Raw genomic sequence first — 45408 nt, 5'->3', positions numbered from 1 at the left:
CGCAGGTTGCTCAAAGCACCGCTTTGAGGTTGCAGATAAAGCTGACGTGGTTTGAAGAGATTTTCGAAGAGTATAAAAGGTCTATAAATATACTTTTCTAGTATAACAAAAAAAAGCCTAAAAGGCTTTGATTTTGTCTGGAAGCTGAGGGCTAGTCTTTTCCTTTTAAATGCTGGTCAATGACATCTACAATCTTGCCCATCAAGTAACTAACTCGGAAATTTCTAAAGAGCAAAATGGCCCAAAAGGCTGCCATAATATAGCGACCAGTCATCCAGGCTTCATTGAAAAAATAGGTCTCAGCAGCTGTAAACAGCGCCATAATAATAAATTGTTGTTTATTCATAAACTTATTGTATCATGAAATCTTTCTTTAGTCTTCCTCTACCTTCACTTTATCAGCCAAAAATTCAAATCCTTCTGGAATCAGGCTTTCTTCTGCTTCTTTTTCAGTTTGAGAAGATTTGGCTTTGGCTGAAAAGGCTGCGCGAACTTCTTTCCATTCCTCCATGGAAATAGCTAAAATCTCAGGTGAAAAACCTGCTGCTTGACTGAGGATGTTGCCAAACATAGTATTGAGATTATCCCGTTTCATGGTTTGACCGGCATTAAAGTTAGACTCAAAAGCAAGAATAGCATGGTGTTCATTAGCCGCAACCGGTTGAGAACCAACTAGCAGAGCCTTGTCCGGCCCACCTAGACTTTCAATTACCTCTCCCCAGGCATTCTGCAAGCGAATCAGATTTTGACGTGCTAAATCAGGATTTTCAACGGCCTCTTGTAAGATAGATTGAACTTTATTGCGATCCACACGATAGACTGTCTTACCTACTGCTGGGCGGGGAGTTACTGGGCTTGTTGGCTTGGGCACAGTTCCCACATTAGCGAGTTCTTGTTTGAGACGTGTCACTTCCTGTCTCAGTGCAGAAATTTCATGTTCAACTGCACCAGAAAGAGCTGGTTCGGGCTTGATTTCCGCTAAACGAATGGTCATCATTTCAGCATAAATCTTGGGCTGTAAACTAGACTTAATATCTGCTAAACTCACTGTTGCTAAGCGAATCATTTCAAACAGATTTTCTTGAGGAAGTGCCAAATTTTCTACAAAGACTGGACTATGATGAGTGTTTTCTCCCCCTGTTTGAACAATTAACAAGTCTCTTAAATAGTGCAAAAGGTCGGTCACAAAACGAGTCATGCTCTTACCATTGTCAAAGAGAAGATTCAAGCAAGACAAAGCCTTGGGAACATCCTGTTGAGATAAGGCGGCCACATAATCATCCAAGGCTGATAGACTAATGGTGCCAGTAATTTCTTCAGAGATAGCAGTCGTCAATTCATTTCCCTGTGTCAAACTCAGGGCTTGATCCAAAATTGACAAGGCGTCTCGCATTCCACCTTCAGCTCGTCTGGCAATGATTTCCACAGCCTCTGGTTCAGAACTGATATTTTCTTTTTCTAAAATATAGTGGATATGTTCCTTAATATCCTGTGTCTTAATCGATTTAAATTCAAAACGTTGGACACGCGATAAAATAGTGGCAGGTATCTTGTGCAATTCAGTAGTGGCTAAAATAAAAACTACATTCTGTGTTGGCTCTTCCAGCGTCTTTAGGAGGGCATTAAAAGCCCCTGTAGACAGCATGTGAACCTCATCTATGATATAAACCTTATAACGAGCAAGGCTAGGGGCGTAGGTAGATTTATCACGAATTTCGCGAATTTCATCCACCCCATTATTAGAGGCCGCATCCATTTCGATGACATCTTCTAAACTACCGTCCGTCACTGCCTGACAAATATAGCAGTTATTACAAGGTTCACCACCCACTTGATTTGGGCAGTTCATAGCCTTGGCAAAGATCTTGGCTACACTGGTTTTTCCCGTTCCCCGTGGACCAGAAAAAAGATAAGCATGACTTATTTTCTCTTGCTCCACTGCTTGTTTAAGAGTCTTAGCCACAACTTCTTGACCAACCAACTGGGAGAAGTTTTGACTTCTATATTTTCGATAAAGTGCTTGATACATTAAGATTTTTCCCCAAACATTGTAAAGTCCCATTCTGTCTTTTCAAGCAAAATCGCGACAAATTGTTCCAAATAATCTCGATCCGTTGCATCGTAATCCTCAATCTCTGAAGAATCCAAATCCAGAACCCCAAGTAACTGACCATTCTTCATCATCGGTACCACAATTTCACTTTTAGCTAGACTGTCACAAGAAATATAGTTGGGATAGGTCGTCACATCTCCAACAATAACAGTTTCCTGAAAGTGAGCTGCCTCACCACAAACGCCCTTGCCTAGTGCAATACGGATACAGGAAACACCTCCTTGGAAGGGACCTAAAACCAATTCCTTTCCATCGAACAAATAAAAACCTGCAAATACAGTATCAGGAAAGCGTGATTTTATGAGAGCACTGGCGTTGGAAAGATTAGCCAAAACATTAGTTTCGCCTTCCAAAAGGAAGGACAATTCTTCATTTAACATTTGATAACGTGATTGTTTTTCTGATTTTAACATAGAACTATTATATCAAAAAAAGAGCAGAGACAAAAGAAAAAATCCCTTGTTTAGTAAACAAAGGATTTTGTGAATTTTCAATTTGATTAAAGTTCGATATCACCAAACAAATCAGCCATTGAAAATCCTGTTTGTGTTTCTGGAAGTTCGAAATCACGCTTCTCTTGACGTCTTGGACGACGTGGACGAGCAGCACGTTTTTCTTCTTTTTGTCCTTCTTCTTGAGCTGGACGTTCTTCAAGAGCTTTAATAGAAAGTGATACACGCTCTGCATCTGCGTTAACTTCAAGAACTTTAACTTGAACTTCTTGACCAACTTTAAGAGCTTCTTTTGGATTTTCAATACGTTTGTGTGAAATTTGTGATACGTGAACAAGTCCATCGATACCTGGCAATACTTCAACAAATGCACCGAAGTCAGTCAAACGTTTAACTGTTCCTTCTACTACATCACCTTTAGCCAATTTTTGCTCAACACCATCCCATGGTCCTGGTACTGTTGCTTTAAGTGAAAGTGATACACGTCCTTCTTCTTCGTTAAGATCAAGGATTTTCACTTCAATTTCTTCACCAACAGTTACAACTGATTTTGGTGAAACGTTACGTTCATGTGACAATTCAGTCAAGTGAACCAATCCGTCAACACCACCAAGGTCGATGAAAGCACCGAAACTTGTGATACGAGCAACTTTACCAGTTACAACATCACCAACAGCAAATTTACCAAATACTTCAGCGCGAGCTGCTGCTGTAGCTGCTTCAACAACTTCACGACGTGAAAGGATGAAGCGGTTTTCTTTAGCATCAACTTCTTTGATTTTAGCGTCAAATTCTTGACCTACAAAACGCTCAGTGTTACGTACGAAACGAGTATCCAACATTGAAGCTGGGATAAATCCACGAACACCTTCAAATTCTACTGAAAGTCCACCTTTAACGGCACGAGTTCCTTTAACAGTAACAACTTCTTCTTCGCGACCAACAAGTTTGTCCCATGCTTTGCGAGCTTCAAGGCGTTTTTTAGATACAAGGTATGTAACTGTATCAGTATCTTTACCAACTACTTGACGAAGTACAAGAACATCCAATACTTCTCCTACTTTAACAAAGTCATTGATATCTGCATCGCGATCGTTTGTCAATTCGCGAAGAGTCAAGACACCTTCAACACCAGTTCCAGAGATTGCAACGTTAGCTTGAGTCGCATCAACTGTCAATACTTCAGCACTAACAACATCACCAGTCTCAACTTGGCTAACGCTATTTAGCAAATCTTCAAATTCGTTCATCTAAAAAATCCTCCAACAATCAAGTTTTTTCTTAAACTTGACATACTTATAATTTTTTTCCTAAGCACTCGCAAGGACATGTTCATATCGTTCACGTCTTTCAATTATAAAAATAAAATACCCTAAGATATTTTGCTTTTTATCTTGATTATTACCTAAGAACTGGGGTAGCTGGATTCGAACCAACGCATGAGGGAGTCAAAGTCCCTTGCCTTACCGCTTGGCTATACCCCATTGATGAAATGGAGAGAGAGGGATTCGAACCCCCGAACCCGAAGGAGCGGATTTACAGTCCGCCGCGTTTAGCCTCTTCGCTATCTCTCCTACAATCAACATTGACTATTATATCATGAAAATTTCAAAAAAACAAGACTTATTTTGCTAAATTATAATTTTCAATCAAAATTTCCACAGCTTTTTCCAATTTTTTATAAAAACTATCGACATTCCCATTCTTTATGATGGCAAATTGTCCCTCTAATTCGGCAATTTCTCCGATAACTTTTTTACCAATGATCAAGGTATAGCCTTCAAAACTGTCTTTTCCTACATTAACTTTGGCATCTGCTACTTGAATTTCGATTTTTTTATCTTTCTTACTCATTTCATACCTCTCTTCACTTTTTCTATTGTACAAGAAAATCCTAAAACTAGCAAGAAAAAACTCTATATCAGGCTTGTCTGATATAGAGTTTTATGTAAACAACCTCAATCGATTTAGCATAGCTAATAGTTAGTAAACAAGCATAATTGACTATCCTTTTTAGGTTATCAGTGAGTCTCACCACCTACTAACTGCAAATCCTTATCTTTGTAGTCTACAATAGCTTCAATAGCTACCTCTATGCCTCTTACAATATCGCATAGATTCATTCCTGCAGTATTCGGCTTATTTACTACTTGTTCCATCATATATGGAATATGCATGAAACCTGCTCTCATATTAGGGAATTTTTTATCCACTAAATAAAGAGCTTGGTACATCAAATGATTGCAAACAAAGGTTCCTGCACTATTGGACACAACTGCTGGAAGTCCCTGTTTTTTAATAGCTTGTACCATCGCTTTGATAGGTAAACTACTAAAATAGGCCGATGCTCCATCAATACGAATCGGTGTATCAATTGGTTGATTGCCTTCGTTATCAGGTATGCGAGCATCATCTTGATTAATAGCCACTCGTTCAGGTGTTAAGCCGGTCCTGCCGCCTGCTTGTCCAATACAAAGTACAGCATCTGGTTGATATCGTAATATTTCTGCCTCTAAAACTTCTGACGACTTATAAAAAACCGTTGGAATTTCTACCCAGCGAACTTCGGCCCCATTAATCTCAGATGGTAATAATTTTACAGCTTCCAAAGCTGGATTAATCTTTTCACCTCCAAAAGGATTAAAACCTGTAACCAATATTTTCATTTTATTTTCCTTTACTAAAATGCGAGAAAGTACATTAAGAATATGTGAATAACAATCATTACTAGAGCAACACCTGCTTGAGCCTTTATAACGCCATTCTGATCTTTCATATCCATCAAGGCTGCTGGTAGAGCGTTAAAATTAGCAGCCATTGGGGTCAATAAGGTCCCACAATAACCTGCTGTCATGGCAAGAGCACCAGCCACAATTGGATTAGCTCCCAGAGCAAATACAAAGGGAACTCCAACACCTGCTGTAATAACGGTGAATGCTGCAAAAGCATTTCCCATAATCATTGTGAATAGAACCATTCCAAGAACATAGGCCAAAACTCCTATAAAGCGACTATCTGAAGGAACAATACCGCTAATCAGATGAGAGATAACATCACCAACACCTGCTACAGTAAAAATAGCCCCCAAAGCCCCTAATAATTGGGGAACAATCCCACTTGTTGAAACTTGCTGAGTCATTCGATTATTTTCTGATAACAGACTCTTAGGGTGACTATTGGTAATCACAAGAACAGAAATTGTAGCAAACAAGGCGGCAAGGCTAATCGAAATCTTGCTAAATTCTGGAATCATTTGCGCTAAGACCAACGCAAGTATTGCCATCAGCATAACTGGAATAAAAATTTTATTTTTCAATCTATTAGATTCAATATTGGCTTTCATTTCATCCAAGGATGGCAAGGTTCCGATACGGACTTGCTTAAACAATGTTAACAGCGATAATAGGATTACAATAATACCAATACTCATATTTGGCATATAGGAACCACCTATAAACGTAATAGACAATAGAGTCCAAAATGCAGATGTTCCAAATCGAACTGGGTTTGTTTTATCTTTATAACTACAATAGGCTGTGTGGAGAAATTGACAACCAATCACAATATAGGTCAACTCTAATAGTTGCTTTGCCAACTCTGTCATTTTTGTTCTCCTCCCCTAGTCTTTTCTGATGTCAATTTTTTATCAAATAAATAATTGTAAATCCCCACTACAATAAGTGTTATAACAGCAACAATAATAGATGCAGAAGCAATCCCTGCATAATTGCTTTCATAGCCTAACTGATCTAATGTTCCCCCTATCAAGAGGACTCCCCCAGCACCTACAAACGTATTTTGAGCAAAGAAATTTCCAAAATTTTCATTCGCAGCCGCACGCGCTTTTATTGCCTCATCTTCAACCTCTGTTAACTTTCTACCTAATTGAGACTCTGCTGCTGCTTCTCCCATAGGTTGAACCAAAGGTCTGACAAACTGAGGGTGTCCTCCTAGACGAATTGAAAAGAAACCAGCTAACTCTCGAATAAAGAAATAAACTGTATAGAAGTTTCCAACTGTCAGACCTTTAATCTTTCGAATCAAATCAATTGATCGTTGCTTGAGTCCAAAGGTTTCTGACAGTCCCACAAGAGGCAAGGTAACCATAAAAATCGTGAGCACTCGCTGATTGCTAAATTCTTTTCCCAAAATCTCCAAAAATTCAACGAGAGAAACACCTGAAACTAAAGCTGTAACCAAACCAGCTAAGACTACTGTTGCAATTGTATCAAATTTTAAAATAAAACCCACAACAATGATTGCTATTCCTATTAATCTAATCCACTCCATATCAAACTCCTTTATATCTAAAATGACAGTATTTTTAAAATTTTATCAAGAGCAATACCATTCCTTATTTAATATGCTTTTCTAGTTCTTTTTGGTATTTGCTATTGGATTCCAATTTTTCTTTTTGCCATTTTTTAAGAGCTTCGTCATATTCTTTTGTTGTAACAATATCTTTTTGCAATTTCATTCCTTTAAAGATATATGGATCCCCCTTAATACCAACTTGTGAATATGGTTTTGAGAATGGTACTACGTTACTTACAACTGGAGAACCACCAGATGAAGCTGTTGGCATCAATAATGAACTATCTGTCAACCAAGCTTGAGCTTTGGCATATTTTTCATATCTCTTCTCTAGGTCAGTGGTCTCAGAAACAGCATCTTCTAACAACTTCTTATATTGATCCAAACCAAGTTTCGCGACAACATCCTTATCTTTTCCTTTCGTAATACCAAGGTGTTTCATGGCAGAACCAGATTTTGGATCCATAATATTCAAGTAAGACGCTGGATCTTGATAGCTTGGAGCCCATCCTGTACTGTTCAAATCATAGTCTTTTTGAGAAGGAACACGCGCTTGTGATGTAATCGTTTCTTTTTCATTATCTGTCATTTGAAGTACATCGATGACAACATTTTCAGCACCAAGAGTTGATTCAATAGACTGTTTGAAAGAGTTACTTTGTTGAACGGCGATAGTATCTGTTTGTTCAACCGGGACATCCAAGTGAATTGGGAAGGTTACTCCTTTAGATTCCAAGTCTTTCTTAGCTTTTTCGAACGTAGCTTTAGCCTTGTCAGGGTTGTAGATAGAATCCTTACCGTCAACTAGCTCAATACCTTTCCATTGATCACCATAGTTCACCAACTCTGCTTGAGCGATTTGACCAAAGTTCTTACCACCTGCTTGTACGAAGTTATCTGGAACAAGGCTATTACGAATAATCTTGTCCGCACCATCTTCACCGTTTAGCTGGGCAGCATACGAATGACGGTTGAAGGCAAAGTTGATAGCCTGACGGAAATCCTTATTGAGCATAGCTTCTTTTGTAGAAGTCTTTTGCTCCTCACTTGTTTTCGCAGTTTTATTGTATGACTGACGATTTACGTTAAAGGTGAAGTAATAACTACTTGAGTCCTGTGGGCTATAAGTGATTTTATCTCCGTATTGTTCCAAAGTTGAAGCAAAGTTTGAGCTGCTTGGGAAGAGACGGGCTGTCGTATAAGCACCAGAGGAGAAGCTACGGATCAAAGACTCCTGATCTGAACCATCGTAGTAGGTCAATTTAATCTTCTCAATTTTAACATTTTCTTTATCCCAGTAATTTGGATTTTTTTCATATTCAATCAACGATTTAGAAGTCAATGTTTTTAAGAAATAAGGGCCATTGTAGAGAATACCTGCTGGGCCAACCTCTCCGTAATTCTTTCCAGATGCCTTTAAAAACTCTTCATTTACAGGTAACATCGTCGCTGTTGTAACTTTTGAATTCCAGAAACTTTCTGGCGCATTCAATGTATACTCAACTGTGTAGTCATCCAAAGCTTTAACACCAACTGTAGAGAAATCATTGGTTTCACCAGTCATATAGGCGTCCAAGCCTTTGATTGAATTTTGGATGAGAGAGACACCGTCTGACTTACCATCAGCCACGTGTTTTAGTCCTGTCACAAAGTCATGGGCTGTTACTTCTGCGTATTCTTCGCCTTCTGATGTGTACCATTTCACTCCTTTACGAAGTTTATAGGTATAAGTCAATCCATCTTTTGAGACAGACCAATCCTCAGCCAAAGAAGGAATAACATTACCATATTTATCATTTTCCATCAAACCATCAACGACATTCCCGATAATATCTGTTGTGGATGTACGCGTTGCTATGCTGTAGTCCAAGGATGCTGGATCCACTGCATAGACATAAGAAAATGTTGTCGGAGCATCTGCTTCTTTATCAGCTTTTCCACAGGCTGCTAAAAGAGCTGTTGTGCTTAGGATAAGTCCTGTTGTTAAAATCCACTTTTTCGATTTCATAAAAATATCCTTTAATATATTTTTAATCTACTTTTACAATCCAACCTTCTGGCGCTGGAATATCACCAAACTGAATACCAGTCAATTCATCATAGAGTTTACGAGTCACAGGGCCAACTTCTGTTTCACTATAGAAAACATGGAAATCATTACCGTGTTGAATACCTCCAATTGGAGAAATAACCGCTGCTGTACCACAGGCACCAGCCTCTACAAAGCAATCCAGGTTATCAATTGGGACATCTCCTTCAATAGGAGTTAAGCCCAAGCGGTGTTCTGCCAAATAAAGCAAGGAATACTTGGTAATAGATGGCAAGATAGATGGACTCAATGGTGTTACAAATTCATTATCAGCTGTAATTCCAAAGAAGTTAGCTGATCCGACTTCTTCAATCTTTGTATGAGTTGATGGGTCCAGATAGATAACATCTGAGAAATGACGTGACTTGGCCATTTTTCCTGGTAAGAGACTTGCAGCATAGTTTCCACCAACCTTTGCCGCACCTGTACCATTTGGAGCAGCACGGTCGTATTCATCCTGAATCAAGAAGTTGGTAGGGACCAAACCACCCTTAAAGTAATTTCCAACTGGCATAGCAAAGATAGTAAAAATATACTCCTCTGCTGGTTTTACCCCGATAATATCTCCGACACCAATCAAAAGAGGACGAAGATAGAGGGTCCCACCTGTTCCGTATGGTGGTACGTATTCTTCATTCGCACGGACAACTGCTTTACAAGCTTCTACAAACATGTCTGTCGGAACTTGTGGCATCAAGAGACGGTCACATGTACGTTGCAGGCGTTTGGCATTTTCATCAGGACGGAACAGTTGAACACTGCCATCCTTAGTACGATAAGCTTTCAAACCTTCAAATGCTTGTTGTCCATAGTGGAGACTTGGAGAAGACTCTGAAATATGCAAAGTTGCATCCTCTGTAAGCTCTCCTTGATTCCATTGTCCATTTTTAAAATGAGCAATATAGCGATAAGGTAATTTCATATAGGAGAAACCAAGGTTTTCCCAATCAATCGTTACTGTCATATTCCACTCCTTATTCTAAAAACCTATTTCTTATATTCTACACTATTTTTCTAAAATAGCAAGTATATTTTGTAATTTTCAGAAAATTTCTTCAATAAAAAGAACCAGCTCTTAGAACTGATTCTTCATTTCACTTATTTAGTTTCAGTAAATACTTCTTTAAGATAAGCGTCAAAAACTTCTTCATCAGAAATCGTGTCAGAGATGAAGCTACCGTTACTTGTGCGTTCTGACAGACTCAAGTCTTGCAATCGGCTTTCATAGATTGTTCCTTTATTGGATTGAACAAGTAGAATTTGGTCGTTCACGTCCACTTCTGTACTAAAGAGGTCACCAACGAAGCCTTGTTCTGCAACTGCTCCTGCCAAGAAGACACGGTGCGGTTTGTTTTTCAACTCACGCAAGACTTGTAGTCCGCGTTTGGCACGGCTGGTTGCTGGAATTTCCTCAATAGAAACACGTTTTAAACTTCCACGTTGGGTCAAGAGATAGAAGGACGGGGTGTTACAGATAAAGGCGGATTGGAGAACATCATCTTCTTTCAAGTTCATAGCCTTGACACCTGCAGCCTTGGCACCGACAACAGGAACCTCTTCGATATTGAAGCGCAGAGCATAACCGTTTTGGCTAATCAAGAGAACATCATCCAGTTTAATCGGAGCTACTGCCACAATCTGGTCTGTCTCATCTTTAAGCTTAGCATACTTAACAGACTTAGACTTGTAGGTCCGCCATGGGGTGAATTCTTTTCGTTCTACACGCTTGATTTGACCGAGACGAGTTGCAGCAAAGTAAGTTGTCGCATCATCAAACTGATCTACTACTTCAACATAAAGGATTTCTTCGTTAGTTTCAAAGTTTGTAATGGTCTGGCTCAGATGCTCTCCGATGTCCTTCCAGCGAATATCTGCTAATTCATGAATTGGTCGATAGATGACATTTCCAAAACTTGTGAACATCAAAAGATGCTGGGTTGTCTTGACAGCTTGTACAAAGATCAAACGGTCATCATCACGCTTGCCAATTTCTTCCAGAGTGGAGGCTGCAAAGGAACGTGGACTAGTACGCTTGATGTAACCTGCCTTGGTCACGCTGACGTAGGTATCTTCCTCAGCGATAAGACTAGCTGTATCAATCTCAATTGCTTTCGCAGTGTCTTCTAAAGAACTCAAACGAGGAGTTGCAAATTTCTTCTTGACCTCACGAAGTTCTTTCTTCATGAGATTGTACATAGTCCTTTCATCACCGATAATAGCCGCCAGCATAGCAATCTTCTCACGAAGCTCTGCTTCTTCTTCCTGCAAGACAACCACATCGGTATTGGTCAAACGGTACAGTTGCAAAGTTACGATAGCCTCAGCCTGTTCTTCCGTAAAATCATAGCTAACTTTGAGGTTTTCCTTGGCGTCCGCCTTATTCTCAGAAGCACGGATAAGAGCAATGACTTCATCCAAAATCGAAATCACACGAATCAAACCTTCGACGATATGGAGACGTTTCTCAGCCTTTTCTTTGTCAAAGCGTGAACGCGCCAAAATCACTTCACGACGGTGGGCGATGTAGCTAGACAGGATTGGAACAATCCCAACCTGACGAGGTGTGAAATTGTCAATCGCCACCATATTAAAGTTGTAGTTGATTTGTAGGTCGGTGTACTTAAATAGGTAGTTGAGAACAAGCTCAGTATTAGCGTCTTTCTTAAGTTCGATAGCGATACGAAGACCATCACGGTCAGACTCATCACGAACCTCAGCAATCCCAGCTACCTTGTTATTAACACGAACATCATCGATTTTCTTGACTAGATTGGCCTTATTGATTTCATAAGGAATCTCAGTAATAACGATTTGTTCCTTACCACCTTTTAGCTTTTCAATTTCAGTCTTGGAACGAACAACCACGCGCCCTTTCCCAGTTTCATAAGCTTTCTTGATTTCATCACGACCCTGAATAATAGCCCCTGTAGGGAAGTCTGGTCCAGGCAAGAATTCCATGAGTTTATCAATCTTTGCAGTTGGGTGGTCAATCATGTAAACTGCAGCATCTATGACCTCAGCTAAATTATGGGGAGGAATGTCTGTGGCATAACCAGCCGAAATCCCAGTCGAACCATTGACCAAGAGGTTTGGAAAGGCTGCTGGCAAGACTGTCGGCTCTTTCTCGGTATCGTCAAAGTTCCAAGCAAAAGGAACAGTCTTTTTATCGATATCTTGAAGAAGGTAGCCAGCAATTTCAGACAAACGCGCCTCAGTATAACGCATAGCCGCAGGCGGATCTCCGTCCATAGAACCGTTGTTACCGTGCATTTCGACCAAAATCTCACGATTTTTCCAGTCCTGTGACATACGAACCATGGCATCATAGATGGAACTGTCACCGTGTGGGTGGAAATTCCCCATGATATTCCCGACAGACTTGGCCGACTTACGATAGCTCTTGTCAAAAGTATTTCCATCTTTATTCATCGAATAAAGAATACGACGCTGAACCGGCTTCAAGCCATCACGAATATCTGGCAAAGCCCGGTCTTGAATAATGTACTTGGAGTAGCGACCAAAGCGCTCTCCCATGATGTCCTCTAGGGACATGTTTTGAATGTTAGACATATAGGATACAGAGCCCGTAAAATACCAAGTGAAAATAGAAAATTCTTGAAGTAAGCAAGCTCACCAGAGAATTTATCTTTTTCACGCATCATTTAGGGCGTGTTCAACTCCTTTCAAAGAATATAGAATAGGTTTTTACAGAAAAGGGGGTTAGTTAAGATACAAAGGGACGATTTGACTTGCCAAAAATGTCTGTAGAAAAATAGAAAATCGATGTAGGGCTCAATGAAGTCAAGACGATTTGACTTTTTTCCGAATAAAATTAGTCCCGTGTTCAGTTACTACAAATAACCAAACGACCCTTTCTGTAGTTTAAAGTGTTTAAAATTTATTGATTCGATTAGTATTAAGGAATTTTCACATAGCATTTAGGGCGTGTTCAACTCCTTTCGAAGAATGTAGAGTAAATACTATGGAAAAAGAAAAAATATAGAGTAAGTGAATTTCATCCAATTCCTGTATCGTCATTTCCACTTGAGATGTCTACTCCACAAATCCTCGTTTATACTTGATATGGCTGGCGATATTACTATCTACATCTTTCTTATCCCAAAGTTGGAGTTCCCATGGGTAATAAAAATTACTTTTATTTTTAAAATAGATATGAATACCGACATAGCCATCTTTATCACGTAAATACCAGTTTTTTAGTCCGTAAATCTCTTGCCAATCATCTAGTTTCTCCATGACTTGAGCTATCTCTTTGGAACTTAAAATCATACGAGCACCAAAAATATCATTAAGAATTGAATTCACAGGATAGCCCTCTTGACGCTCTGAAAAACGTGTAATTTTATCTAAAATAGACTCAGAAGTTTTGACACGATAAACATAGGCAATATCTTGGACATCCGCTTTCATCAGATAATCATTAATTGACTCATGTAAATTCAGACGGTAGGACAAAATCGCTTTAGTCGGAACTTTTGAAAAGGTATGCTTGAGATTTATTTTTTCCACCTTACCCGTTTCAAAATAATCTTTAGAATATTCTCGATGAATACGATTAATCTCTGTAATGAGGCGTTCCACTTTTTCAATCATGAGTCTTCTCCTCTCGCTTTTTCATTTTTCCAGTTATTCCCAAACTTCTTCACTCTTTCCTCAGCATACTCAATCATCTTCTCAGCCACTTCTTTATCGTAGTCAAAGCCCATTTTTTGAGCAAGAAATTGAGCTTCTTGGTGGAAAAGTTGCATCGTAGCCAATAAAGACTGAGTAATTTTATCTATACTTGAAAAATCAAGCAAATCTGAGAATTCCTTTTCTTTATCAGTGGGTAAATAGTTAAAAAGATACTTATAATTCTTGCCGACGTCTACTGTTCCCTTATCACTTGCGACCTGCCAAGCCAAGATTTTCAAGAGTTCTTGTTGGCAAATACCATAGAGATGGTCAGTAGCATAGAATACCTGCTTGCGACAAATCCCTTTGACAACGTAGGCTGACACCCACCAAAATTCATTACAGGAATTTTTAAAATCCGTTTCAGTAGCTGGGGTTATCCAGTGACGCTTTGGACTGGGAGAATAGGACTCAAATAAGTCCTTCTCATCTTCCAAAACTATGAATTTCGACTCGCTATCTACCCACTCCTTGATGTTCTCTTTGGGGCAGAGAGTTAAATCAATGCGGTTACCATCTTCAAAGAGCATGAGAAATAGACGACGATGGTCAAGACCAACTTCTTGCTCGATAATGCGTTTCCCAAACTGGTCTAGTCAAGAAAGGTCACTCGTCAGATTATCTAAATCGTCCACGACATAGACCACATCGTAGTCTTGAAATTCATCTGTTTGAACCTTTTGGTTTGTACGTGAACCAGACATGGCGACAGCTTTGACTTGTAAAGTTTTGGCAGTCTGTAAAATCAGATCTAGCATTTCTGTTTCAGTTCTCATGTCAGTACCTTCTCATTCTATAGATTACTAGGTGTCTGCTTCTTCTTACTGGATAGTTTTATACTATAATTCTCCTGTCTGGTAAAGACTATATCCTTCGTAGTGGTATGAAGCATCCACTCCCTTAAAGAAACTGGTCTGACTGAGGTCATCCGTCAAGTTATTGAGAAGTAAATACTTGAGTTCTCCAGTCGATACTGCACTACGCTTCATGGCATTCAGGTATTCATCCTTATCAATAGCGTTCCAATCTACCACCTTACCCAGCTTCTGACGAAGCATACAATCTAACCAAATCCGCATGGCGCGTCCATTCCCCTCACGGAAAGGATGGGCAATATTCATATCCGCATACTTATCAACCACTTGATCAAAATTGTCATGAGGAAGTTTGTCAATATACTGTAAGGATTGCTCCAAAAAAATACGGGGGGCAAATTGAAAGTTATCCTTTGCAATATTAACATCACGGATTTTTCCGGCGAAATCATAGATACCAGAAAAAAGATAGTAGTGAATAGCGGACAGCCCTGCAAATGTCCCAACTTCCATCTTGAACAAGTCTCCTGTCTGAAAAAGCAGGGCGGCTTGTTTTTTTGTCAGTTTTTCTTCTGCATCTGCCAGCTGGGCTGAGTTTGTAATGCCTAGTTTATTTTCCAATACCATATCTTCCCCTTATTAACGCCATTTTGTTATGAAATCATGTTCTATCAAAACCTAAATAAGTTGAAAATCCTAGAAGATAGATCACTCTTGCAACTGCCAATTCACTATCATCTTCAATATTTCCTTCTGCTTTCATAATGATTTCTTCAAAAACAGTATCATTTGGCACGATCTCTGTTCCCATTTTTTCTACTGCCTTCTCAGCTACTGACGGTAAATTCATACACATCTTATAAAAAGCATCTTTTTCACCCGTTACCATGAAATAAAATTGATCCAGGCTAACTCTACGAATAAATTTGTGACCAACTTTTTCCCCGTCAACTTTAGGTTCCCATTTAATATTTTGAGATTGCTTTGAAATCGCTTCGACCAAGAAACAGGCACAATCGTCATCCTTCAATAACTGATTTTGCATCTTGATAAAAGTCTTCCCTGATGATGCAGAATTCATAGTATTGTGCTTATTTTTCATTTCAACATAAATTCTACTTACACGCGAACCATCAGGTAAAGAAATTCCTCCTGGATTCTCGTATATAACATCCCAGCCACCTTCTTTTCCATTATCTGGGACACGACAATTCCTCATATATCTGAAAATAGTTTGATGGAAATAGCCAATATCATTATTATTTGACTTATCTCTTTGGCGAAAAATTTCATTACTAATAATTTCATCCCAAGAACTACGATAAACCGACTTATCAAAAATTAGTTTTACAGGATCTACAATATTCTTATTAAATCGTTTCAAATCAAAAGATTTCAATTTTTCACCATACTTCGAAATAGTATCTTGAACATGTTTTAAAAAATCTTCTTCACTAATAAAATCTAAATCCCAAGTCATAGTTGCTCCAAACTTTCTTTTATTTTTATACCCACTTCATAAGCCAAGTTAACTGGAACAGCATTCCCCACTTGCTTATATTGATTTCCTATGCTCCCTTGGAATATCCAATCATCTGGAAAACTTTGAATGCGAGCATTTTCACGAACTGTAAAAGGACGAGCCTCCAATGGATGGCAACGTTCTGTTTGTTTTTGGGTAGGAGATGTTAAAACTGTTAAAGATGGCTCATCTAAACTCATTCTTCTCAAAATACCTGTCCTGCCCCCAGTCATATCCCAAGTTGACTTCATATACTCTTTTGCAATATCTTCTGGAATATCACGCCAATAGCCACCTGGGGGAACTAATTCAAAAATTTTTCTCTTGTAATCAGAATATTGTGCACCAACACTAGGCGGACTATCTAATAATATATCTCTCAATACTGGCTTATATTCATGTGGTTCTGGATAATCAAACGAAATAATATCAGCTAAGTCATTTCTAACCCCAACCATAATCATACGTTCACGTTTCTGAGCCACTCCATAATCCCAGGCATTTAAAACCTTCCATTTAACCGTGTAACCTTCATCCGAAAAAATATCCATAATAGTTCGAAATGTTTTTCCATGATCATGAGAAACTAGGCCACGTACATTTTCAAAAACAAACATTTTCGGTTGAAGTTTATTTAGAAATATTGCATAGTGGTAGAATAATGTACCTCGAGCATCCTCTAAACCTAAACGTTTCCCAGCATAAGAAAAAGCTTGGCAGGGAGCACCTCCGCTCAACAGTTCTAGTTCTCCCTTTTTTATATTAAAATATTCCTCCAAATCAAGAGATGAAATATTTGCAATATCATCATGAATGACATTCCAACTAGGTCTGTTGTGTTTCAATGTTGCCGCTGCTGCTTTATCAAACTCAATCAAACCAATGGCTTCGAATCCAGCTTTTTCTATTCCAAGTGCCAAACCACCTGCACCTGCAAATAATTCAATAACTCTCACTCTTATTTCCTCTTTAAACTAACTTAAAACACTGTCGCTTCTTCCAACGTAAACTTGACATTATCCTCAATCCACTTACGGCGTGGTTCGACCTTATCGCCCATGAGGACATTGACGCGGCGTTCGGCGCGGGCTAGGTCTTCGATTGTGACACGGATGAGGGTACGAGTTTCTGGGTTCATGGTTGTTTCCCAGAGCTGGTCGGCATTCATCTCTCCAAGCCCCTTGTAGCGTTGGAGTGTTGCTCCTTTACCGAACTGCTTGCGGAGTTCTTCTAGTTCCCCGTCCGTCCATGCGTAAGCTACTTCTTCCTTCTTGCCTTTACCTTTTGACATCTTGTAAAGAGGCGGAAGGGCGATATAGACATGACCTGCCTCGACAAGAGGACGCATATAGCGGTAAAAGAAGGTTAAGAGAAGTGTTTGAATGTGGGCACCGTCAGTATCCGCATCGGTCATGATAATAATCTTGTCATAGTTGGCATCTTCAATAGAGAAATCTGCTCCAACACCTGCACCGATGGTATAAATCATGGTATTGATTTCTTCATTTTTAAGGATATCCGCCATCTTGGCCTTGGCTGTATTGATAACTTTACCTCGAAGGGGCAAGATAGCCTGGAACTTGCGGTCACGACCTTGTTTAGCCGATCCACCGGCAGAATCTCCCTCGACTAGATAGAGTTCGTTCTTAGCAGGATTTTTAGACTGAGCTGGGGTCAATTTCCCAGACAACAAGCCCTTATCTTTCTTATTTTTCTTCCCATTTCGGCTCTCATCACGCGCCTTACGTGCCGCTTCACGAGCATCACGAGCCTTGATAGCCTTGCGAATGAGATTGGAAGCTAGTTCTCCATTTTCCATTAGGAAGAAAGTCAACTTATCCGCCACAATTCCATCCACAACCGGACGAGCTAGTGGACTGCCTAGTTTGTCCTTGGTCTGACCTTCAAACTGCAAATGTTCTTCAGGAACCAAGATAGAAAGAACAGCTGCTAGCCCCTCACGATAGTCTGACCCTTCAAGGTTTTTATCTTTTTCCTTGAGAAGCCCCGTCTTACGCGCATAGTCATTCATAACCTTGGTAATGGCAGACTTGAGTCCTGTCTCATGTGTTCCACCGTCCTTGGTGCGAACGTTATTGACAAAGGACAAGATGTTATCTGAAAAACCATCATTGTACTGGAGGGCAACTTCCACTTGAAAACCATTGTCTTCACCTTCAAAGTAAAGGACTGGCGTCAAGGTTTCCTTGTCTTCGTTTAGATAAGAAACAAAGTCCTGCACCCCATTCTCATAGTGAAATTCAATTGCTTCATCTGTTCGCTCGTCTGTCAAAGACAAGGTCACATTTTTCAAGAGAAAGGCTGACTCATTGAGACGTTCTGAAATGGTATTGTACTTGAAGTCTGTCGTAGAAAAGATCGTCGCATCAGGCATAAATGTAACCTTGGTACCTGTTTTAGACTTAGGTGCTGTACCGATTTTCTTCAAGGTCGTGACAGGTTTTCCCCCATTTTCAAAACGTTGCTTATAGATTGCCCCGTCACGGGTAATTTCAACTTCCAGCCAACTTGAAAGAGCGTTAACAACGGAAGAACCCACCCCGTGGAGACCACCAGATGTCTTGTAGCCACCCTGACCGAATTTTCCTCCGGCATGAAGAATGGTAAAGATAACCTCAACTGTTGGAATCCCCATAGCGTGCATACCCGTCGGCATCCCACGACCATGGTCTTGAACCGTTAAACTGCCATCTTTATTGATGGTCACATCAATACGGTCACCAAATCCAGACAAGGCTTCATCGACAGCATTATCGACGATTTCCCAAACTAGGTGGTGGAGCCCAGCGCCATCGGTCGATCCGATATACATCCCTGGACGTTTACGGACCGCATCCAACCCTTCTAGCACCTGAATGGCATCATCATTATAATTGTTAATATTGATTTCCTTTTTTGACACAAGGAACCTCCTATTCGTTCATCTTTACTATTCTACAGGTTTTCCAAGGATTTTGCAAAATTTTTCTTTCTCCGATGTAACAATTTCAGAAGAGATTCTCTGCCTTTCTTCTTCATTTCATGATATAATAGGAGTATGATTACAATAGTTTTATTAATCCTAGCCTATCTGCTGGGTTCGATTCCGTCTGGTCTCTGGATTGGACAAGTATTCTTTCAAATCAATCTGCGCGAGCATGGTTCTGGTAACACTGGAACGACCAATACTTTCCGCATTTTAGGTAAGAAAGCTGGTATGGCGACCTTTGTCATTGACTTTTTCAAAGGAACACTAGCAACACTTCTTCCGATTATGTTTCATCTACAAGGGGTTTCGCCTCTCATCTTTGGACTTTTGGCTGTTATTGGCCATACCTTTCCTATCTTTGCAGGATTTAAGGGTGGCAAGGCTGTCGCAACCAGTGCGGGAGTGATTTTCGGATTTGCACCTGTCTTCTGTCTCTACCTTGCAGTTGTTTTCTTTGGAACCCTCTATCTTGGTAGTATGATTTCACTATCTAGTGTCACAGCATCTATCGCGGCTGTTATCGGGGTTCTGCTCTTTCCACTTTTTGGTTTTATCCTGAGCAATTATGACCCTCTCCTCATCGCTATTATCCTAGCTCTTGCTAGTTTGATTATCATTCGTCATAAGGACAATATCACACGCATCAAAAATAAAACTGAAAATTTGGTCCCTTGGGGATTAAACCTAACCCATCAAGATCCTAAAAAATAAAACGCCAGTTCTATACTGACGTTTTTTGTATGCTTATTTTGATTTGATATAATTGATACCATCTGCTTTTGGTGCAACTGCTTTTCCAAAGAAGGCTGCCAAGACAAGAATTGTCAAAACATAAGGTGCAATTTGAAGATAAACCGCAGGAACTCCTTGCAGGAATGGCAATTGAGAACCGATAACAGCCAAACTTTGTGAAAGCCCAAAGAAGAGACTAGATAGCATGGCTCCGATTGGATTCCATTTTCCAAAGATCATCGCAGCAAGGGCGATAAATCCAGGTCCAACAATAGTTGTTACTGAGAAGTTAACTGAGATTGATTGAGCATAAATCGCTCCACCAATTCCACCTAGGAAACCTGAAATAATAACCCCTAAATATCTCATCTTGTAGACATTGATTCCCAAAGTATCCGCTGCTTGAGGATGCTCACCGACAGAGCGAAGACGAAGACCAAAGCGGGTCTTGAAGAGGATAAACCAAGCAAGGAATGAGAAGGCAATGGCCAAATAACCAAGTAGACTAGTTGACTTGAAGAAAATATCACCGATAACTGGGATATTTGCCAAGACTGGGAAATCAAAGCGTCCAAAAGTCTGACTTAGGTTGTCGGTTTGTCCTTTGTTATAAAGAACTTTAACCAAGAAAACAGCCAAGGCAGGCGCCATCAAGTTCAATACCGTACCGCTGACAACATGGTCTGCACGGAAATGCACCGTCGCAGCTGCGTGAATGATAGAAAAGATTCCCCCTACCAATCCTGCTACAAGCAAGGATAGCCATGGAGTTGCTGCTCCAAATTGTTCCGCAAATTCAAGGTTAAAGACAACTCCAGAAAAGGCACCCATAACCATAATTCCTTCAAGGCCGACGTTTACCACACCTCCACGTTCAGAGAAAACACCACCGATACTTGTAAAGATGAGGGGTGCTGAGTAAATCAGCATAGAAGACACCAAGAGGGTGAGCAAGGTTGTAATCGACATCTTTACTTACCTCCTTTAACTTGTTTTTTCGGTTTGACAAAGCGTTCGATAAGATAATGAACACTGACAAAGAAGATAATAGAAGCTGTTACAATGCTGACAAGCTCAGATGGTACCTGCGCCGCATTCATACCAGGAGCTCCAACTTGGAGAACACCAAACAGAAAGGCTGCAAAGAGAATACCAATTGGTGAGTTGGCCGCAAGCAGACTAACCGCCATCCCGTTAAATCCAACAGCCAATGACGCCCCCTGAACATAGACATTCTGGAAGGTTCCAAGTCCTTCAACAGCTCCACCAAGACCAGCCAAGGCACCTGAAATAATCATTGAGAGGATAATCGTTCTTTTTGCAGAAATACCAGCATATTCTGAAGCATGTGGATTAAGACCAACCGCACGAATTTCAAAACCAAGGGTTGTTTTCTTGAGCATAAACCAAATGACTGCAACGGCAATGAGAGCAAAGAAAATACCAATATTCATCCGTGAGTTACCAGTCAATTCAGATAACCAAGGTGTCTGATAGGTTGCATTAGCCCCGACACGAATGGTCGAATCTGTACTTTGCATGAATTCTTTAGGGAAGGCATGAATAAAGGCATTCCCTACATACAAGACAATGTAGTTCATCATGATGGTGACGATAACCTCTGACGTCCCTAGATAGGCTCTCAGAATACCTGGAATCGCGCCGACAATCCCACCAGCAATCAAGGCAATCACAATGGTTGCTAAAATCATCAAGGGACGGGGCATATCTGGATGCGACAGGGCAAACCAACCACTGAGAATCCAACCTGCCAAAGCCTGACCAGGAAGTCCGACGTTAAAGAAACCTGCTCGGCTGGCAACGGCAAAGCCCAGACCAATCAAGACCAAAGGCCCCATAGCACGGAAGATTTCTCCAATTCCACGCAGACTGCCAAAGGCTGTATAGAACAATTCTTCGTAACCCCAAATAGCATCATAGCCGAAGATCCACATGACAATGGCTCCAAGTAAAATTCCAAGGAAGACAGAGATCAAGGGAACCGAAATTTGTTGTAATTTTTTAGACATCACTCTTCTCCTTTCCCAAGTTTCCACCAGCCATCAAGACACCAAGTTCTTGTTTATTGGTTGTTTCTGGTGATACAATACCTTGAATCTTACCATCGTGGATAACGGCAATACGGTCTGAGACGTTTAAAATCTCATCTAGTTCAAAGCTGACAACAAGGACAGCCTTCCCATTATCACGCTCTTCAATCAAGCGTTTGTGGATATACTCAATGGCACCGACATCCAACCCACGAGTTGGCTGGCTGACGATAAGGAGATCAGGATCTCGATCAATTTCACGAGCAATAATTGCTTTTTGTTGATTTCCTCCTGAGAGTGCAGCTGCAGGAACAAATTCACTGGCAGCACGAACATCAAATTCTTCCATTAGCTTTTTAGCATAAGAAGTAATATTTGAATAGTTCAAAATTCCATTTTTACTATGTGGTTCTTTGTAGTAGGTTTGAAGGGCAATATTTTCAGAAATCATCATCTCTAAAATCAAACCATCACGGTGACGGTCTTCTGGAACGTGCCCAACACTTAGCTCTGTAATTTGTCGTGGATGCAAGCCTACAATTGAATCTCCTTTTAGCTCAATGCTACCAGATTCAACCTTGCGAAGACCTGTGATGGCTTGAATCAGTTCAGACTGACCATTTCCATCAATCCCCGCAATTCCAACAATCTCTCCAGCACGAACATCCAAGGACAGATTTTTCACAGCTGGGACACCGCGGTTTTCATTGACCACCAAGTCTGTAATAGACAAGACCACTTCTTTTGGTTGAGAGGCTTGTTTCTCCGTTTTAAAGGAAACAGAACGTCCCACCATCATTTCTGCCAAATCAGCATTGGTAGCCCCTGCAATTTCGACGGTTTCAATTGATTTCCCACGACGGATAACTGTAACGCGGTCAGAAACTGCGCGAATCTCGTCCAACTTGTGGGTGATCAAGATAATTGATTTTCCTTCTTTGACAAGATTTTTCATAATAGCCATCAACTCATCAATTTCTGATGGAGTCAAAACAGCCGTTGGTTCGTCAAAGATAAGGATATCAGCCCCCCGATAAAGGGTTTTTAAAATTTCTACACGTTGTTGGGCTCCGACTGAGATGTCTGCTACCTTGGCAGAAGGGTCAACAGCTAAGCCATAACGTTCAGAAAGAGCCTTGATTTCTTTGCTAGCTCCAGCAATATCTAGTACACCATTTTTAGTCAATTCACTTCCTAAAATGATGTTTTCAGCCACCGTGAAAGCTTCTACCAACATAAAGTGCTGGTGAACCATTCCGATTCCCAAGCCAGCTGCTTTAGATGGTGAATCGAGATTGACAACTTGACCGTTGACCGCGATTTCACCACTAGTTGGTTCAAGAAGTCCTGCTAACATGTTCATGAGCGTGGACTTTCCAGCCCCATTTTCTCCTAAAAGTGCATGAATTTCACCTTTTCGTAGGTGCAGGTTGATTTTGTCGTTGGCAACAAATTCACCAAACACCTTGGTAATATCACGCATCTCAATGACATTTTCGTGTGCCATGTGCTCTTCCTTTCAGAGTCTTATTTTATTTCAATAAAACTTGCTATTTTATCTAGTAGCAAGCTTTACTGAGACAAAATGACTTTGTCTCAACTCTTAAAAAAGCGGCCGAGGGCCGCTTCCTAAGAAATGACTTCCATCCATTATTTTGCAGGAACTTTTACGCTTCCATCAAGGATTTTAGCTTTAGCATCTTCGACAGCTTTTTTACCTTCTTCTGAAAGGTTTGTTACTACCAAGTCAACCCCTTTATCCTTCAATGAGTAAACGATTACTTGACCACCAGGGAATTCACCTTTTTCTGCTTTGTTAGAAATATCTTTTACAGTTGTACCAACTTGTTTCAAAGTAGATACAAGAACAAAGTTTGATTCTTTACCATCTTTAGAAGTGTATTTACCTTCTGCTTCTTGGTCACGGTCAACACCGATAACCCAAACTTTTTCATTTTCAGGACGGCTTTCGTTAAGTGATTTTGCTTCTGCAAAGACACCAGCACCTGTACCACCAGCTACTTGGTAAACAATATCTGCACCGGCTGCGTATTGTGCGGCTGCAATTGTTTTACCTTTAGCAGCATCACCAAATGAACCAGCGTAGTCAACTTGTACTTTGATAGATGGGTCTACTGACGCAACACCAGCCTTGAATCCTGCTTCAAAACGAGAGATAACTTCTGACTCCTGCCCACCTACAAAACCAACTTGTTTTGTTTTAGTTGTTTTTGCTGCAGCTACACCTGCAAGGTAACCTGACTCATTATCAGCGAAAGTTACGCTCGCAACATTCTTTTGATCTTTAATCACATCATCAATCAAGACATAGTTCAAGTCAGAATGTTCTTTAGCTGCTTCTTCAACCGCATTGTGAAGGGCAAAACCAACACCGAAGATTAGGTTGTAACTTCCAGCCGCTTGTTGCAAGTTGTTAGCGTAGTCAGCTTCACTTGTTGATTGGAAGTAAGTGAAACCGTTATCTTTTGAAAGATTGTGTTCTTTACCCCAAGCCTGCAAACCTTCCCAAGCTGATTGGTTGAATGATTTGTCATCAACACCACCAGTATCAGTGACGATTGCTGCTTTTGTCTTCACATCAGAAGATGAATCTGCCTTACGAGAAGAGCGGTTACCACATGCAGCAAGTCCAACTGCTGCCACTGCTACTAGGCCAAGACCTAGCCATTGTTTCTTGTTCATTACTGAACCTCCTAAATAAGATGTGCAACGATGTTGCAAGTATGGATTGGTTGGCCGCAAGGACCGTGCCACTCAGAGAGCGACTCAGACTAATTTAAGTCTGTAAAAGAGTATGGAAGTAATTCCCCGACCGTCATCTCGACCGTCGATTTATCTTTTGCGACTAAGGTCACTTTTAGATCTTGTTCAAAAAATTCGACCATTACTTGGCGACAAGCACCACATGGTGAAATCGGTTTTTCAGTTTGACCATAAACAATCAGCTCTGAAAATTCTCTTTGCCCTTCAGATACAGCCTTAAAAATGGCTGTTCTCTCACCGCAATTGGTCAAAGGATAGCTAGCATTTTCGATATTCACTCCCGTATAAACACTTCCGTCTTTGGCTACTAAAACTGCTCCGATAGGAAAGTGAGAATAGGGGACATAGGCATGTTTGCTGGTTTCAATTGCCAGTTCAATCAACTCAGTAGTCGCCATCTGCCAATTCTCCTTTTAGAATTGCTACTCCAGCTGACGTTCCGATACGGGTCGCACCTGCTTCCACAAAGGCAAGAGCATCTGCATAAGAACGAGCTCCACCAGCAGCCTTGACACCCATATCAGGTCCAACTGTTTCACGCATCAATTTGACATCTGCTATCGTAGCACCACCAGTTGAAAAGCCAGTAGATGTTTTGACAAAGTCAGCCCCAGCTTTTTGGGCTAATTGGCAGGCTACAACTTTTTCTTGGTCAGTCAGCAGGCACGCTTCAATAATGACTTTCACTAACTTGTCACCACTTGCTTCCACGACTGCGCGAATATCTGACTCTACCAAGGCTAAATTGCCTGATTTGAGAGCCCCAACATTGATTACCATGTCAATCTCATCAGCCCCATTTTGGATAGCTTCTTTTGTCTCAAAAGCTTTCACAGCTGAAGTTGTTGCTCCCAAGGGGAAACCTACTACTGTGCAGACCTTGACATCTGTGCCTTCAAGCCCTTTTTTGGCATGTTCAACCCAGGTCAGATTAACGCAAACACTGGCAAAATCATACTCTCTAGCCTCAGACAACAAACAATCAATTTGATTTTCTGTTGCATCTTGTTTTAAAAGCGTATGATCGATATATTTATTTAATTTCATATTCGGATTCTCCTACGGTTCATGAGATAATTTCTATAATTTCTCGTAAACTTTGCACCCTATCATTTATTTTAACATATTTTTGAAAATCTGTAACTAGCTGAGGAGAAATTTTTCCATTTGTGTATACTTTTGCAACAATTTCTCCCGTTTGAACAGAATCTCCAACCTTCTTTTCAAAAACAATTCCTGTTTCATAGTCCAAATCATCAGTCTTGACTGCACGGCCTGCCCCCAGTCTCATAGCATAAAGCCCAAATTCCATAGCTGGAAGAGCTGAAATGACACCCGTTTCCTGAGCAGGAATTTCCACCACATGGGCAACATTGACAGGACGATAGAGGTCTTCTAAGTCTCCACCTTGGGCTTGGACCATTTCCTCAAACTTAGCCAGCGCTTGGCCATTTTCAAGATGTTGGCGAACTTCTTCAACTGTTTTATTTACATTTGCCAGACCAAGCATAATTTGAGCCAACTCACAAATAAAGTGGGTAATATCCTGACGTCCTTGACCTTGTAGAATCTCCAATGCTTCAAGGATTTCCAGACGATTTCCAATCGCACGCCCTAAAGGCTGGCTCATATCCGTAATCACCGCTACTGTCTTCCGGCCAACAGCCTTACCAAGTTCCACCATGGTTTGAGCCAACTCACGCGCCTCATCAACCGTCTTCATGAAGGCGCCCTCACCGACAGTTACGTCTAGCAAAATAGCATCCGCTCCTGCCGCGATTTTCTTGCTCATCACCGAACTCGCAATCAAAGGAATCGTGTCGACAGTTGCGGTCACATCACGGAGGGCGTAGAGAAGTTTATCTGCTTTAACCATCTGGTCTGATTGCCCAATGACAGATACACCAATATCCTGAACCTGACGAATGAAATCTTCTTGACTGCGCTCGACTTGATAGCCCTTAATGGATTCCAATTTATCAATTGTCCCACCAGTATGGCCGAGACCACGACCACTCATTTTTGCTACAGGCACACCGAAGCTAGCAACAAGAGGAGCTAAAATCAAGGTTACCTTATCGCCGACACCACCAGTAGAATGCTTGTCAACCTTAACCCCATCAATAGCGGATAAATCAAACTCTTGACCAGTCTTGACCATCTTCATAGTCAAATCTGAGATTTCTCGTGTCGTCATTCCTTTGAAATAGACAGCCATAGCAAAAGCAGACATCTGATAATCAGGAACAGTTCCTGACACATAGCCTTCAACTAACCATTCAATTTCACTCGAAGACAGTTCTTGACCATCTCGTTTCTTTTGGATTAAATCAACTGCTCTCATTCTTTCACACTTCTAAGGATATAGTATCCCTTATCTTTTTTGACGATTTCACAATTACCAAACACATCCTCCATCTTGGACTTGGCACTTGGAGCCCCTTGTTTTTTCTGGATGACGATGGTCAAATCCCCACCAGTTTCCAAGAAATCTTTACTTTTCTCGATGATTTCATGAACGACTTGCTTGCCCGCACGGATAGGAGGATTGGAAATGACATGGTCAAATCGCCCTTGAACTCTTGCATAAATATTAGATTGAAATATCGTCGCTTTTACATTATTTTTTTCAGCATTTTGTCGCGCCAAATCCAAGGCACGATTATTGATATCGACCATGGTAGCCTGAACGCCATAAGCCTTAGCTAAAGACAAGCCCAAAGGTCCGTAACCACAGCCTACATCAAGGACAGTTTCTCCTTGGTTGACCTCCAGACACTTGAGCAAGAGTTGACTTCCAAAGTCAACCATCTTCTTGCTAAAAACACCTGCATCCGTCAGAAAGGTCATTTTTTCTCCCAACAATTCTACTCGCAACTCATGTATGTCGTGAGCAGCGTCAGGATTTTCTGCATAGTACATTTTATTCATAACCCTATTCTATCATATTTTGGATCGAATTGTAAATCGTTTACATATCCAGAATGAGACAAAAAGATTGAAGGAAGTTGCGTTACAATAACTCCCCTTCAATCTCTTTCAACTTTTATAAGCAACTTGTATTTCATCTAGGACTACAGCTATCATTGCCATGATAAAACACATAACACAAGATTTATTGTCTATCATCAGACGCATTTTGATTACTATTGCTTAATCATCAACAAAATTCCCAACAAAATGTTTAGATAAAAGCCCAACTGATAAGTTTGTGTCAGGATTTCCAAACTTGTCCAAAGTCGTATCAAATCTTCTAGCGATCTTCTAGCGAAATAACCCTCTGTCGCAATCCATAGAACTAAAAAGAAATAACTACCAGCAGCAAGCCATTTCGTCCACCGTTTTTTTAGGAAGAAAGCAATCAAAAGCGAACAGATAAAGACAGCTGTTACAATGGCATGTTCCATCAAAAAAGTAAAACCGTAATAGATTTCCACAAAGCGTCTACCATTATCCGCATTGACTCCTTTTATAAAAGGTAAGGCAAAACTTAAAATAAAACAGAGTTCCAATAGGTAACGTTTCAAGATTTTCATAGTACACCTCCTATAAGTTATAAACCCCAAAGCCCCCTTTATAGCTGATAAGTCAGTAGAAAGCAGCTCCTACTTCATCAATAAATTGTTCATCCTCTATCTACTTATATTATATACTATTGACTTACCACATTCAAGAAACCGCTTTATTTTTTTAACTTTTTATGGTATGATAGACAAAATATCTAGGGGAAAACAAATGACCAACGAATTTTTACATTTTGAAAAAATCAGTCGCCAGACTTGGCAATCTTTACATCGAAAGACGACACCTCCTTTGACAGAAGAGGAATTAGAATCCATCAAGAGTTTTAATGACCAGATTAGCTTGCAGGATGTTACCGATGTCTATCTCCCCCTAGCCCATCTCATCCAGATTTACAAGCGTACCAAGGATGATTTGGCCTTTTCAAAAGGGATTTTCCTTCAACGTGAAAGCAAATCCCAGCCTTTTATCATTGGGGTTTCTGGGAGTGTTGCCGTTGGAAAATCCACAACCAGTCGCCTACTTCAAATCCTACTGTCCCGTACACTTACAGATGCTACGGTTGAGTTGGTAACAACTGACGGCTTTCTCTATCCCAACCAGACCTTGATTGAACAAGGGATTTTAAATCGTAAGGGATTTCCTGAAAGCTATGATATGGAAGCTCTTCTCAACTTCTTGGACTGCATCAAAAATGGACAAGATGTGGATATTCCTGTCTATTCTCATGAAGTCTACGACATCGTACCTGAGGAAAAGCAAAGTGTCAAAGCTGCTGATTTTGTGATTGTTGAAGGAATCAATGTCTTTCAAAATCCACAAAACGAACGTCTCTATATCACTGACTTCTTCGACTTTTCCATCTATGTTGATGCTGGAGTGGATGATATTGAGAGTTGGTATCTGGACCGTTTCTTGAAAATGCTGAGCCTAGCCCAAAACGACCCTGATAGCTACTATTATCGTTTTACTCAGATGCCGATTGGGGAAGTGGAGTCCTTTGCCCATCAGGTCTGGACCAGTATCAATCTCACAAATCTACAAAATTATATTGAACCAACCAGAAATCGTGCGGAAGTGATTCTTCATAAAAGCAAGAACCATGAAATCGATGAAATTTACTTAAAAAAATAATTTTCCCTTGTCAAAACGTAAGTTTTCAGATATAATGGTATAGTTAGTAAATATGGAGGTAAGAACATTGGCAAACATTAAATCAGCTATCAAACGCGCTGAATTGAACGTTAAACAAAACGAAAAGAACTCAGCTCAAAAATCAGCTATGCGTACTGCTATCAAAGCTTTCGAAGCAAACCCATCTGAAGAACTTTTCCGTGCTGCTAGCTCAGCTATCGATAAAGCAGAAACTAAAGGTTTGATTCACAAAAACAAAGCAAGCCGCGATAAAGCTCGTCTTTCAGCTAAACTTGCTAAATAAGAAACAGTCCATAGAGGCTGTTTTTTTGTCTCCAAATAGGAAAAGGTAGAAAATGAAAATTGCAATTATCGGATATTCTGGTGCTGGTAAGTCAACGCTAGCTGAAAAGTTATCTCTCTACTACTCCATCCCAAAACTTCATATGGACACACTCCAATTTCAACCTGGTTGGCAAGACAGTGACCGTGATTGGATGTTAACCGAGATGAAAAATTTTCTCACCAAGCATGAAGCTTGGGTCATCGATGGTAATTATTCTTGGTGTTATTACGAAGAAAGAATGCAGGAAGCTAACCAGATCATCTTTTTAAACTTCTCTGCTTGGAATTGTTTGCTAAGAGCCTTTAAGCGCTATTTAAAATACAGAGGAAAAGTGAGAGAAAGCATGGCTAAGGGATGCCCCGAGCAATTCAACTGGGAATTTATTCGTTGGATTCTCTGGGATGGTCGAACAAAAAATGCTAAGGATAGATACCAATATTTAAACAATACTTACCCAGAAAAGATGCGTATTCTCCATTCTCAAGCAGAGATTGATTGTTTTTTGCAATCTCTTAAAAAATAGACGGTAGAGCAACATTTCATTAAGGTCACAGTATGGACTGAATGACTAAAAAAGGAAGATTTTCATCCAGAAAGTCTTCCTTTTGTGTTCTCTTTTATTCAGCAATCAAGGTTTCTAATCCAACCTTCATCATATCGGTGAAGGTATTTTGACGTTCTTCTGCAGTCGTGTCCTCATCTGGATTAACCAAGCTATCAGAGATTGTCATAATAGCTAGCGCATCAACATGGTGCTGAGCAGCCAGATAGTAAAGAGCTGCTGCTTCCATTTCCACAGCCTTGACCCCCCATTTACCAAGCTCAATGTTCTTTTCAAAGTAGTTTGAATAAAAGACATCAGATGACAAAACGTTCCCAACGTGGGTTGTCATACCGAGATTTTTGGCAATATGATAAGCCTTATCAAGCAAATCAAAGCTAGCGATTTGTGGGAAATCATACTGTGGCCAGTCATTACGGACGATGTTTGAGTTAGTTGCAGCTGCCTGAGCCAAAACCAATTCACGGACGTGAACATCTTCATTCAAAGAACCTGCTGTTCCCACACGGATCAATTTTTTCACACCGTAGTCAACAATCAACTCACGCGCATAAATCGAAATAGATGGCATTCCCATCCCAGTTCCCATAACAGATACACGGTGGCCCTTGTAAGTACCAGTGTAACCAAACATGTTACGCACTTCGTTAAAACAAACAGCATCTTCAAGGAAATTCTCCGCAATAAACTTAGCACGAAGAGGATCCCCAGGAAGAAGAATTTTATCAGCAATTTCACCCTGCTGAGCAGCAATATGGATAGACATAATATAAGATACCAAACCCGTCAAAAAGCAAAGGGAAAATAGGAGTTGAGTGCAGTGAGCGATGCTCGCTAGGCCAACTATCTTTTTCCCACTGCTTTTAGGGTGGGTTCAATTCCTTTCTTTCTTAATTTTGATGATATTGAGAAGATTAGACCGGATTCAATTCAAACCCGAACTCCCCTTCTCTTCTGAGTTTTTAGAAAAGTTTTCCGCTCGTGTTCAAATCAAAACACATGCTCTACCTTTCTTTTTTATATTTTATATTGAGAAAGATACCAAACCCGTTAAAAAGCCAAAGGGAAAATAGGAGTGGGGCGCAGTGAGCGATGCTCGCTAGACCAACTATCTTTTTCCCACTGCTTTTATGATGGGTTCAATTCCTTTCTTAATTTTGATAATATTGAGAAGAGTAGATCGGATTCAATTCAAACCCGAACTCCCCTTCCTTTCTAAGTTTTTAGAAAAGTTTTTCCGCTCATGTTCAAATTAGAACACCTCACTATACCTTTCTGTTTAATTTTGTTCTTTCACAGAGAGCTACCTGAGTTCTATTCAAGCTCAGGTAGTACTTCTCTTATGAACTAAATCATCTAACTGTCATTGTATCATCAGATTACAAGACATCATCGTCACTCACCTTAGAGTTCAATGTTGTTCCCCAATGGGTAATTTTACGGTGGGGTTGAGCTAAAATTGGTCTATTTTCATAGATTGTTTGCCATCTATTCCATAGTAGACCTGTCTTTTTCTCAATCTTAATTCGCAGATTCCTCATATTTTCTTTGATTGGGAGGTTGAGGACAAAACCTGCAGTCTGGTTGCGACCGTTTCCTTCCCAAGAACGACTACGAACAACTTGGTTTCCATCTTTATCTACTGTAACTTCTTCCCAAGTTATAGAGTAGCGGGCAATGTAAGCTCCACTATGTTGAATTGTCAATGTTTTTTCTTTGGCAGGAGTCTGACTGATTGGTTGAACTGGCTTAGAAACTTGTGTCGCTGTCTCACCATTCGTAGCGATAAAGCGGAAAACTTCTACTTCTGCAAGACTGAGGGCTTGATTGTTCTTACGTAGTTGCACACGAACACGGCGTCCCAATTTCCCATTTAATTGAACATCCAAGCTCGTTCCGTCAAGTTTAGCAACATACTGTCTAGCAACTTCTTTCCCTTTTTCATCATATAAAATCACATCAAAGTCTGACAGACGTTTAGAAAGCTCTCCATCCCCACGGTTATGAAGGCGAACAAGTCCTACCTGTTCTGTACGACCTAAATCAACTTCCCACCAAGGCTGGTTTTCAAATTTTGTATGGGTAATTGATTGCTGGCTATAACTACTATTGGTATTGCCATCCAAGGCACGACTAGCATCTCCACCAAAATCAGTAGAACTTTGCTTAGCTTGTTTTTTCCAAGCGATATTCTCAGCACGATATACTTGGACTTCTGCAAGACTGAGGGCATTATAGCCTTCTAGCTCAATCCGAACATAGCGCGCTTTTTTATGGTTAATCGCAATTTGTGCTGACACATCTTTAAGAGATGTTATTCGTTTTCTCTCAATTTCTTTACCAGAACTGTCTAACAGAATGACATCAAAGTTTGCCAATCTATCCTGGGCAGTGTCTGTTCGGTTGTAAATATTGATTTGGCGAATGGTTTCTTCTTTAGCCAAATCTACTTGCCACCAAGGCTTAGATTGGAAGTTGGTATGAGTGACAGAATTGTGACCATAGTTACCATCAACTTTGCCATCCACAGCTCTTCTAGCATCTCCTTCGAAAGCTGTCGAACTTTGAGTAACCTGTTTCCCTAAGGTAATATTTTCCATTGGTTCCGCGCTTGGTTGACTAGAAGATTGGGGCAGAGCCTGTTTCTTAAAGAATCGCACTTTATCCAATTTTGGATCACGATAACCATGTTTATCCAAGGTAGTTCGTTTACCAATATTAAAGTTAGGAATATCATTCATTCGACTTTCAAAATAGCCACGAGAACGGTGTTTAAAGCGTGAATTACCTGTAAATGTAACAATATCACGATCGTTATGAATCAAGGGAGTCACAACATTATCATTATCAACCACATAATGCTTAATTTTTCCACTAACAGCTAATTTACGGCTTTCCAAACCAACATCCCAGAAATCATTCTCAGCATTCCAAACCGCTCTGGAAGTAATCACTTTAGGCGCACTGAAAGTCGTCACTTTTCGCAATACATGGTTATAAAAATCAGGATATTTTTGGTAAGCTTCAACCGCTGCAATCTGAGCTAGGTAGCCTCCAAGAGAATGGCCTGTCATATACAACTTGGTAATACTTGTATCCTTGGCTAATTCCCCAACAACCTTGCGGATATCATCCGCTTGCGCTGGTTTATTTCCTCCTAACAAAACAAAATCTGCACTTAAATCTTTCGCATCATTCCGTCTTGTTCCACGTATAGCCAACATGTGCACCGTTCCATCTTTGAGATAAGGAAGGTCGCTCTTGGTCTCAAATAAGAAAGCATCCAAGCCACTATCTGTATGATAGGCTTTTTTCATCTTCCAGAAAGAAGCCAATTCATTGTGCATGAGTTTGTATTCTTGACGGTCAAGATAGAGACTAGGGAAAGGATTCTTATGATCTAAAATTTTCTCAATATAATCATCGTCTCGATAGGCTAACTCCATAAAGAGAAGAGAATCACGGTCTGTGACATACCATTCTTTCTTATTGTCATCTTCTCCATCTGCCAAACCATCCCCATCACTGTCTGCTAGCAAGGGATGACTGTTATATCCTAGATAATCCTTACCATCTTTGTTGTACACATAAAGTTCATCTTTGTTTTTGATGCCATCTTGGTCATCATCCCCTTCCAAATCAAGAACTTTTTCACCGTAGAGAGATTCATCAATCAAATCATTTTCTAAATGCAATTCCCCTTTGGAAATCTTCACCAAATCTTCTGCTGTTAGAGAACGAGTATTTGTTGGTTTTTCTGTCACAGCTTCTTCTTTAGTTTCTTCTACAGGAGCAAGAATAGGTAAGTATTGAGCTGGCTCGGTTATCTCTACTTTTGACTCTTCCCTTTTGTTTTCAAGAACTTCACTTGCTTCCGGAAGCGTTTGAGTAGCTAGTCTTGACTCCTCTCTAAGAGGAGTTTCTAGTTTTGGAGTAGCATTTTCCGGCTCTCTCAATTCCTCCTTAGAATCTAGCACTCTTGTTGCCACTTCAGATGTTACATCTTGCTGTAGTTCATTGGCTGAAATTCCAGCTGGAGCTAGAAATGCGAAGCCGACTGCAACAGATACAACTCCGATACTTAATTTTTTTATGCCAAAACGCATCATTCGTTGACCAATTTTCATTATTTCTTATCTTTCTTTTCGTTTATTTATAAGCAGACTCAAACTAAATCTCCTTGTCCCCTATCTAGGACAAGACTGAGAAATTCAGAAAGTAATACTCTTCGAAAATCTCTTCAAACCACGTCAGCGTCGCCTGACCGTAGATATGGTCACTGACTTCGTCAGTCTTATCTACAACCTCAAAACTGTGTTTTGAGCAACCTGCGGCTAACTTCCTAGTTTGCTCTTTGATTTTCATTGAGTATAAATTCATTCTTATCTCTTCTTATCATACTAGTCTGCTTGGCTAGGAAGCTAATGCTAGTATCCTAGAATCTTGTCTTTCACAATGCTAACTATCAGACTCTTTCAGTTACAAGAGTAGGAAGAAACCCATAGTCTACCTATGTTTCTTCTTTGTTCCGAATAGTCAACCATGAAAGGAAAGAGGCATTCCCCCTTTTAAATCTTTTTTCTTACAATTCTGCAAGAATCGCTTTAAGCAAGCCTTTAAAGTCACCTTTGACACGTTCGGTTACTTCCACAACTTCTTCGTGGTTGAGTTCTTCTTGGAAACCGGCCGCAAAGTTAGTGATACATGAGATTCCCAGAACTTTCAAACCTGAGTGGGCTGCCACGATCACTTCAGGAACCGTAGACATACCAACTGCATCTGCTCCCAGTGTCTTATAGGCACGAATTTCTGCTGGTGTTTCATAAGTTGGACCAGTTACACCGATATAGACACCTTCATCAAGCTTGATACCAAGTTTTTTAGCCACTTCATGGGCAGTAGCACGGTATTCTGGTGTGTAGGCCTTAGACATATCTGGGAAACGAGGACCAAAGTCATCCAAGTTTTCACCCATCAATGGATTTTGCCCCGTCATATTGATATGGTCTGAGATAGCCATCAAAGTACCAGGACCATATCCAATACCACCAGCTGCATTGGTTACAATGACACCTTCACATCCAAGAACTTTCATGACACGTACTGGGAAAGTCACCACTTCCAGAGGATTCCCTTCGTAGAAATGGAAGCGACCTTGAAGAGCCAAGACCTTGCGACCTGCCAGTTCACCATATACCAATTTCCCAGCGTGACCAACTACTGTTGAACGGCCCCAGTTTGGAATCTCAGCATAGTCTACTGCAACTGGATTTTCGATTTCTTCTGCTAATTCTCCAAGTCCTGACCCAAGAATTAGACCGAACTCAGGCGTTTGGATTCCTTTATCTTTCAGGAAAGCAGCTGTTTCATTGATTTTATCTAAAAATGTCATTGTGTGTCTCCTTTTTTAGTTTTTAGCATTTGACCGATTTTTTCAAAAGTTTTAGCATTGCGAATGGTAATGTGGCGATAGAAAGGCATCTTGAGCAGATCCTTGTGATAGGCAGTTTTAGAGTAGGTTTCTTCAGAAAATTTCCCCCAGAAAATCCCAAGTTTTCCAAAATGAACGACCTCATCTTTCAGCTCTAAACTCTCAACTGTCGTGATGACTTGCTCCACATCCAAAAGCTCAGTGTAAAAGAGGACATCTTTTCGTGCCAAGTCTTCATTCCACCAAGCTGGTAGATTCTCCACTTCTGCTTCATAGTCTTCTAGACTCAGTAAAGAAAAGCTCTGAATAAATGGATAACGAGTTCCAAAGAAAGCCTCTAACTTTTCAATCAATTGGGCTTTGGAATCTATCGAAATAAAGAAGATATTACCACTGTTGATGTAGCTTTCAACCTTTTCAATTCCCAACTCTGTCAGTTCTTGACGAAGCTCCGCCATGACGACCTTATTCTTGCCACCAACATTGATGCCTCTCACCAGCAGAGCATAGCGCGTCATCTTATACCAATTTATCTAAGAAACTTTCCCCGATCATAGCTGTTTCAACACCAAAGTTATCTGCAACAGTCGCTGAGATATCTGCAAAATGTCCAACTGGAATCAAACCATTTCCTTTAAAGGCAGGGCTATAGGCCAACAATGGAATATATTCCCGAGTGTGATCCGTTCCTGCATACGTTGGGTCATTTCCATGGTCAGCAGTAATCAAGAGAAGGTCGTTCTCTCGCATGGCTGCGATAATTTCAGGTAAGCGTTCATCAAACTCATGCAAGCAATCACGATAGCCGTAAGCATTACGACGGTGGCCGTAAAGGGCATCAAAGTCAACCAAGTTTGTGAATGAGAATCCTTTTTCAAATTCAGCAAGGCTCATGGTCTTCAATAGTGTATCTATTCCATGACTGTTTGACTTGTTGTGACCCATATCATGGTTGATACCAGCACCGTTAAAGATATCATTGATTTTACCCACAGCATAAGTATCGATACCAGCCTCATTCAATTTATCCAAAACAGTTGGGGCAAATGGAGATACAGCCAAGTCACGACGGTTTGCCGTACGAGTGAAATTACCTGGTTCACCTACATAAGGGCGAGCAATGATACGACCTAGAAGGGCAGGGCGCTCAAGTGTAATTGAACGAGCGTATTCACAGATACGGTACAATTCGTCCAAAGGAATAATGTCTTCGTGGGCAGCAATCTGCAAAACAGGGTCAGCTGAAGTATAGATAATCAACTCTCCAGTTTCCATCTGACGTGGTCCAAAATCATCGATAACAGCCGTTCCTGAATAAGGTTTGTTGGCTTCACGAATAACCTTGCGTCCTGAGAATTCTTCGATTTTTGTCAGGATTTCTTCTGGGAATCCGTTCCAGAAAGTATCGAAAGGCTCAGTAATGTTGAGTCCCATGATTTCCCAGTGTCCAGTCATAGTATCCTTACCAAGAGATACTTCCTCTAATTTTGTTGCATATCCAGTTGGATTGCTTTCAGCTGCTACAGTCTTAAGAGGAGTTTCACGAGGAATATTTCCAAGACCTATTTTAGCCATGTTTGGGACATTCAAACCAACTGTTTTTGAAATGTGTCCCAGTGTGTCAGAAGCTCCATCTGGAACCCCTGCATTGACAAAGTTATTAGCATCTGGTGCTGCACCGATTCCTACAGAATCCAGTACCACCAAATGAATACGATTAAATTTAGACATCTTATGCCCCCTTCTATTTTCCTTTTTTTGAAGTTGAAATCTGAACTCCATCTCGTCCAGCAACGATGACCCTATCCACCATTTGGTTGAATAAGCCGTGCTCTACAACACCAACGATATGGTCCAATTCTTGCCCGAAAGCAATTGGATCTTCGATGACATCCAAGGCAAGGTCAATGATAAAGTTCTGCATATCGGTCACAAAACGTTGGCCATCTTTTTCACGGAAACTTGGTTTGTAGCCAGCTCGTTCAAAACGACGAAAGACCTGTTCAGCGCCATACTGAACCACTTCTACTGGCAATTTAAAAGCACCTAGTTTTTCGACCAGCTTGCTTTCATCCACCACCCAAATGTATTCTTTTGATGGTGTTGCGACCACCTTTTCCATGAGAAGGGCACCACCACCGCCTTTGATTCCGTTAAACTGACTATCCACTTCATCCGCGCCATCAACCGTCACATCGACAAAGTCTACTTGGTCAATAGACTTGAGCGGGATATTAAGGCCTTCTGCCTGTTTAGTGGTCACACTAGAAGTTGTTACAGCTGTAATCTGCAATCCTTCTTCCTTGATACGACGACCGATTTCTTCTACAAAATAATAGGCAGTCGAGCCTGTTCCAAGTCCAACGACCATTCCATCGCTCACGAACTCAGCAGCCTTGATACCTGCCATTTTCTTCAGATTTTCCACCGATTTACCTCCATCATTCTCAGTTCTTATTCTACTATGAAATCGCTTTTTATTCAAGTAAAAAGATCAAATTTACATTTTTTATCAATCTTTCTTTGAAAACATGCATTTTATTTTTATAAAACGAATAAAAATGAATTTATCTTTTATGTATTTGCTTTGTTCATCTCTTTCCAGTTCCAAAAACAAGACCTTAACTTTGATACGTCTAGTTTAGCATTAAAGCAGGCGCATTTCAAGAATCATAAATTAAGAGAAGGAAGTGGGTTTATCTATCTATTTTAAACAAGTTTATCTTTGCTTACCCTCTCTTGTTGACAAATAATTTTCATTACTTTAGGAAGACAATTACTAATCTCCGTTGGCAAAACCACATACTGTTCTTGAGCTAGTTCTTGAGCAATAGCTGAATGAAGATGGGTCGCTACTGCCACACGCTCGTAGAGACTAGCTTGTTTAAACTGGCCTGCAAATCCTGAAATCATTCCAGCAAGCGTATCTCCCATTCCTCCAGTCGCCTGATAGGGACCGCCAACCTGTAACTGGTAATAATCAGATTGGCCAGCTTGCCAAATACGAGTAGCTGGACCTTTCTCTACCAAAATTGTTCCTTGAGGGAAGGAAGTTAGGGCACTAGCTGTTGCATCTTCCTTTTGCTTTTCAATAGCAATACCAGACAGCTTTTCCCATTCTTTTTGGTGGGGAGTTAGGATAAGCTGGTTAGATGGAAATGACAAACTTGTTCTAGCAAGAATGGTCAGGGCACCACCATCTACAATCAAAATCTGATTTTGGCTTAAGCTAGCAAAGACTTGTTTTACTAGATTTTCTCCAAAAGCATCGTCTCCTAAACCAGGCCCCAGCAAGACAACTTCTGCCTTCTCCAATTGCTCTTTTAACAACTGCTGTTCTTGAAGAGAAAAGGCCATAGCCTCAGGTAAATGGATGTGCAGAGCTGAAATATTTTCCCTGTCCGTTCCAACGGTCACCAATCCTGCACCGCTTTTTACAGCTGCCAAAGCAGCCATGATGATGGCACCACCATAAGGATAGGTCCCACCCAGCAACAGCAGACGACCGTAGTCTCCTTTATGACTTGTACGAGAACGTTCAATAATGACTTTTTCTAGTAAGGTTTGATCAATCACTTTCATCGTTTTTCCTCTCGCATTTATTATACAACAAAAAGGAGGCGCATACCTCCTTTTATAAACTTATTTCTAAAATTTAATACTCATTTCTGCCATTTCAGATATAGCTATAGAAAATACACTCTCCTCAGCGAATTTTCTCTTATTTTCTATCCAATGTCCGAACTGCCGCCTGATAAGTTTGCTCCATCAGCATGGTAATGGTCATAGGACCGACACCTCCAGGGACTGGCGTGATATGACTAGCAAGTGGTGCAACTGCCTCATAATCCACATCCCCACAAAGCTTCCCATTTTCATCACGATTCATCCCAACATCAATGACTACCGCACCTGGTTTGACAAAGTCAGCAGTTACAAACTTAGCACGACCGATTGCGACCACAAGAATATCCGCTTTTGCAGCAACCTTAGCGAGATTATGGGTGCGTGAGTGAGTCAAGGTAACTGTAGCATTCTTGGCCAAAAGAAGCTGAGCCATGGGTTTTCCAACAATGTTTGAACGACCGATGACAACCGCATTTTTACCTTCCAAGTCAATCCCATATTCATGGAACATTTCCATAATTCCTGCAGGTGTCGAAGGAATCATAACTGGATGACCAGACCAAAGGCGTCCCATATTTAGAGGATGGAAACCATCCACATCCTTTTCTGGGTCAATGGCTAATAGAACCGCCTCTTCATCAATGTGTTTTGGTAATGGCAACTGGACCAAAATCCCATGCCAAGCTGGATCTTGATTGTATTTGGCAATCAGGTCTAGCAAGTCCTCTTGCGTAATGTTCTCTGGAACTCGCACTACTTCGCTACGGAAACCAGCCGCAAGAGCTGACCTCTCCTTGTTGCGAACGTAGACTTGGCTGGCAGGGTTGTCCCCAACCAAAATCACTACCAAACCAGGCACTAGACCTGTTTCTTCCTTTAATTTTGCAGTCTTTTCAGCCAACTGCCCCTGCAATTTGGCCGCTAAAGCTTTCCCATCAATAATCTGTATCATATCACTTCTCTTTTCTTTCAAATATCTTCCATTATACCAAAAACCGCTAGTCCCCTCTAACACTTCTTTCCTAGGCTATCCTATAGTTTCAAACTATAAGAAAAAGCTCTGGTCGAGCTTTTCACTAATCTTGTCTTGAAAGTTTAAAATAGATTATAAAACCTTACTCAAGAAATCTTTAGTCCGTTGTTCTTGGGTTTGTTCAAAAATCTGCTCAGGTGTCCCATCTTCAACAACCACACCGTCTGCCATAAAGATAACACGATCTGCCACCTCACGGGCAAATCCCATCTCATGTGTTACGATAACCATAGTCATCCCTGACTTGGCAAGGTCTTGCATAACAGCCAATACCTCACCTACCATTTCAGGATCCAAGGCTGAAGTTGGTTCGTCAAAGAGCAAAACATCTGGTTCCATAGCCAACCCACGCGCGATGGCAATCCGTTGTTGCTGCCCACCCGACAGACTCTGTGGATAAGCGTCTGCCTTATCTGGCAAACCAACTTTTTCCAAAAGCTCTTGGGCTCTCTTCTCAGCAACTTCCCTGCTTTCACCTTTGGTCTTGATAGGTGACAAGGTGATATTTTCCATCACAGTCATATTAGGAAAGAGATTGAATTGTTGGAAAACCATGCCCATCTTCTCACGCATGGCAAAGAGGTCATTCTTCTTGTCCGTAATATCGACTCCCTCAAAGATAACCTTCCCCTTGGTTGCTTCCTCCAACAAATTCATAGAGCGAAGCAAGGTAGATTTCCCGCTCCCCGAAGGACCGATGATAACGACAACTTCTCCTCTTTTAATCTCGAGGTTGATGCCCTTCAATACTTCATTCTTTCCAAAAGATTTATGTAAATTTTCAATTTTTATCAAGATTTCTGTCATTATTTCTTATCTCCTTGTCCCATATGTTTTTCAAAAGCTTTCAAGGCTACTGTCAGAATAGAGGTCATAATCAAGTAGTAAAATGATGCAAATAAAAGTGGTGTTAAAGGTAGATAGGTTGTTGTAGAAACTGTTGTAGCCCCATTCCACAACTCCATGACCCCAATAGCTGATAAGAGGGAGCTGTCCTTGATAATGGTGATAAATTCGTTCCCCAATGCTGGCAAGATATTTTTGATTGCTTGTGGCAAAATCACATAACGCATCGCATTTTTAGGACGAATCCCTAAAGAATAGGCCGCCTCTAACTGCCCCTTAGGAACCGCATTAATCCCAGCACGAACAGTCTCAGAAACATAAGCACCACTGTTCATAGAAATAATCAAAATCCCTGGAATCAGACGAGAAAGATCAACACCCAAAATCCCAACCTGAATAGTCGGAGCATTGATGTGCATAAGAGCAAAGGTAATCATAATCTGAACCATCATCGGTGTCCCACGGAAAATCCAAACGTACAAGTTGGCCAGCCAAACAAGCGGTTTAAACTTTGAACGTTGCCCAAAAGCCAAGACAACCCCCAAAATGGTTCCCAAAATGACAACACAGATAGAAATAAGAACCGTCACAACAGCCCCATAGTTAAAATAAGGTAAATACTTAGGTAAAAAAGAAAAATTCATAGTCACACTGCTTTCTAAAATAGAATACTGTATGATTATAACGTATATTGAATTAAAATTCAAATCTTTTATCCAATTTATTTAAAAATCTTTAAACTAGCAGAATTAGCGAGAAATCTTAGTTTTTTTCTAGTCAAGTTGGCCTCCTTTATGGTAAAATAGTAACGATAAGAAATGAAGGAGAATCAAAATGGAATCACATTTGGTTAGAATCATCAACCGCCTTGAAGCAATGGCAAACGATGGCGGAAATTTAAAACGTAATTTTGAACGTGAAGGAGTTGTTGTTGCAGAAGTTGCGTACAGCCACGACGAAGAAAACGGCTCAATCTTTACCCTTCGTGACGTAGAAGCTCGCGAAACGTATACGTTTGATAGCATTGACTTAATTGCAATGGAGATTTACGAACTTCTCTACTAATGTAAAACAAGCTGGGATTACACCCTGCATGTCTAACCAAAATCCTTTTTGTCTCACAAATAGGATTTTTTTATAGTCCAAATTCACAAAAATTTTCATTGTAACAACTTCTCAAAGCTGCAATCTTTTTACTTGCTTTACACCCCAATCCTGTTATAATGAAAGTATAGAAATTTGACTATTTTTGACCTTTGAACAGGTCAGGCTAAAGAAAGAAATGAGGTAGATGTATGCTTTGTCAAAACTGTAAAATCAACGACTCAACAATTCATCTTTACACCAATCTCAATGGAAAACAAAAACAAATTGACCTCTGTCAAAACTGCTACAAGATTATCAAAACAGACCCTAACAACAGTCTCTTCAAAGACATGACGGATTTGAACAATCGTGACTTCGATCCCCTTGGTGATTTTTTCAATGACCTAAACAATTTCAGACCTTCTAGCAATACTCCTCCTATTCCCCCAACCCAATCAGGTGGAGGTTACGGTGGAAACGGCGGTTATGGTTCCCAAAATCGTGGTTCTGCTCAAACTCCACCAGCAAGCCAAGAAAAAGGCCTGCTGGAAGAATTTGGTATCAATGTAACTGAGATTGCCCGTCGTGGAGACATTGACCCCGTTATTGGGCGCGACAATGAGATTATCCGTGTCATCGAGATTCTCAATCGTAGAACCAAGAATAATCCTGTTCTTATCGGTGAACCGGGTGTCGGAAAAACTGCCGTTGTCGAAGGTCTAGCTCAGAAAATCGTTGATGGCGATGTTCCACATAAACTCCAAGGTAAACAAGTCATCCGTCTGGATGTGGTTAGCTTGGTGCAAGGAACGGGGATCCGTGGACAATTTGAAGAACGCATGCAAAAACTCATGGAAGAAATTCGCAAACGTGAGGACATCATCCTCTTTATCGATGAAATCCATGAAATTGTCGGTGCTGGTTCTGCGAGTGATGGTAATATGGACGCAGGAAATATCCTCAAGCCAGCCCTTGCTCGTGGGGAACTGCAACTGGTCGGCGCTACTACCCTCAATGAATACCGTATCATTGAAAAGGATGCTGCCCTCGAGCGTCGTATGCAGCCTGTCAAGGTTGATGAACCAACGGTGGAAGAAACAATCACTATCCTCAAAGGGATTCAAAAGAAATACGAAGACTACCACCACGTTCAATATACTGATGCTGCAATTGAAGCAGCTGCAACTCTTTCCAATCGTTACATCCAAGATCGCTTCTTACCTGACAAGGCCATTGACCTCCTAGATGAAGCTGGTTCTAAGATGAATTTGACCTTGAATTTTGTAGACCCTAAAGTCATTGATCAGCGCTTGATTGAGGCTGAAAATCTCAAGTCTCAAGCTACACGAGAAGAAGATTTTGAAAAAGCCGCCTACTTCCGTGACCAGATTGCCAAATATAAGGAAATGCAAAAGAAAAAGGTCACAGACCAGGATACTCCAATCATCAGTGAAAAAACCATTGAGCATATTATTGAGCAGAAAACCAACATCCCTGTTGGTGATTTAAAAGAGAAAGAACAATCTCAACTCATCCATCTAGCCGAAGATCTCAAGTCTCATATTATTGGCCAAGATGATGCAGTCGATAAGATTGCTAAGGCTATTCGCCGTAATCGTGTCGGTCTTGGTACGCCTAACCGTCCAATTGGAAGCTTCCTCTTTGTCGGACCAACTGGGGTCGGTAAGACAGAACTTTCCAAACAATTAGCTATCGAACTCTTTGGTTCTGCTGATAGTATGATTCGCTTTGATATGAGTGAATACATGGAAAAACACAGTGTGGCTAAGTTGGTCGGCGCTCCTCCAGGTTATGTTGGCTATGATGAGGCTGGTCAATTAACTGAAAAAGTTCGCCGCAATCCATATTCTCTCATCCTTCTCGATGAAGTGGAAAAAGCTCACCCAGATGTTATGCACATGTTTCTACAAGTCTTGGACGATGGTCGTTTGACAGATGGGCAAGGACGGACCGTTAGCTTCAAGGATGCCATCATTATCATGACCTCAAATGCAGGTACAGGTAAGTCTGAAGCCAACGTTGGATTTGGGGCTACTAGAGAAGGACGTACCAACTCTGTTCTCGGTGAACTCGGCAACTTCTTTAGCCCAGAGTTTATGAACCGTTTTGATGGCATTATCGAATTTAAGGCTCTCAGCAAGGATAATCTCCTTCAGATTGTCGAGCTCATGCTAGCAGATGTTAACAAGCGCCTCTCTAGCAACAACATTCATTTGGATGTAACTGACAAGGTCAAGGAAAAGCTGGTTGACCTAGGTTATGATCCAAAAATGGGAGCACGCCCACTTCGTCGGACTATTCAAGACTATATTGAGGACGCAATCACTGACTACTACCTTGAAAATCCAAGCGAAAAAGACCTCAAAGCAGTTCTGACTAGCAAGGGAAACATTCAAATTAAGTCTGCCAAAAAAGTTGAAGTAAAAACTTATGAAAAAGAAGTATAAATCCTATAGAAAAGGAGTAGAAAATGAAAATTTTCTGCTCTTTTTACTAAAATAACTATAAGTTCTTGACAGCTCTGCCTTTGTCCATTATGATAATAATAAAGATACTAGATAATGAGGAAAATGCAATGGCAAACCCAACTTTCGGAGAAAAAAAAGCAAATACAGACTATGTTGCACGCTATGGAGTGTATGCAGTTATCCCTGACGCTAAACAAAAACAAATTGTTCTTGTTCAAGCACCTAATGGCGCTTGGTTCCTACCAGGTGGCGAAATTGAAGTAGGTGAAAATCATCAGGAAGCCCTAAAGCGTGAATTGATTGAAGAGCTTGGTTTCACAGCTGAAATTGGTACCTATTATGGACAGGCTGATGAATACTTCTACTCTCGTCATCGTGATACCTACTACTACAATCCTGCCCACCTCTATGAAGCGACTTCTTTCAAAGAAGTGCAAAATCCACTAGAAGACTTTAATCATATTGCCTGGTTCCCTATTGACGAGGCTATCCAAAATCTTAAACGTGGTAGCCATAAATGGGCCATCCAATCTTGGAAAAAACAGCATAAGATTGACTAATACTCTTCGAAAATCTCTTCAAACCACGTCAGCGTCGCCTTACCGTAGATATGGTTACTGACTTCGTCAGTCTTATCTACAACCTCAAAACAGTGTTTTGAGCAACCTACGGCTAGCTTCCTAGTTTGCTTTTTGATTTTCATTGAGTATTATATAAAATCACCCCTCTAGTGTTCATAAACTAGAGGGGGAATTTGTATCATACTATCGTTTAAC

The 45408-nt window shown here is 40.6% G+C and carries 44 protein-coding genes, 2 tRNA genes and 1 pseudogene; 7 read left to right on the top strand and 40 right to left on the bottom strand.

All coding sequences use genetic code 11. From position 1 onward, the window contains the following. Window positions 1-151: 151 nt before the first annotated feature. From HT719_RS01885 to parE, 19 genes and pseudogenes are all read right to left on the bottom strand, one after another. A complete protein-coding gene (locus tag HT719_RS01885; RefSeq protein WP_172928045.1) occupies window positions 152-346 on the bottom strand; it encodes a DUF3272 domain-containing protein in 195 nt (64 codons plus the stop codon). Window positions 347-373: 27 nt separating this feature from the next. Next, window positions 374-2029: a DNA polymerase III subunit gamma/tau gene (gene dnaX / locus HT719_RS01880; RefSeq protein WP_172928044.1), complete on the bottom strand. Its 1656-nt coding sequence runs from the start codon at window positions 2027-2029 to the stop codon at window positions 374-376. Further along, window positions 2029-2526 (bottom strand): GAF domain-containing protein, encoded by a 498-nt coding sequence (locus HT719_RS01875; protein WP_172928042.1) that lies wholly within the window; start codon window positions 2524-2526, stop codon window positions 2029-2031. Before HT719_RS01875 ends, dnaX begins: the two co-directional genes overlap by 1 nt. 86 nt (window positions 2527-2612) lie before the next feature. After that, entirely contained in the window at window positions 2613-3815 is a 1203-nt protein-coding gene (gene rpsA / locus HT719_RS01870; RefSeq protein WP_001001629.1) for a 30S ribosomal protein S1, read from the bottom strand. A 162-nt stretch (window positions 3816-3977) separates the two neighbouring features. Further along, window positions 3978-4049 (bottom strand) — tRNA-Gln (locus HT719_RS01865). Between the two features lie 9 nt (window positions 4050-4058). Next, window positions 4059-4139, bottom strand: a tRNA-Tyr gene (locus HT719_RS01860). A 49-nt stretch (window positions 4140-4188) separates the two neighbouring features. Beyond that, on the bottom strand, window positions 4189-4419 hold the full coding sequence (locus HT719_RS01855) for a DUF2969 domain-containing protein (RefSeq protein ID WP_000037111.1): 231 nt from the start codon (window positions 4417-4419) through the stop codon (window positions 4189-4191). A 167-nt stretch (window positions 4420-4586) separates the two neighbouring features. Further along, complete coding sequence (pcp, locus tag HT719_RS01850) at window positions 4587-5231, bottom strand: pyroglutamyl-peptidase I (protein ID WP_172928041.1); 645 nt, start codon at window positions 5229-5231, stop codon at window positions 4587-4589. Window positions 5232-5245: 14 nt separating this feature from the next. After that, the gene (locus HT719_RS01845; protein WP_057487178.1) at window positions 5246-6169 is read right to left on the bottom strand and encodes a DUF979 domain-containing protein; all 924 of its coding nucleotides are present in this window, start codon (window positions 6167-6169) and stop codon (window positions 5246-5248) included. Continuing rightward, window positions 6166-6855: a DUF969 domain-containing protein gene (locus tag HT719_RS01840; RefSeq protein ID WP_050207862.1), complete on the bottom strand. Its 690-nt coding sequence runs from the start codon at window positions 6853-6855 to the stop codon at window positions 6166-6168. The genes HT719_RS01845 and HT719_RS01840 overlap by 4 nt, the downstream gene beginning before the upstream one ends. Window positions 6856-6919: 64 nt before the next feature. Beyond that, entirely contained in the window at window positions 6920-8887 is a 1968-nt protein-coding gene (locus HT719_RS01835; RefSeq protein ID WP_172928039.1) for a peptide ABC transporter substrate-binding protein, read from the bottom strand. A gap of 22 nt (window positions 8888-8909) precedes the next feature. Beyond that, on the bottom strand, window positions 8910-9932 hold the full coding sequence (locus tag HT719_RS01830) for a branched-chain amino acid aminotransferase (protein WP_172928037.1): 1023 nt from the start codon (window positions 9930-9932) through the stop codon (window positions 8910-8912). A gap of 134 nt (window positions 9933-10066) precedes the next feature. Continuing rightward, window positions 10067-12538, bottom strand: a complete 2472-nt coding sequence (parC, locus tag HT719_RS01825; RefSeq protein WP_172928035.1) for a DNA topoisomerase IV subunit A — start codon at window positions 12536-12538, stop codon at window positions 10067-10069. 483 nt (window positions 12539-13021) lie between these two features. Beyond that, the gene (locus HT719_RS01820) at window positions 13022-13582 is read right to left on the bottom strand and encodes a GTP pyrophosphokinase (protein ID WP_172928033.1); all 561 of its coding nucleotides are present in this window, start codon (window positions 13580-13582) and stop codon (window positions 13022-13024) included. Beyond that, a pseudogene (locus tag HT719_RS01815) lies at window positions 13579-14439 on the bottom strand (aminoglycoside 6-adenylyltransferase). Before HT719_RS01815 ends, HT719_RS01820 begins: the two are co-directional and overlap by 4 nt. Before the next feature lie 63 nt (window positions 14440-14502). Next, window positions 14503-15105 (bottom strand): Fic family protein, encoded by a 603-nt coding sequence (locus tag HT719_RS01810; RefSeq protein ID WP_172926268.1) that lies wholly within the window; start codon window positions 15103-15105, stop codon window positions 14503-14505. 34 nt (window positions 15106-15139) lie between these two features. Then, window positions 15140-15958: an Eco47II family restriction endonuclease gene (locus HT719_RS01805; RefSeq protein ID WP_112443538.1), complete on the bottom strand. Its 819-nt coding sequence runs from the start codon at window positions 15956-15958 to the stop codon at window positions 15140-15142. Continuing rightward, the gene (locus HT719_RS01800) at window positions 15955-16956 is read right to left on the bottom strand and encodes a DNA cytosine methyltransferase (RefSeq protein WP_050207868.1); all 1002 of its coding nucleotides are present in this window, start codon (window positions 16954-16956) and stop codon (window positions 15955-15957) included. The genes HT719_RS01805 and HT719_RS01800 overlap by 4 nt, the downstream gene beginning before the upstream one ends. Before the next feature lie 23 nt (window positions 16957-16979). Beyond that, window positions 16980-18923 carry a DNA topoisomerase IV subunit B gene (parE, locus tag HT719_RS01795; protein ID WP_172926269.1) on the bottom strand — a complete coding sequence of 648 codons (1944 nt, stop codon included), beginning with the start codon at window positions 18921-18923 and terminating at the stop codon, window positions 16980-16982. Between the two features lie 135 nt (window positions 18924-19058). On the opposite strand from parE, the gene plsY reads away from it, so the two are divergent. After that, window positions 19059-19700: a glycerol-3-phosphate 1-O-acyltransferase PlsY gene (gene plsY, locus HT719_RS01790; RefSeq protein WP_023940961.1), complete on the top strand. Its 642-nt coding sequence runs from the start codon at window positions 19059-19061 to the stop codon at window positions 19698-19700. Between the two features lie 33 nt (window positions 19701-19733). Here plsY and HT719_RS01785 read toward each other — a convergent pair whose 3' ends face one another. The 9 genes from HT719_RS01785 to HT719_RS01745 form a co-directional block, all read right to left on the bottom strand. Then, complete coding sequence (locus tag HT719_RS01785) at window positions 19734-20690, bottom strand: ABC transporter permease (RefSeq protein WP_023940960.1); 957 nt, start codon at window positions 20688-20690, stop codon at window positions 19734-19736. Between the two features lie 2 nt (window positions 20691-20692). After that, a complete protein-coding gene (locus tag HT719_RS01780) occupies window positions 20693-21751 on the bottom strand; it encodes an ABC transporter permease (protein ID WP_054388252.1) in 1059 nt (352 codons plus the stop codon). Then, the gene (locus HT719_RS01775) at window positions 21744-23279 is read right to left on the bottom strand and encodes an ABC transporter ATP-binding protein (RefSeq protein WP_061824887.1); all 1536 of its coding nucleotides are present in this window, start codon (window positions 23277-23279) and stop codon (window positions 21744-21746) included. The genes HT719_RS01780 and HT719_RS01775 overlap by 8 nt, the downstream gene beginning before the upstream one ends. A 143-nt stretch (window positions 23280-23422) precedes the next feature. Beyond that, on the bottom strand, window positions 23423-24475 hold the full coding sequence (locus tag HT719_RS01770; protein WP_001036123.1) for a BMP family protein: 1053 nt from the start codon (window positions 24473-24475) through the stop codon (window positions 23423-23425). Between the two features lie 89 nt (window positions 24476-24564). Then, window positions 24565-24954 (bottom strand): cytidine deaminase, encoded by a 390-nt coding sequence (locus tag HT719_RS01765; protein WP_000246089.1) that lies wholly within the window; start codon window positions 24952-24954, stop codon window positions 24565-24567. Next, entirely contained in the window at window positions 24941-25603 is a 663-nt protein-coding gene (gene deoC, locus HT719_RS01760; RefSeq protein ID WP_172928031.1) for a deoxyribose-phosphate aldolase, read from the bottom strand. The genes HT719_RS01765 and deoC overlap by 14 nt, the downstream gene beginning before the upstream one ends. 19 nt (window positions 25604-25622) lie before the next feature. Beyond that, window positions 25623-26900, bottom strand: a complete 1278-nt coding sequence (locus HT719_RS01755; RefSeq protein ID WP_172928030.1) for a pyrimidine-nucleoside phosphorylase — start codon at window positions 26898-26900, stop codon at window positions 25623-25625. After that, window positions 26897-27487 (bottom strand): class I SAM-dependent methyltransferase, encoded by a 591-nt coding sequence (locus HT719_RS01750; RefSeq protein WP_001038611.1) that lies wholly within the window; start codon window positions 27485-27487, stop codon window positions 26897-26899. Before HT719_RS01750 ends, HT719_RS01755 begins: the two co-directional genes overlap by 4 nt. A gap of 215 nt (window positions 27488-27702) precedes the next feature. Beyond that, window positions 27703-28092: a hypothetical protein gene (locus HT719_RS01745; RefSeq protein WP_172928028.1), complete on the bottom strand. Its 390-nt coding sequence runs from the start codon at window positions 28090-28092 to the stop codon at window positions 27703-27705. Between the two features lie 199 nt (window positions 28093-28291). Between HT719_RS01745 and coaA the strand changes: the two genes are divergently transcribed. From coaA to HT719_RS01730, 3 genes are all read left to right on the top strand, one after another. Then, window positions 28292-29212: a type I pantothenate kinase gene (gene coaA, locus HT719_RS01740; protein WP_000180513.1), complete on the top strand. Its 921-nt coding sequence runs from the start codon at window positions 28292-28294 to the stop codon at window positions 29210-29212. Window positions 29213-29279: 67 nt separating this feature from the next. Continuing rightward, entirely contained in the window at window positions 29280-29516 is a 237-nt protein-coding gene (gene rpsT / locus HT719_RS01735; RefSeq protein WP_001274000.1) for a 30S ribosomal protein S20, read from the top strand. A gap of 52 nt (window positions 29517-29568) precedes the next feature. Then, window positions 29569-30081, top strand: a complete 513-nt coding sequence (locus tag HT719_RS01730) for a DNA topology modulation protein (protein ID WP_000684199.1) — start codon at window positions 29569-29571, stop codon at window positions 30079-30081. A gap of 94 nt (window positions 30082-30175) precedes the next feature. On the opposite strand, the gene deoD is transcribed toward HT719_RS01730, so the two are convergent. The 11 genes from deoD to HT719_RS01675 form a co-directional block, all read right to left on the bottom strand. Then, complete coding sequence (deoD, locus tag HT719_RS01725; protein ID WP_031243322.1) at window positions 30176-30886, bottom strand: purine-nucleoside phosphorylase; 711 nt, start codon at window positions 30884-30886, stop codon at window positions 30176-30178. Between the two features lie 613 nt (window positions 30887-31499). After that, complete coding sequence (locus HT719_RS11870; protein WP_172928026.1) at window positions 31500-34247, bottom strand: thiol-activated cytolysin C-terminal domain-containing protein; 2748 nt, start codon at window positions 34245-34247, stop codon at window positions 31500-31502. 64 nt (window positions 34248-34311) lie between these two features. Next, window positions 34312-34500, bottom strand: a complete 189-nt coding sequence (locus HT719_RS11420; RefSeq protein ID WP_001055454.1) for a hypothetical protein — start codon at window positions 34498-34500, stop codon at window positions 34312-34314. 202 nt (window positions 34501-34702) lie between these two features. After that, the gene (locus HT719_RS01710; RefSeq protein WP_166731252.1) at window positions 34703-35512 is read right to left on the bottom strand and encodes a purine-nucleoside phosphorylase; all 810 of its coding nucleotides are present in this window, start codon (window positions 35510-35512) and stop codon (window positions 34703-34705) included. Next, a complete protein-coding gene (locus HT719_RS01705; RefSeq protein ID WP_166731251.1) occupies window positions 35509-36069 on the bottom strand; it encodes a DUF1697 domain-containing protein in 561 nt (186 codons plus the stop codon). Before HT719_RS01705 ends, HT719_RS01710 begins: the two co-directional genes overlap by 4 nt. Window position 36070: 1 nt before the next feature. Then, on the bottom strand, window positions 36071-37282 hold the full coding sequence (locus tag HT719_RS01700; protein WP_166731250.1) for a phosphopentomutase: 1212 nt from the start codon (window positions 37280-37282) through the stop codon (window positions 36071-36073). A 13-nt stretch (window positions 37283-37295) separates the two neighbouring features. After that, window positions 37296-37979 carry a ribose-5-phosphate isomerase RpiA gene (gene rpiA / locus HT719_RS01695; RefSeq protein WP_166731249.1) on the bottom strand — a complete coding sequence of 228 codons (684 nt, stop codon included), beginning with the start codon at window positions 37977-37979 and terminating at the stop codon, window positions 37296-37298. Window positions 37980-38260: 281 nt separating this feature from the next. After that, on the bottom strand, window positions 38261-39133 hold the full coding sequence (locus HT719_RS01690; RefSeq protein WP_172928024.1) for an NAD(P)H-hydrate dehydratase: 873 nt from the start codon (window positions 39131-39133) through the stop codon (window positions 38261-38263). Between the two features lie 139 nt (window positions 39134-39272). Then, the gene (locus HT719_RS01685; RefSeq protein ID WP_172928022.1) at window positions 39273-40130 is read right to left on the bottom strand and encodes a bifunctional methylenetetrahydrofolate dehydrogenase/methenyltetrahydrofolate cyclohydrolase; all 858 of its coding nucleotides are present in this window, start codon (window positions 40128-40130) and stop codon (window positions 39273-39275) included. A gap of 153 nt (window positions 40131-40283) precedes the next feature. Continuing rightward, window positions 40284-41018, bottom strand: a complete 735-nt coding sequence (locus HT719_RS01680; protein WP_172928020.1) for an amino acid ABC transporter ATP-binding protein — start codon at window positions 41016-41018, stop codon at window positions 40284-40286. Then, entirely contained in the window at window positions 41018-41701 is a 684-nt protein-coding gene (locus HT719_RS01675) for an amino acid ABC transporter permease (protein ID WP_172928018.1), read from the bottom strand. Before HT719_RS01675 ends, HT719_RS01680 begins: the two co-directional genes overlap by 1 nt. Before the next feature lie 190 nt (window positions 41702-41891). Between HT719_RS01675 and HT719_RS01670 the strand changes: the two genes are divergently transcribed. The 3 genes from HT719_RS01670 to HT719_RS01660 all read left to right on the top strand — a co-directional run bounded on the left by HT719_RS01670 (window position 41892) and on the right by HT719_RS01660 (window position 45192). Beyond that, on the top strand, window positions 41892-42122 hold the full coding sequence (locus HT719_RS01670; protein WP_000443574.1) for a DUF1797 family protein: 231 nt from the start codon (window positions 41892-41894) through the stop codon (window positions 42120-42122). Window positions 42123-42352: 230 nt separating this feature from the next. After that, window positions 42353-44611, top strand: coding sequence for an ATP-dependent Clp protease ATP-binding subunit (locus HT719_RS01665; protein WP_172928016.1), 2259 nt, complete (start codon window positions 42353-42355; stop codon window positions 44609-44611). A 128-nt stretch (window positions 44612-44739) separates the two neighbouring features. Continuing rightward, complete coding sequence (locus tag HT719_RS01660; RefSeq protein ID WP_000013081.1) at window positions 44740-45192, top strand: NUDIX hydrolase; 453 nt, start codon at window positions 44740-44742, stop codon at window positions 45190-45192. Here the strand turns inward: HT719_RS01660 and HT719_RS11295 are convergent. Further along, a complete protein-coding gene (locus HT719_RS11295) occupies window positions 45189-45335 on the bottom strand; it encodes a hypothetical protein (protein ID WP_191995753.1) in 147 nt (48 codons plus the stop codon). The two genes, HT719_RS01660 and HT719_RS11295, sit on opposite strands and share 4 nt — an antisense overlap. Window positions 45336-45408 lie beyond the last annotated feature (73 nt).

This window comes from Streptococcus sp. k-378, from assembly GCF_013277505.1.
Lineage (GTDB): Bacteria > Bacillota > Bacilli > Lactobacillales > Streptococcaceae > Streptococcus > Streptococcus pseudopneumoniae.
This window is presented reverse-complemented; position numbering and strand designations above follow the sequence as displayed.

What these genes read in the sequence shown, in the direction of transcription:
- HT719_RS01885 (WP_172928045.1), bottom strand. Translation starts at nt 346, where the DNA reads ATGAATAAACAACAATTTATTATTATGGCGCTGTTTACAGCTGCTGAG.
- dnaX (WP_172928044.1), bottom strand. Translation starts at nt 2,029, where the DNA reads ATGTATCAAGCACTTTATCGAAAATATAGAAGTCAAAACTTCTCCCAG.
- HT719_RS01875 (WP_172928042.1), bottom strand. Translation starts at nt 2,526, where the DNA reads ATGTTAAAATCAGAAAAACAATCACGTTATCAAATGTTAAATGAAGAA.
- rpsA (WP_001001629.1), bottom strand. Translation starts at nt 3,815, where the DNA reads ATGAACGAATTTGAAGATTTGCTAAATAGCGTTAGCCAAGTTGAGACT.
- HT719_RS01855 (WP_000037111.1), bottom strand. Translation starts at nt 4,419, where the DNA reads ATGAGTAAGAAAGATAAAAAAATCGAAATTCAAGTAGCAGATGCCAAA.
- pcp (WP_172928041.1), bottom strand. Translation starts at nt 5,231, where the DNA reads ATGAAAATATTGGTTACAGGTTTTAATCCTTTTGGAGGTGAAAAGATT.
- HT719_RS01845 (WP_057487178.1), bottom strand. Translation starts at nt 6,169, where the DNA reads ATGACAGAGTTGGCAAAGCAACTATTAGAGTTGACCTATATTGTGATT.
- HT719_RS01840 (WP_050207862.1), bottom strand. Translation starts at nt 6,855, where the DNA reads ATGGAGTGGATTAGATTAATAGGAATAGCAATCATTGTTGTGGGTTTT.
- HT719_RS01835 (WP_172928039.1), bottom strand. Translation starts at nt 8,887, where the DNA reads ATGAAATCGAAAAAGTGGATTTTAACAACAGGACTTATCCTAAGCACA.
- HT719_RS01830 (WP_172928037.1), bottom strand. Translation starts at nt 9,932, where the DNA reads ATGACAGTAACGATTGATTGGGAAAACCTTGGTTTCTCCTATATGAAA.
- parC (WP_172928035.1), bottom strand. Translation starts at nt 12,538, where the DNA reads ATGTCTAACATTCAAAACATGTCCCTAGAGGACATCATGGGAGAGCGC.
- HT719_RS01820 (WP_172928033.1), bottom strand. Translation starts at nt 13,582, where the DNA reads ATGATTGAAAAAGTGGAACGCCTCATTACAGAGATTAATCGTATTCAT.
- HT719_RS01810 (WP_172926268.1), bottom strand. Translation starts at nt 15,105, where the DNA reads ATGGTATTGGAAAATAAACTAGGCATTACAAACTCAGCCCAGCTGGCA.
- HT719_RS01805 (WP_112443538.1), bottom strand. Translation starts at nt 15,958, where the DNA reads ATGACTTGGGATTTAGATTTTATTAGTGAAGAAGATTTTTTAAAACAT.
- plsY (WP_023940961.1), top strand. Translation starts at nt 19,059, where the DNA reads ATGATTACAATAGTTTTATTAATCCTAGCCTATCTGCTGGGTTCGATT.
- HT719_RS01785 (WP_023940960.1), bottom strand. Translation starts at nt 20,690, where the DNA reads ATGTCGATTACAACCTTGCTCACCCTCTTGGTGTCTTCTATGCTGATT.
- HT719_RS01780 (WP_054388252.1), bottom strand. Translation starts at nt 21,751, where the DNA reads ATGTCTAAAAAATTACAACAAATTTCGGTTCCCTTGATCTCTGTCTTC.
- HT719_RS01775 (WP_061824887.1), bottom strand. Translation starts at nt 23,279, where the DNA reads ATGGCACACGAAAATGTCATTGAGATGCGTGATATTACCAAGGTGTTT.
- HT719_RS01770 (WP_001036123.1), bottom strand. Translation starts at nt 24,475, where the DNA reads ATGAACAAGAAACAATGGCTAGGTCTTGGCCTAGTAGCAGTGGCAGCA.
- HT719_RS01765 (WP_000246089.1), bottom strand. Translation starts at nt 24,954, where the DNA reads ATGGCGACTACTGAGTTGATTGAACTGGCAATTGAAACCAGCAAACAT.
- deoC (WP_172928031.1), bottom strand. Translation starts at nt 25,603, where the DNA reads ATGAAATTAAATAAATATATCGATCATACGCTTTTAAAACAAGATGCA.
- HT719_RS01755 (WP_172928030.1), bottom strand. Translation starts at nt 26,900, where the DNA reads ATGAGAGCAGTTGATTTAATCCAAAAGAAACGAGATGGTCAAGAACTG.
- HT719_RS01750 (WP_001038611.1), bottom strand. Translation starts at nt 27,487, where the DNA reads ATGAATAAAATGTACTATGCAGAAAATCCTGACGCTGCTCACGACATA.
- HT719_RS01745 (WP_172928028.1), bottom strand. Translation starts at nt 28,092, where the DNA reads ATGAAAATCTTGAAACGTTACCTATTGGAACTCTGTTTTATTTTAAGT.
- coaA (WP_000180513.1), top strand. Translation starts at nt 28,292, where the DNA reads ATGACCAACGAATTTTTACATTTTGAAAAAATCAGTCGCCAGACTTGG.
- HT719_RS01730 (WP_000684199.1), top strand. Translation starts at nt 29,569, where the DNA reads ATGAAAATTGCAATTATCGGATATTCTGGTGCTGGTAAGTCAACGCTA.
- deoD (WP_031243322.1), bottom strand. Translation starts at nt 30,886, where the DNA reads ATGTCTATCCATATTGCTGCTCAGCAGGGTGAAATTGCTGATAAAATT.
- HT719_RS11870 (WP_172928026.1), bottom strand. Translation starts at nt 34,247, where the DNA reads ATGAAAATTGGTCAACGAATGATGCGTTTTGGCATAAAAAAATTAAGT.
- HT719_RS11420 (WP_001055454.1), bottom strand. Translation starts at nt 34,500, where the DNA reads ATGAATTTATACTCAATGAAAATCAAAGAGCAAACTAGGAAGTTAGCC.
- HT719_RS01710 (WP_166731252.1), bottom strand. Translation starts at nt 35,512, where the DNA reads ATGACATTTTTAGATAAAATCAATGAAACAGCTGCTTTCCTGAAAGAT.
- HT719_RS01705 (WP_166731251.1), bottom strand. Translation starts at nt 36,069, where the DNA reads ATGACGCGCTATGCTCTGCTGGTGAGAGGCATCAATGTTGGTGGCAAG.
- HT719_RS01700 (WP_166731250.1), bottom strand. Translation starts at nt 37,282, where the DNA reads ATGTCTAAATTTAATCGTATTCATTTGGTGGTACTGGATTCTGTAGGA.
- HT719_RS01690 (WP_172928024.1), bottom strand. Translation starts at nt 39,133, where the DNA reads ATGAAAGTGATTGATCAAACCTTACTAGAAAAAGTCATTATTGAACGT.
- HT719_RS01685 (WP_172928022.1), bottom strand. Translation starts at nt 40,130, where the DNA reads ATGATACAGATTATTGATGGGAAAGCTTTAGCGGCCAAATTGCAGGGG.
- HT719_RS01680 (WP_172928020.1), bottom strand. Translation starts at nt 41,018, where the DNA reads ATGACAGAAATCTTGATAAAAATTGAAAATTTACATAAATCTTTTGGA.
- HT719_RS01675 (WP_172928018.1), bottom strand. Translation starts at nt 41,701, where the DNA reads ATGAATTTTTCTTTTTTACCTAAGTATTTACCTTATTTTAACTATGGG.
- HT719_RS01670 (WP_000443574.1), top strand. Translation starts at nt 41,892, where the DNA reads ATGGAATCACATTTGGTTAGAATCATCAACCGCCTTGAAGCAATGGCA.
- HT719_RS01665 (WP_172928016.1), top strand. Translation starts at nt 42,353, where the DNA reads ATGCTTTGTCAAAACTGTAAAATCAACGACTCAACAATTCATCTTTAC.
- HT719_RS01660 (WP_000013081.1), top strand. Translation starts at nt 44,740, where the DNA reads ATGGCAAACCCAACTTTCGGAGAAAAAAAAGCAAATACAGACTATGTT.
- HT719_RS11295 (WP_191995753.1), bottom strand. Translation starts at nt 45,335, where the DNA reads ATGAAAATCAAAAAGCAAACTAGGAAGCTAGCCGTAGGTTGCTCAAAA.